The organism is Prosthecobacter sp., assembly GCF_044378005.1.
Classification (GTDB): Bacteria; Verrucomicrobiota; Verrucomicrobiia; order Verrucomicrobiales; family Verrucomicrobiaceae; genus Prosthecobacter.
The window spans coordinates 1-57,671 of the sequence record NZ_JBILYB010000017.1 but is presented as its reverse complement, the minus strand read 5'-3'; the positions used below and the strand labels follow the sequence as shown (position 1 = coordinate 57,671).

General features: G+C 60.7%; 32 protein-coding genes (1 of these 32 running past the window's edge). 31 read left to right on the top strand and 1 reads right to left on the bottom strand.

Translation table 11 applies throughout. The features are described from left to right. The 11 genes from AC6FTP_RS05850 to AC6FTP_RS05800 all read left to right on the top strand — a co-directional run. Positions 1–2,771: the 3' portion of a DUF4838 domain-containing protein gene (locus tag AC6FTP_RS05850; RefSeq protein WP_497205967.1), read on the top strand. It extends 181 nt beyond the left edge of the window; only the last 2,771 of its 2,952 coding nucleotides appear in the window; the start codon falls outside the window, past its left edge; the stop codon is at positions 2,769–2,771. Continuing rightward, complete coding sequence (locus AC6FTP_RS05845) at positions 2,768–3,841, top strand: sialidase family protein (protein WP_497205966.1); 1,074 nt, start codon at positions 2,768–2,770, stop codon at positions 3,839–3,841. Before AC6FTP_RS05850 ends, AC6FTP_RS05845 begins: the two co-directional genes overlap by 4 nt. A gap of 23 nt (positions 3,842–3,864) precedes the next feature. Then, complete coding sequence (locus AC6FTP_RS05840) at positions 3,865–7,179, top strand: right-handed parallel beta-helix repeat-containing protein (protein WP_497205965.1); 3,315 nt, start codon at positions 3,865–3,867, stop codon at positions 7,177–7,179. Positions 7,180–7,193: 14 nt separating this feature from the next. Next, positions 7,194–8,444, top strand: coding sequence for a dienelactone hydrolase family protein (locus tag AC6FTP_RS05835; RefSeq protein WP_497205964.1), 1,251 nt, complete (start codon positions 7,194–7,196; stop codon positions 8,442–8,444). A gap of 21 nt (positions 8,445–8,465) precedes the next feature. After that, positions 8,466–9,758 carry an MFS transporter gene (locus AC6FTP_RS05830; RefSeq protein WP_497205963.1) on the top strand — a complete coding sequence of 431 codons (1,293 nt, stop codon included), beginning with the start codon at positions 8,466–8,468 and terminating at the stop codon, positions 9,756–9,758. Between the two features lie 28 nt (positions 9,759–9,786). Beyond that, on the top strand, positions 9,787–12,783 hold the full coding sequence (locus tag AC6FTP_RS05825) for a beta-galactosidase trimerization domain-containing protein (protein WP_497205962.1): 2,997 nt from the start codon (positions 9,787–9,789) through the stop codon (positions 12,781–12,783). Then, a complete protein-coding gene (locus AC6FTP_RS05820; protein WP_497205961.1) occupies positions 12,780–15,743 on the top strand; it encodes a hypothetical protein in 2,964 nt (987 codons plus the stop codon). Before AC6FTP_RS05825 ends, AC6FTP_RS05820 begins: the two co-directional genes overlap by 4 nt. 70 nt (positions 15,744–15,813) lie before the next feature. Continuing rightward, positions 15,814–16,203 carry a RidA family protein gene (locus tag AC6FTP_RS05815; RefSeq protein ID WP_497205960.1) on the top strand — a complete coding sequence of 130 codons (390 nt, stop codon included), beginning with the start codon at positions 15,814–15,816 and terminating at the stop codon, positions 16,201–16,203. A gap of 43 nt (positions 16,204–16,246) precedes the next feature. Continuing rightward, positions 16,247–18,205, top strand: coding sequence for a DUF4838 domain-containing protein (locus AC6FTP_RS05810; protein WP_497205959.1), 1,959 nt, complete (start codon positions 16,247–16,249; stop codon positions 18,203–18,205). A 10-nt stretch (positions 18,206–18,215) separates the two neighbouring features. After that, positions 18,216–21,095 (top strand): PQQ-dependent sugar dehydrogenase, encoded by a 2,880-nt coding sequence (locus AC6FTP_RS05805; RefSeq protein WP_497205958.1) that lies wholly within the window; start codon positions 18,216–18,218, stop codon positions 21,093–21,095. A gap of 149 nt (positions 21,096–21,244) precedes the next feature. Continuing rightward, positions 21,245–22,093 (top strand): M15 family metallopeptidase, encoded by an 849-nt coding sequence (locus tag AC6FTP_RS05800; RefSeq protein ID WP_497205957.1) that lies wholly within the window; start codon positions 21,245–21,247, stop codon positions 22,091–22,093. 71 nt (positions 22,094–22,164) lie between these two features. On the opposite strand, the gene AC6FTP_RS05795 is transcribed toward AC6FTP_RS05800, so the two are convergent. Next, positions 22,165–23,115 (bottom strand): LysR family transcriptional regulator, encoded by a 951-nt coding sequence (locus tag AC6FTP_RS05795; RefSeq protein WP_497205956.1) that lies wholly within the window; start codon positions 23,113–23,115, stop codon positions 22,165–22,167. A gap of 97 nt (positions 23,116–23,212) precedes the next feature. Here AC6FTP_RS05795 and AC6FTP_RS05790 point away from each other — a divergent pair, with 97 nt between their 5' ends. The 20 genes from AC6FTP_RS05790 (at position 23,213) to AC6FTP_RS05695 (ending at position 57,467) form a co-directional block, all read left to right on the top strand. After that, positions 23,213–25,165 carry a DUF4838 domain-containing protein gene (locus AC6FTP_RS05790; RefSeq protein ID WP_497205955.1) on the top strand — a complete coding sequence of 651 codons (1,953 nt, stop codon included), beginning with the start codon at positions 23,213–23,215 and terminating at the stop codon, positions 25,163–25,165. Between the two features lie 25 nt (positions 25,166–25,190). Then, positions 25,191–26,516 (top strand): GDSL-type esterase/lipase family protein, encoded by a 1,326-nt coding sequence (locus tag AC6FTP_RS05785; RefSeq protein ID WP_497205954.1) that lies wholly within the window; start codon positions 25,191–25,193, stop codon positions 26,514–26,516. A 164-nt stretch (positions 26,517–26,680) separates the two neighbouring features. Beyond that, positions 26,681–27,499 carry a hypothetical protein gene (locus AC6FTP_RS05780; protein WP_497205953.1) on the top strand — a complete coding sequence of 273 codons (819 nt, stop codon included), beginning with the start codon at positions 26,681–26,683 and terminating at the stop codon, positions 27,497–27,499. A 15-nt stretch (positions 27,500–27,514) separates the two neighbouring features. Beyond that, positions 27,515–29,950 (top strand): DUF4838 domain-containing protein, encoded by a 2,436-nt coding sequence (locus tag AC6FTP_RS05775; RefSeq protein WP_497205952.1) that lies wholly within the window; start codon positions 27,515–27,517, stop codon positions 29,948–29,950. An 85-nt stretch (positions 29,951–30,035) separates the two neighbouring features. Next, complete coding sequence (locus AC6FTP_RS05770; RefSeq protein ID WP_497205951.1) at positions 30,036–31,187, top strand: sialidase family protein; 1,152 nt, start codon at positions 30,036–30,038, stop codon at positions 31,185–31,187. A gap of 101 nt (positions 31,188–31,288) precedes the next feature. Further along, positions 31,289–33,403, top strand: coding sequence for an alpha/beta hydrolase family protein (locus AC6FTP_RS05765; RefSeq protein ID WP_497205950.1), 2,115 nt, complete (start codon positions 31,289–31,291; stop codon positions 33,401–33,403). Between the two features lie 133 nt (positions 33,404–33,536). Further along, positions 33,537–34,403, top strand: coding sequence for a hypothetical protein (locus AC6FTP_RS05760; protein WP_497205949.1), 867 nt, complete (start codon positions 33,537–33,539; stop codon positions 34,401–34,403). A gap of 17 nt (positions 34,404–34,420) precedes the next feature. Beyond that, positions 34,421–36,847, top strand: coding sequence for a DUF4838 domain-containing protein (locus AC6FTP_RS05755; protein ID WP_497205948.1), 2,427 nt, complete (start codon positions 34,421–34,423; stop codon positions 36,845–36,847). A gap of 48 nt (positions 36,848–36,895) precedes the next feature. Next, complete coding sequence (locus AC6FTP_RS05750) at positions 36,896–39,238, top strand: DUF4838 domain-containing protein (protein ID WP_497205947.1); 2,343 nt, start codon at positions 36,896–36,898, stop codon at positions 39,236–39,238. Between the two features lie 53 nt (positions 39,239–39,291). Further along, positions 39,292–40,392 carry a formylglycine-generating enzyme family protein gene (locus AC6FTP_RS05745; RefSeq protein ID WP_497205946.1) on the top strand — a complete coding sequence of 367 codons (1,101 nt, stop codon included), beginning with the start codon at positions 39,292–39,294 and terminating at the stop codon, positions 40,390–40,392. 16 nt (positions 40,393–40,408) lie between these two features. After that, positions 40,409–41,659, top strand: a complete 1,251-nt coding sequence (locus AC6FTP_RS05740) for a sialidase family protein (RefSeq protein ID WP_395725029.1) — start codon at positions 40,409–40,411, stop codon at positions 41,657–41,659. A gap of 48 nt (positions 41,660–41,707) precedes the next feature. Beyond that, positions 41,708–43,045, top strand: coding sequence for a neutral/alkaline non-lysosomal ceramidase N-terminal domain-containing protein (locus tag AC6FTP_RS05735; RefSeq protein ID WP_497205945.1), 1,338 nt, complete (start codon positions 41,708–41,710; stop codon positions 43,043–43,045). 24 nt (positions 43,046–43,069) lie between these two features. After that, on the top strand, positions 43,070–46,321 hold the full coding sequence (locus AC6FTP_RS05730; RefSeq protein ID WP_497205944.1) for a LamG domain-containing protein: 3,252 nt from the start codon (positions 43,070–43,072) through the stop codon (positions 46,319–46,321). 13 nt (positions 46,322–46,334) lie between these two features. After that, a complete protein-coding gene (locus tag AC6FTP_RS05725) occupies positions 46,335–47,912 on the top strand; it encodes a LamG-like jellyroll fold domain-containing protein (RefSeq protein ID WP_395723715.1) in 1,578 nt (525 codons plus the stop codon). Between the two features lie 24 nt (positions 47,913–47,936). Continuing rightward, entirely contained in the window at positions 47,937–50,318 is a 2,382-nt protein-coding gene (locus AC6FTP_RS05720) for a DUF4838 domain-containing protein (protein ID WP_497205943.1), read from the top strand. Positions 50,319–50,448: 130 nt separating this feature from the next. Then, positions 50,449–51,417 carry a DUF6807 domain-containing protein gene (locus AC6FTP_RS05715; RefSeq protein WP_497205942.1) on the top strand — a complete coding sequence of 323 codons (969 nt, stop codon included), beginning with the start codon at positions 50,449–50,451 and terminating at the stop codon, positions 51,415–51,417. 126 nt (positions 51,418–51,543) lie between these two features. Then, on the top strand, positions 51,544–54,174 hold the full coding sequence (locus AC6FTP_RS05710) for an FAD-dependent oxidoreductase (RefSeq protein ID WP_497205941.1): 2,631 nt from the start codon (positions 51,544–51,546) through the stop codon (positions 54,172–54,174). Positions 54,175–54,463: 289 nt separating this feature from the next. Continuing rightward, complete coding sequence (locus AC6FTP_RS05705; RefSeq protein ID WP_497205940.1) at positions 54,464–56,371, top strand: hypothetical protein; 1,908 nt, start codon at positions 54,464–54,466, stop codon at positions 56,369–56,371. After that, a complete protein-coding gene (locus AC6FTP_RS05700; protein ID WP_497205939.1) occupies positions 56,368–56,826 on the top strand; it encodes an FAD-dependent oxidoreductase in 459 nt (152 codons plus the stop codon). Before AC6FTP_RS05705 ends, AC6FTP_RS05700 begins: the two co-directional genes overlap by 4 nt. A 356-nt stretch (positions 56,827–57,182) precedes the next feature. Further along, complete coding sequence (locus tag AC6FTP_RS05695; RefSeq protein ID WP_497205938.1) at positions 57,183–57,467, top strand: hypothetical protein; 285 nt, start codon at positions 57,183–57,185, stop codon at positions 57,465–57,467. Positions 57,468–57,671: the final 204 nt, after the last annotated feature.

The window sequence follows — 57,671 nt, the reverse complement described above, 5'->3', positions numbered from 1 at the left end:
GCGGCGCACGGTTGCCCATCGTGACGCAGCCGACTGGCAAAGCAGTGAAGATCTTCGTCGGGGCCAGTGCGAAGTCGCCGATCAAAGCCGAGGGTCTTCAGCATGGCGCGTATCGCATCGCGACGGGTGCGGATTGGATGGTGCTCATCGGCGATGACAGCGACTTCACGCCCACTGCTCCATTTGCGCAGGGCAATGGAGACATCAAACGTGCGCAGGCGGAGTGGGAGAAACTGACGGTCTCGTCGTGGGGGATGCCGAATACGGGCTTGTATAAGAACCGGCTCAGGCTGCCGGGCGATGTCGGGAGGCCGGATGGTGCGGTCACGGCGAAGAATGAAACGCTCAATGTCTGGGGGCTCGATGAACGTGGGAGCTTCAATGCAGTGTGCGGCTTTTTGCACAAGCTCGGAGTGCGGTGGTATCTGCCCGGCGAACTGGGCGAGGTGATGCCTTCGATGAAGACAATCGCGTTGCCGAAGCTCGATGAAACCGTGCGTCCGGACTTCGCGCTGCGGCAGTTCAATTTCCGCTTCAGCACCGCCGGACCCGAGACGTCGAAGTGGGCGATGCGCCTCGGCACGCGCAATGACGACAAGCTGCAAATCGCTCACGGCATGGCGAACATGACGGGCAACGATGCGACCTTCGCCGCGCATCCGGAGTGGTTCGCGCTTTATGGCGGCAAGCGCCACTACACGCCCGGCTCTAGCAAGAATCAGCTTTGCTACTCCAATGAGGAACTCTTTCGCGAGACCGTGCGCTGGGCGCGGGCGCAGCTCGATACCTATAAGTTCGAAAGTGTCTCCATCATGCCGCCCGATGGCTACACTTCGATCTGCCAGTGCGAGAAATGCAAAGGCAAGGACTCGCCCGAGCGTAATGAGCGCGGGCTGCTCTCGGATTACGTGTGGGATTTTGTGAATCGCGTGGCGAAGGAAATCGCGAAGACACACCCGCAAGCGAAGGTGCTCAACTGCGCGTATGGCGTCTATACCTTGCCGCCGCTGAAGATCGGAAAACTCGAGCCGAATGTGGTCGTGTGCATCGTCGGCGGCCGCAGGCCAATGAACAAAGGCAGTGCGAAAACGGAAGGCGAGGCCGCTCCCGAGGCCCTGCGCGCCGCGTGGGTGCAGAAGACCGATAATCCCATCCTCAACTTCGAGAACTATCCCTTCACGGATCGCGGTTGGTATCTGCCAGCCTTTGCGCCGCACCCGATTGGCAACACCGTAAACGCCACCAAGGGCATGTCGCAGGGCGAGGACATCTGGCTCACCGTGCGCAACGATTTCGACAAGGTCGGCATCGGCTTCAATCACTTCCTCGTCTATTTCACCGCCCGCATGTATTGGGGCGGCAAGGACGCGGATGTCGATGCGATGTTCCGCGAGTATTGCCACCTCTTTTACGGCCCCGCCGAGCAGGAGATGCTCGCCTTTTTCACCTACTGCGAAGCGAATTGGGCCGCGATGGATGAAGACAAAACAAAGGCCGACACCGCGCTCGCACTTTTCGAGAAAGCGAAGGCCAAAGCCGATGCCGCGAGCGTCCATGGCAAACGCATCGCGCTCATCGACGACTTCCTCAAAGGCATCCGCATGAAGTCCGTCCAGCTCGGTCAAAAGCGCGGCCCTGTGCCCACCGTGCGACTCGTCGGCGATGCGACGGGCATCGTCATCGATGGCAAGCTCGACGACGCGTATTGGCAAAAGTGCCCCACTGCCGCCACGGGCAAGTTCCGCGAATTGCAGACCGGTCGCCAGCCCATCTTCGGCACCAGCTACAAAGCCGGATGGCAGGGCAACAGCGTCTGCTTTGCCATCCGCTGCGATGAACACCCCGGCGAAAAGCCGAACATCGCCGCGACGAAGAACGGCGATCAAGCGCTGTGGTATGGCGATGCCGTGGAGATCGAAATCGCCACCGAAACGCACTCCTACTACTCCATCGCAATTAGTCCTTCCGGTGCCGTCGTCGATCTCGATCGCGGCGCGCCGAGAGGCCAGTGGTTCGGCTGGGATGCGAAAGCAGAAGTCGCCACGCACATCGCCGATGACCATTGGACCGTCGAGATCCGCATCCCCGTCACGCAGGATGAAAACGATCCGCTGCATCAGGTCATCGGCCGCAAGCCCACGCAGAGCCTGCCCTGGCACATCAACCTCTGCCGCCAGCGCATCCGCGAAGGCGGCACCGAAGTCAGCGCCCTCGCACCCACCGGCACCGCTACCTTCCACGAGACGATGAAGTTCGCGCATTTCTACGATGGCCGTTCGCATCAGTTCGATGCCGATCCGACCGTCACCGATTTCGTCATCGCGCTGCGCGAAGCCGCGAAACTCCGCCAACCCGCCGAGTCGCTCCCTGTCTATCTCGCCCTGGGCGAAGGCAAGCTCACCGACATCCAAAAGTCCGCCGCCCTCGAACAAGCCGCCGCCGCCGCCGCCGCGCTCAAAGACTTCGCCCAAGCCGATGCCCTCGCCGCCCGCATCCCGATTCCCGCAGTGCAAAAGACCACGCAGATGCAAATCCTCCTCGCGCAAGCCAAGGCACCGCAAGTCGTCACGCAGTTTGCCAACGAAGACATCGCCAAGTGGCCCTTCTGGAAGCGCGGCGACGGCTACCTTCTGAGAGGCCGCGCCCACCTCATCACCAAGAACGCCAAGCAAGCCGAGTCCGACCTCACCCACGCCCTCGAATGGCTCAGCGACGACCGCTCCCGCAAATCTGCCGAACAAGGCCTTCAGTCGCTTCAATTGAAGAAATGAAAACCGCCCGCATGAAGCTCATCTCGCTGCTCCTCTGCGCCACAGCGCTCCTGCCTTTCTCCGCAGCATCCGCACAATCACTCGCGGCAGACATCCCGCGTCGGCTCATCGCCATCGACAACGTCTGCGCGTGGCCGAACCTCGTGAAGCTTGCGGACGGCACGCTCGTCGCCATCGTTTTCAATCAACCCAACCACGGTCGCACCGAGGGCGATGTGGATTGCTGGGGCAGTGCGGATGGCCTGTCTTGGAAGAAGCTCAGCACCATCACCCAGCATGAGCCGCAGACGAATCGTATGAATCACGCGGCGGGATTGAATGCCAACGGCGACCTCGTGGTGCTCTGCAATGGCTGGGACAAAGTCGCGCCGCAGCGCAATGCCGAGAGCCGCACCATTCAGACGGTTGTCTGTATTTCGCGTGATGGCGGCAGGACGTGGGAACAGGGCGGGCCCGTGTTGCCAAAGGACGAAGGCCTGTCGTGGCAGGTGCCGTTTGGCGACATCACCCAGGCGGCCAATGGTGATCTCGTGGCCAGCACCTACGCCTTCGGCAAAGGAGCCGGGAACATCTACGCCGCGCGCAGCAAGGATGGCGGCAAGACCTGGCCAGTCATAGCGCCCATCGTCAAAGACAAGCACTGCGAGTCTGCCATCCTGCACCTCGGCGGCGGCAAATGGCTGGCCGCGAGCCGACGCTTTGGCCTGCTCGATCTCGACCTCTTCGCCTCCGATGACGACGCGCTCACGTGGCATCACGTCACCACGCTGGACATCAAGCCCGTGTCTTCCGCGCATCTGCTCAAGCTCAGCGATGGCCGCGTGCTGCTATCCTATGGCAATCGCGCGCAAGGCAGCTATGGCATCGAGGCACGCACCACCTCGGACGGAGGACGCACATGGGGAAAACCACAGCAGTTGGTGCCGCTCGAAAAGAGCGACTGCGGTTATCCCGATGCCATCGAACTGCCCGGCGGACGAATCATCGTCGCCTATTACGCTGACCGCATCACCCAGCATCAGCGCTACCACATGGGTGTGATCAATCTGGCTATCGCTGAGTTGCACTAAAATCATCAATCACGTTTGAACGCATGAAGCACACACCAGCCCGCATCACCGCACTGCTCCTCCTTTCCACCACGCTGCACGCCACGGAGTTCTTCGTGAACAAACAAGGCCTCGACTCGAATGCGGGCACGAGCCGCGCGGCGGCGTTCCTCACGATTCAGAAGGGCGTGGATGCTTTGCAGCCGGGAGACACGCTCTCCATCGGGCGCGGCGAGTATGCGGAGGCGGTCGCGAGGAAGGGGCTCGGCAGTGCGGAAAAGGAGACGGTCATTCGCGCCGAGATGCGGGGCACGGTGTTGCTGCGCGGGGATGTGGATGCGCCGGTGTTCAAGCCTGTGCCTGGAACGCGCCAGACTTTCGCAGCGGATTTCAAGGTTTCGGTGCAGGCGGTGTATGAGGTCGATACCTGGTCGCGGCTTGGGGAGTGCGCGACTTTGGCCGAGGTGGAGTTTCAGCCGGGCAGCTACTTTTATGATGCGGCAGCGGGGCGGCTCTATGTTTCCAGCACGGACTTGCGCTCCGCAGAGCAGCATCGTTACAGCGTGCCGGTGCGGGGTCGTCACGGTCTGGAATTGGAGAAGCCGGTGCGCGTGGTGCTGGATGGCATCGCCGGGCGCGGGTGCGAGAGCAGCGGGATGGCCGACTCGCGGACCTTGTTTGGCACTTGGGGCATCATTTTCCTCGGTGCCCGCGACTGCATCATCCGCGACTGCACGGCTTTCCTGAATGGCGGCGGCATCTGCATCGCCAGCGAGGGCGAAGGGGGCAATCTGGTCGAGGGATGCACGGGCTATGGGAACAGCTCGCCGCACAACAGCTCCGAGTGCGCGGGTGTGCTGCTCTATGCGAGCAAAAATGATGTGGCGCGAAACTGCGTGGGCTATCGGTCCATCGGCGTGGGCGTGCGGATCTACGGGCTCACGGCTGAGCATGGTTTGCTCGATCACTGCCTGGGCTGGGGCAATGAAGGGCCGGATGTCGGCATCAAATCAGGCCGGGCAGAGACTTGCGCAACGAAGAACTCGGTGGGTCTCGGATACTTTCCGGTGCTCAATGTCTCGAACTCCATCCTCGGCAGCCAGAACATCTATGTGCCTGACGAAAAGATCACCAAAGACAACATCCACCTCAAAACCGAGCGACTGAATCTCGAGCAGGAGTTTGCGGACCCGCTGAACTTCGATTTTCGGCTGCAATCGACCTCCACGATGCGCAACTCGGCACCGGATGGAAAGGATCGCGGACCGTTTCCCTACCAAGCCAATGTGTTTTTCGTGAAGCCGACGGGCGATGACACGGCGGATGGCCTGTCGATGACGGGAGCCTGGAGAACGCTGGCCCGCGCAGCGCAGAATGTGCGTCCCGGTGATACGGTGTATTTTGAGTCGGGTGTCTATGACGGGCGGGTGACGATCCGCGCGGGAAAGGCGGGCGCTGCGCCGGTGGCATGGCGGGGGCGGGGAACGGGCAAGATCGTCATCACCGATGACCTCCAAATTGAAAACAGCGCGGGCGTCGAGTTTGAGCGGCTGCACTTTTCAGGAGCCGTGACCGCCAGCGCGAGTGAGGGCGTGCGCTTTCACAACTGCCGATTCACGGGCAAAGACACCAGCCTGTCTGCCAGCAAGGTCGCAGCCTTGAAGGTCACTCACTGCGAGTTCACCGGGTTTGCCGGGGCGGCACTCCGTCTCGACGAATGCCAGCAAGCGCACCTCAGCAGCAATCTATATGACAACCGAACCGCGCCCGCGGTCGAAATTCGCGGTGGCACGCCACTCGATCGCGCGATCCGATACAGCGACTACCACAGCTACGCCGACGCAACGCGTGCCTGGAAAATCGCGGACGCCGTGGGGACCCTGGCCCAGGTCCAGCAGACGCAGGACACTTACTCGCACGTCGCCGCACCGCTTTTCGCGATCCAGGACGGCACGGCCACTTTGACAAACCCCGCACCCTTCATGGGCCTCGGCGCACTCGGTCAGAGCATCGGGTTTCATCAGGACCGCATGTCGAACACGCTGGAGATGACCGCGCCGGTGCTGCACTCGGTGGGCACGACGACGGCGAACATCGAATGGCACGTCACCCACGGCGCCGCCTGCGAAGTGGCCTGGGGCGACACGCCGGAGTGCGCGAATCGCGTGAAGTTCCACGTTGGAGTCACCACCGACAATCACCGGAGCTTCAGCCTCACGGGATTGCAGCCGGGCAAGACCTACCACTTCCGCATCGTCGCCCTCTCCGCGGCGAATCCGTTTGATGGCAAAGGCAAGCCCGAGGTCATCGATCCGCAATACGGTGCGATCTCCTTCACCACCGAGCGCGAGCAACCCGCCGCGAACACCTACTACGTGGCGACCGATGGCGATGACGCGAACTCCGGCCTGGAGCGCGGCCGGGCGTGGCGCAGCGTCGGCCACGCGGCCTCTCGCATCCGCGCCGGAGATACGGTCTTGATCGCCGGCGGCACCTATTTGGAAAAAGTGCGCGTGCGCGTCTCCGGCGACAAGGGGTTGCCGATCCGCTTCAAGTCCATGCCGGGAGAAAAAGTCATCTTTGATGGCAACGAAAGACGCATGGATGCCGCCTGGGTCATCAATGGCAAAACGAACATCGAGCTGGACGGCATTTACTTCCGGCAGATCGGCCTGCAAGGCGGCGGCAACAGCGGGTCGCGCGTGATCAATGTCAGCCACAGCACCGATGTCAGCATCCGCCGCTGCCTTTGGGATGGATACGGCAAGGGTTACGCGCCGGGCTTTGTCTGTGCGTGGAACAGCGGGAATCTCCGCATTTCAAACTGCGTCATCGCCCGTGGATTCGATGGCTTGGAAGTCACGAGCTGTCCTGGTTTCATCCTCGAAAACAATGTCTTTGTCGGCAACCTCATCCAGGCCACCAAACTCGCCACCAAGGCCACGGTAAGGAACAATATTTTCTCCGACAGCATCCCCACCAAGGTCAAAGTGCCTCTGCAGCAGTATGGTGCCCAGGACGGCATCGAGGACCGCAACAACTGCTACTTCCTCCGTGCATCCGACGATGAACGCCAGCTCTTCTGGGTGCTCAACTTTTCCGAAGGCGGCAAAAACCTCGGCCATACTCGCATGAGTCTGGCGGACTACGACCGGCGCGTCCGCCCCACGGGTTCGATCATCGCCGATCCGCAGTTCCCCGCGATCCAGAAACTCGATCCCGCCAAGGTCGCGAAGTTCCCCATCGACTCGATCGCCAGCCCCTTCGACTTCCAGGATGTCTTCGCCACGAACCCCGAAGTCATCAAACGCGGCATGGGCCTGCAACCTGAAGCGTTTGCGGACATGATCAAGAAGTAGAAATCGCGCCATTTATGAACACTCGCCGCCAATTCATCGCCTCCGCTGCCGCCTCCGCTGCCGCCTCCGCTGCGAGCACAGGTGCGCTCGCCGCCGATCCAAAAGCCGCGACGAATAACAGCATCTCGCTTTCGGGGAGAAACGGACCGGAGTTTGGCTCCTTGAGCGCGGTAATCCAGAATCTCAAGGGCGGGCCGGATCTTCCGTTGTCGTTTCTGCACCGCGATCACCAAGACCTCGCGGCATGGAAGGCCAAAGGTCGCGCGAAGATGTTGGAACTGCTGCAATACGCGCCCGCGAAGTGCGATCCGAATGCGGAAGTCTTCTCCCGAAAGGACTGCGGCGACTACATCCGCGAGGAAGTGCGCTTCAACACCACCCCAGTGTTTCGCGTGCCGGCGACCGTGTTGATTCCAAAGAACGCCACGCTCCCCGCGCCCGCCGTCGTCGCGCTGCATTCCCACGGCGGCTACTACATGTGGGGCCGCGAGCGCGAGGTCGAAACGAGTGATGCGATTCACCCGACGCTCAGAAACATGCGCGAGGTCGGCTACGGCGGCAAAGCCTACGGCATCGAGTTGGTTCGGCGCGGTTACGTGGTCATCGCCATCGACATGTTTTACTGGGGCGAGCGCCGCGTGGTGCTCGACGATGATCCACCCGAGTGGAAAGCTCGCTCGCTCACGCTCAGCGATGAGCAGGTGAAGGCCTATCACAACCGCTGCAATCGCGATGAGGAAATCATGGCGAAGACCTTGTATTGCGCCGGAGTGAGTTGGACGGGAATCATCGCGTGGGACGACATCCGCACCGTCGACTACCTCGTCACCCGGCCCGAGGTGGACCCGAACCGCATCGCATGTGTCGGCCAAAGTGTCGGCGGCCTGCGCAGCTCCTATCTCGCCGCGCTGGACGATCGCATCAAGGTGGCCGTCGTGAGCAGTTGGATGTGCTCATTTCCCAATCAGCTCGAGGCTCACATCCGCGGCATCGGCTTCACCAAGATCATCCCCGGCATCTATCACCACATGGATCATCCCGACATCGCCTCCCTCGCGATGCCCAAGCCGCTCATGGTCATCAACGGCTCACAAGACCGCCTCTTCGAACTCGCAGGAGTCCACGCCGCGCACGAGAAACTCGCCCAGTGCTACGCTAAAGCCGGAGTGCCTGAGCACTTCAAGAGCATCATCGAAGACGCACCACACCAATTCAACGCTGAACGCCAGGCGGACGCTTGGGCGTGGTTTGAGAAGTGGGTTTGATTTAATACACTCGCACCATTCATGACTCATCCCAACACACCCACGACCATCCGCCATCGCATCATCGGCGTCACGATGCTGATGGCGTTCATCCTGTATCTCGACCGTATCTGCATGGGCGAGATCGTGAAGTCGATGTCGTTCAACAAGGATCTCGCCCTGTCGCAGGAGCAGATCGGTCGCATCCTCAGCGCGTTCTTCTTCACCTACGCTTTGTTTCAAGTGCCTGCCGGCTGGGCGAGCGATCGTTTCGGCGCACGGCCCATGCTGACGCTCTACATCGTGCTGTGGTCGCTTTGCACCATGCTCACGGGTTTCATGACGGGCTTTGCCGGACTGCTCATCGCACGACTGTTGTGTGGCATTGCCGAGTCGGGTGCGTATCCCACGTCGATAGCCTTGGTCCGCAAATGGATTCCCCTCACTGGTCGTGCGCGTGCCAGCGGCATGGTCGCTTTGGGCGGTCGCATCGGCGGCACGCTGGCACCGTTTTTGACGATCTGGATGATCGTGACGATGGGAAACTGGCGCACCTCGTTATGGATTGATGGTGCGGTCGGTCTCATCATCGCGCTGGTGTTTTGGAAAACGGTGCGCTCGAATCCACAGGAGCATCCGCAGGTGAATGCGGCGGAGCTGGCGCTCATCGGCAGGCCGGAGATCGAGAAGCCCCTGAGTGCGCGTGAACTCAAGTGTGCGCTGTGGAGCTTTAGCAAAAGCACCAGCTTGTGGTGCAACTCCGCCGCTCAAATGCTGCAAAACATCGGCTGGGGCTTCCTGGTGACCTGGCTGCCGACTTACCTCGTCAAAGAGCGCGGCGTGGGCGAGATCGAAGGCGGCAAAATGCTCACCTATGTGCTCGCGTTCGGCATGGCAGGCCAGATCGCCGGTGGTTACTACTGCGACTGGGCCACGCGTCGTTTTGGCCTGCGTGCGGGCCGCTTGCTGCCCATGACAAGCTCCATGTTCGTCTGCGCTGCGGCCTACATCTGCTGCCCGTTCGTCGAATCCACCTGGATGCTCGTTGCCTGCTGCGCCGTCGTTTCTTTCTGCACCGACCTCGCCAATCCCGCTGTGTGGTCCTTCATGGGCGATGTCGGCGGACGCGCCACCGCAGCCGCCGGAGGTTGGGGAAACATGTGGGGCAACTTTGGTGCCAGTGCCGGTGCCTTGCTCGTGCCCTGGCTCATGAAAATCGGCGGCGGTGATGGCAAAATGCTCGTCTTCTTCACGCTCGCCGGTGCCTTCGTTCTGGCAGGTCTCATCATTCTGCCAATGGATGCGACGAAGAAGCTTATCGCCGATGAACCTTGAAGCTTGATAAGGCCCAACCACTCTACCCATGACCTCAAAACTCCGCGCTTCGATCTCTTTGGCACTGTTGTTCTCGACCATCGTTTCAGCGGGTGAAGTCTTCATCGAAGCGGAGTCATTCAAAACAACGGGAGGATGGACAATTATTGAAGGAGCGGAGGCGAAGGCGGCTTCGGGGCTGGCGATGCTCGGTGGTGCTGGCGGTGCGAAGGATGGCATCGCGACGACGACGGTGAGCATCAAGGACGCGGGGCATTATCATTTGTGGGTGCGCTACAGCAGTCATCCGAAGTGGCGTGGGCCGTTTCATGTCACGGCGATGACTGGAGACCGTGTGCTGGGTGATGCGCTGTTCGATACGGAATTTGCAGGCCAGCGCACGAAGCCAGATCCAGTGTGGAAGTCCTTTGAACTCGATTTGCCGGAGGGCGAGGTGACGTTGAAGCTTGGCAAGCACCAGAACCTCAACTCAGGCGGTGCGTCACGGCAGATTGATTGCCTGCTTCTCACCATGGATGGAAAACTGGTGCCCAATCACCTGCACTTTGGCGCGCAGACGTTTGTGCGGGTCACGTTGGGCGATGGCTACGAGAAACCAGCTTACATTCACATTTTCGCGGATCACTTTCATGCGCCGTGGTATGATCATTACTCGCTGGGTCGCTCAGGTGCGGTGGCGAGTGTGACCGTCAAAAAGCAAGACCTTCTGAAGTCCGGTGAGAGCACGGCGTGGTGCAACCTCACGCCAACAATCTACCAGGATTCCGGCGCGATGCTGCACATCACGGCGCGACATGCCTACACTGAGTATGCGGAGCGTTTGCGGGCTACGTTCGAGTTTGCCACCGCACCGGAAGAGAAGGCCATCGTGCGCACGATGAAGTTTGATAACAAACCCGGCACCGTGGGCATCTTCATGCCGCCGAATCTGCTTACGGCGGAGAATCTGGCCTTGATGAAAACGGATGCCGAGATCGCCGAGGCCACGGGAAAACTGGCCGATGCTCATGCGTGGCCGACTCACGGCAAGCTATTGTCTAAGTTTCCCTTCTTCGTGAGCGCCAGCATCGACAATAGTTTCACGCCGCCCAGTGAGGCGGTGAGAGCACGCGAGCAGAAGACGCTCGACTACTTCGGCTTTACCTCGAGCCATCTGCGGCACATCGGTGGTGCGTGGTTGATGAAGGACAAGTCGTTCTGTAACCCTGATGTCGAGAAGATGCGCGCCAAGCTTCAGCAAGCGGCGGCAGGATTCAAAAAAGAGGGCGGCAAGGTCGAAGACATCGTCTTTTGCGAGCTGACGGATGAACCCACGGGTCAAGCGCTCGATTTCATCTCAAAGGAGCCATCCTACGCGGAGCCGTTTCGAGCGTGGCTGAAGAAATTGGGCAAAACGCCTGCGGATCTGCTGGTGAAGGACTGGGACGCCGTGAAGATCGTCACGCGTGAGCAACGTGCCGAGTCGCCAGCGCTCTACTATTACTCGCAGCGCTTCCGCACGCGGGCTTTGGGCGATTTTATGGCCACGCAGGGCACGATGGCGAAGGAGATCTATGGCGGCGACTTTCCTGTGTTGGCCAATTTTAGCGATGGTGCTGTGTATGGTGCCAACTTTTATATCCAGGGCGTGGATTACTTCGAGCTTCTCGATTCACCGGATCAAAACGCCATCTGGGGCGAGGATTGGGCGAACGGCTCGTCATCGTATCAATGCGCCTCTTTCAACATCGACCTCATGCGTGCGGCCACACGCGAGCGCGGACAACTCATCGCGCATCACCTCGTCTCTCACGCGAATCGCAAGGCCTGGGACATTAAATTGAAGGCGACGAGCGAAGTGGCTCGAGGTGTGAAAATCTTCAACAATTTCAGCTACGGACCGACCTGGGCCACGCACGAAGGCGGGCCGTATTGGCGCTCACATGTGTGGCAGGGCAAGCCCGAGACCTGGACCGCCAATGCAGCGATCACGCGAGAAATCGGTGCGGTGGAGGACATCGTGCTCGGTGCCATGCCAGCGCCCGCCAAGGTCGCGCTGCTCTACAGCACCGCGAGTGACGTGTGGACGGTGGAGGAAACCAACGCGTATGGCTTTGACCGCATGCACACCTGGATGGCGCTCTCTCACGCGCAAATGCCCGTGGACATCGTATCCGAGCAACAAGCGGAGCGTGACATACTCGATGCCTACCGCGTCTGCTACCTCAGTGGCCCCAATCTCACCCTCGCCGCCGCCACGAAGCTAAAACAGTGGGTGAAAAACGGCGGCACGCTCTGGCTCACTGCCGGTGCCGCATCGCGCGATGAGTTCAATCGCCCTCTGCACGTGCTGGACGACATTTTGCCCGCCACTCGGAGTGAAGTGGTGCCCTTGCAGGCCTTTGTAGCATCGGGGCGCTACTTGAACACCCTCGCAGCCAAAGACGAAGTTCAATGGGAAGGCGGCAAGGCGTCTGTGCTCGCGATCAAGCAGCCACTGACTGCCACAGCTGGCTCCACCACGATCGCCAAGTTCAAAGACGGCAGCGCAGCGATGGTGCGCGGCAGTGTAGGCCAAGGACAGATCACCTGCTGCGGTTTCTTGCCTGCCTTGAGCTACATCAAGTCCGCTCTCGATGCCCGCGCGGCCCTGCAAAAGAAGATCGATGACAAAACCACCCTCACCGCAGACGAGCAGCATGATTCCAAACTCATCGAGCGCAGCTACAACCCGTGGAAGTTCCCCTCCGACCTGCGCGACCTCATCCTCACGCCCACGGCGAAAATCACGAAGCCGATCCTCTGCGATCACGCCCTCGTTGATGCCGTCTTTATGCCGCATGAGAAGGGAATCGTCATCCCGCTCGCCAACTACACGCTGGAGCCGATCCAGAAGCTCACGCTCACGATCAATGTGCCACGCACAATTGCCAAAGCTGAGTCAGCGACTCATGGCGAGATCGCCTTCAAGCAAACAACACCCACGACCGTCGAGTTGTCGCTGCCGCTCGATAACAATGACTTCGTGAAGCTGCTGTTCCCATGAAACTCTTTCACATCATCATCGGCTCACTCTTCATCTGCGCGTTCCTGCAAGCAGCTGACCCGCTACAACCGCGCAAAGGTGAAGCGCCTGCGTCGGGGCTTTATGTGCCGGTGAGCGTGGATGGCTATGCGAGTGACAAATCGGGTGCTGGATTTACCGAATCGCATGTCACGGTCGCAAATGTGCCGTTTGATCTCGTGACGAAGGCAGGCGCGGATAACTTCTTTTTGAAATCAGCGGCATGGCCTGACTGGAAGGAGGACCCGAGCAAGTATTACGCGGACTATGACAAGGGACCTGCAGTGGCAGGCGATCCGCAGCGGCCGATGTTCAAGGTGCCGGTCGCGGATTACAGCGCGGTGTATTTGTTGGCGGCTTGCGACAATGATCGTGCGCTGTCGAATGTGGTGAGCTTTCGCATCGGCGCGATGGATGGAGCGCGGCGGCTGACGTTGCATGATTTCTCGGTCAAAGTGCCGCGCTTCGATGAAGCCAAGGCTCCAGGGATCAGCACGGTCATCGCGACACCGGCGGGGAATGTGTTCTTGATCAAAGTGCCGCTGGGTTTGGCCATGGCACAGGATTTCACGGATGAATGGGCGCTGGATGTGGAGGTGACAAAGGAACTGCAATTGGCGGTGCGTGCGCCTGATCCCTGTCGGTTCAATTACCGGCCCATCGGTCCGCCGAGTGGTGTGCATGTGTTTGGCATGACCTTCGCACGCTCGCCGGTGCAGATGAAGGTGACGAGTGATGAAGTCGGCCATGTGTTTGTGGAGCCGCAAAAGGCCACGTTTCATGTCGATCTCCGCGGAGTGGGGCGAGTGAATAACAAACTGACGCTCGAAGCCACGGCGACCGCTTTCGATGGCGAGACGGTCACGGCGACCACCGAGGAGTTTGAGATGGTGGTGGGTGTGCAGGTGCGCAAAGACATCACGCTGCCAGTGAAGCGTCGTGGCTATCACGAAGTGCGCATCCGGCTCATGAATAGCCGCACGGAGGTGCTGCGGCGTGAGACGACCTTCGCCATGCTTCCGCCCGATACACGCAAGCATCGCGATGAGTCGCCTTTTGGCACCTGGGACTTCGGTGGCGCACATTTCACGCCGAGCGATCCCGATGTGGTCGGACCGCTCTATGTGAAGGCGGGCCTGCGCTATGGTATGTTCAACTACAGCGCCGATGCGCGGAAGAAATACGGCGTGCTGAACGGCCACGAGCCCAAGAGCGCGGACCTGCTCGCAAAGAAGACAGCCGATGACCCGCTGATGCCGCAGAAGGTGCTCATTTTTCACGAGCACGCCATCAGCGGCCCACACATCATCCGCACACCGGATGTTTTCACTGGTCGCCCGGCCTATAAAATGGATGCCACGGAGCAGACGAAGTTTGATGCGATGTGGAAGGAAGCACTCGACACCGCCAAGGCCACGCGAGCGCAGTCCCCGCAGGCCAAACTGGCCTTTGGCAATGGCAATCCGCATCTCATGGAGGAGTTCGCGCGGCACAAGTTCCCGACCGAGTTGTTCGACTCACGCGGCAACGAAGCGGGCAGTTTCATGCGCATGCCGGAGACGCAGCCGCTCGACTTCGTGGCAAACAACGCCAGCCTCTGGATGGATCGCCAAATCCTCGATCACTACGGCTATAAGGACAAGCCCATCACCCAATGCTACGAGGTCTGCTACCCCAGCACGAACCCCGGCAATCTCTCGCTCAAGACGCAAGCCAGCTACTACGTGCGGCACATGATTCACTCGCTTGTGTGGGGCATTCCGGTCATTCGTCCATCGTGCATCTGTGATGTGGGCAACTCCTATCAGTTCAGCAACTGGGGCTCCTGCGGTCTCTGCTTTGCCAAGCCTGAACTTTCGCCCAAACCCTCGTATGTCGCGATGGCAACGCTCACGCGGCAACTCGATGGTGCCAAGTTTAGCCGCATCATCGACACGGGTTCGCCGGTGGTCTATGCGGTGGAGTTTGCGAAGAGGGAAGGTGGTTTTGTCACGGTGGCTTGGACGTTGAGGGGAAAGGCTGGTGTCACCTGTCGTTCGATTAATTCGGTGACCGACGTTATGTCCAATGAAGTTGGATTCATGATCGATTTGGGGGCCGCGATGATCGAACTTTCGCCTGATCCAATTTTCATCAATAGCCACGATCCAATCACCAAACTTGGCGTCATCAAAAGTCTTCACGAAAGCAGACCGAAAGTTAAAGCCACCCCGATCTCCAATCTCGCCAAGCTCACCGACTGGCAAATCGAGCCCGCGCCGAACACTGAACTCGAATGGTTCAACTTCGAGTGTCCACGCCGCAAAGGGAACTTTGAGTTCGCGGAGGTGGCTGAGTTTGAAGGCGAGAAGCAAGTCCTCAGCGTGAAGCCGAAGCTGCCCGTCGCGGGTTCACCGCACTTGCCGATGTATTCGGTGCTGAGCTTAAAGAACCCCATCGAACTCCCCGGCAAGCCCACCGAGATCGGCCTCATGGTGAACGGCAACGGCGGCTGGGGTCGAATCATCTTCGAGCTCACCGACGCCAGCGGTCAGCGCTGGACCAGCATCGGTGCCGCGATGAAGGGCGAGGCCACGCGTTGGATGGCCGATTGGATGAGCGAGAAGGAACTTGCCGCGATGAAGACGATGAAGGTCAGCGATTGGAACACCAACGACGTCTGGCAGCGCAGTCGCATCAACTTTGAAGGCTGGCGTTACCTGAAGTTTCCGCTCCCCGGTCAATACGACGGCGAAGGCTATCACTGGCCTGCAAACTGCAATTGGAAGTCCACTGGCGATGGCGTGGTAAAGTATCCGCTCACCTTCACCAAGCTCATCATCGAACTGCCAGAGAAGGTCTTGTATCTGAACAAAATGATCACCGTCCCACGCACCGAAGTGTATTTGAAAGGCTTGCAAGCAACCTATGAATCACCCGACAAGGCTTTCGCCGCCCCATAGCGTAGCATAGGCTTTCTAGCCTGTGCCCACATCACTCCAACCACAGCCTAGAAAGCCTATGCTACTCCTCATGACAAACCCACTCGTCTCCTACCCACAACTCCCCGACACGCCCACGTCGCACTTGCCCTTCAGTCCTTGCGTCGTTGTTGGTGATCTCATCTTCGTCTCCGGCCAAGCATCGGTGGACAAGGAAGGCAACATCATCACCGACACCTTTGAAGGCGAGTTCCGCCGCAGCATCGAAAACGTGCGCCTCGTGCTGGAGGCCGCTGGCAGCGATCTCGCGCATGTGGTGCAGACGCGGAACTACGTCCGCGATCCCGCCGACCTGCCGCTCTACAATCAACTCTACCGCGAATATTTCCCCCACCCCGCGCCCGCCCGAACCACCATCACCGACTGCCTCCCGCCCGATTTGAAATACGAAGTCGAAGCTGTGGCTGTGCGGCGGAAGTAGCGACAACACTACCCTCCCACGGATTCACATTAACATCTCTCCTATGATCCGACTCTCACCTCTTCTTCTGTGGCTCAGCATGACGGCGCAGTTACTTGCTGCTCAGAAGCTCACTGACTTCCAGCGCATCGTCATCGCTGATGATGCAAACGCAGTGCAGCGGGCCGCAGCGTACGAACTGGCACTGTATGTTGGCAAGATCGCAGCGCGGAAGTTTGAAGTGATCAAAACGAGCAAGCTTGCCGCTGATGCTCCGGGCTTGTCGTTCTTCGTGGGCGATGGTGCTGCGGAGAATGCCCTCGGAGCCTCACCGAAGCCTTGGAAAACGGAGGAATGGATGCTGCGCTCGGTGCCGCGTGGTCTCGTGCTGGCGGGTGATGATGCGGTTGGTGATCCGTGGTCCATCAGCACGGCGGCGGGCAGCATGTTGGCGGTCTATACCTTGTTGGAGGATCATCTCGGCGTGCGCTGGTTTTGGCCGGGTGAGTTTGGTGAGCATGTGCCTGTGAATGCCGATGCGCAGGTGCCGGGGCTTGATGAGCGGCGCTTGCCAGAGTTTGAGATTCGCTCCGTGCAGCTCGGTTACTCGAGCATTTATCACACCAAGGTATTTACCGATGCCGCCAAGCGTTGGGCACGTCGTGCGCGGCTTGGTTGGGTGAAGTCGGCGGTGTTTGGGCACAGCTGGGAGGTCGCGTTTGATTTGCGCAAAGGCGAAACCTTCAAGCAGCACCCGGAATGGTTCGCGCTCATCAATGGCGGGCGCAGGCCGCCGCAAATGTGCACCACGCATCCCGATGTCATCGCCCGCATGGTGGACTATGTGCTGGCGGGCAAGCAAGACATCATGAACATCTCACCGAGTGACGGCGGTGGATTCTGTGAATGCGAACGCTGCCAGGCACTCGATGTGCCCGGCGTGCTCGCGTATGACAACAAGCACGTCCAGCTCAGCGACCGCATCTTCACCTATGCGAACGAGATCGCCCGCCGCGTGCGCGAAAAAAACCCGGCGAAGAGTTGCGGCATGTTCGCTTACACTTTCTACAACAAGCCGCCTGTGAAGATCACCAAACTGGAGCCGAACCTGTATCTCTCGTTCGTCTATCAAAGCGCCGCGCATCGCGATCCCGACAATCAGCGTGAGTGGCGCGAGTCCGTCTCAGGCTGGCAAAAGCTCGGTGCCAAGATGGTCGTGCGTGAGGGCTGGGGTAATCACTACTACCACGACATGGCCTTCATCCATGATCGACAAATCATCGCGAACCTCGCCGAAGCGAGCCATCTCGGTTTCGTCGCCGCGTATGGCGAAGGTAGCAAATCCTTCGCCACCATGGCCCCGAACTACTGGGCGATCACACACATGATGTGGGACCCGAAACGTGACACCACGAAGGTGATGCCCGATTTCTACCAATCCGCCTACGGACCCGTTGCCAAGGAGATGGAAGCCTTCTTCGGAGCCTACAGTCACGCGCTCGACACCCATTGGCCCGAGCGCGACCGCATTGTGGACGCCACCGGCATCGCCTACGCCAATGTCATCGCTGCCTGGGGCAAACTCATCCCCAGCGAGGCCATCGAAGAAGCTGAAAAGCATCTGCAAGCCGCTGAAGCCAAAGCGCCCGCAGGCGAATACGCCAACCGCGTGAAGTTCCACCGCTTCGGCCATGACTACACAAAGCTCATGCTCCAACTGCTTGCGAACTACAAGCAACTCACCGAACTCGGCGTGAAGATGGAGTTCTCTTCATCTGTGAAAGCTACTCGCGATGATCCCGCCGCACGCGATGCCTTGCTCAAGCGAACCTATGACCTTGGAGAGCAACGCGAGCAAATGCTCCTCGCCCACCGCGACTGGGCCGGCCCCGACGAAGGCCTCTACGCTTTCACCAACGACAGCAAGATCCGCCAATGGCACGCCAACGTGAAACACGCCCTCGGAATCGAGAAACCCAGCGCCCTGACGAAACAGACCTTGAGTGGAAAGGAGGGCGAATGAATAGATCGGAGTGGTCCGCACCCTTCTTCTCCATCTGTGGCTTGTTTTCATCTGCGTCTCAGCGTTCGCAGAGGAGCGTGTGCCGTGGACCACTTCGCGCATTCGCGGAACACCGGAGCCGCCTCCGCCTTATATCGTGGAGCGACTTTACCCGGAGCTGACCTTCAAGAAGCCGCTGGATGTCACGCCGTTGCCGGGCAGTGATCGGTTGATCGTGCTGGAGGAAACGGGGCGGATGTTCTCCTTCGTTCCTGGCTCCGACAAAGCGGATCTCTTTGGCGAACTCGCTGAGTTTGATCGCGAGATCGCTCGTTCGTTTGCACTCACGTTTCATCCACGCTTCAAAGAGAATCGCTTCGTCTTCACGTGGATCGTGCAGGACTTGAAAGGTGAGGATTTTCGCGAAAACGGCTCACACATCGTGCGCTTCCGCGTCACCGATGAATCGCCGCCCAAGCTTGATCTCAGCAGCGCGAAAGAGATCATCTCCTGGCGGGCTGGAGGTCACAATGGGGGCAACCTGCGCTTTGGACCCGATGGCATGCTCTACATCTCCACGGGCGATGGCACCAAGCCTGACCCGCCGGATTCGAGCGTCACCGGGCAGGACATCAGCGACTTGCTTTCGAGCGTGCTGCGCATCGATGTCGATCATCCCGAGGCAGATCGCGCTTACAGCATCCCGAGGGACAATCCTTTCGTCGAGGTGCCGAAAGCGCGTGGTGAAGTGTGGGCCTATGGACTGCGCAATCCATGGCGCATGAGCTTCAATCCCAAAAATGGCGAGCTGTTTGTGGGCGATGTCGGTTGGGAGTTGTGGGAGATGATTTATCGCATCCAACGCGGTGGCAACTACGGCTGGAGCATCACCGAGGGCAGCAAACAAGACGTGCGTCCAGATCGTGTGCGTGGCCCATCGCCAATCCTGCCACCGCTCGTCGCGCACTCGCACGAAGAGGCCGCGAGCATTACGGGAGGTGAGTTCTATCACGGCGACAAGTTGCCAGAGTTGAAGGGCGCGTATCTCTACGGCGACTGGCAGATGGGCACCTTCTGGTCGCTGCGCACAGAGGGCGACAAAGTCACCGAGCATCGCGAACTCGCACGCAGCTCGCTCATGCCAGCGGGCTTCGGCATCGGTCACGATGGCGAGTTGATCATCGCAGACCATAGCGGTGGCGGCCTGTGGCGACTGGCGAAAAATCCGCGCTCAGGGCAGAACTCCAACTTTCCGCGCAAGCTCAGTCAAACCGGACTCTTTACCGACACGCTCAAGCAATCGCCCGAGCCCGGCGTCTTGCCCTACGGGATCAATGCGCCGCGCTGGGCGGATCACGCGGTCGCGCAACGCTGGGCTGCCTTTCCTGATCAAATCGGCGTCACTGTGGCCGAGGAATCCAAGGGCGTGGTGCTGCGTGGCCGCTGGGGATTCCCTGCGGGCGCTGTGCTCGCCAAGACTTACTCGCTCGACCTGGAGCGTGGCAATCCCGCCACTCGCCGCCGCATTGAAACGCAGATCATGCACTTCGATGGCAGCCTTTGGGGCACTTATAGCTACCGCTGGAACGCCGATCAAACCGACGCCGAACTCGTGCCGAAACAAGGCGACGAAGCGACCTTCACCGTGAAGGACAAGGCCGCGCCGGGTGGCCAGATGCAGCAGCGTTGGCGATTTTACAGCCGCAGTGAATGTGCCCGCTGCCACACGCTCATGAATGATTTCGCGCAAGGCTTCAGCGCTCTCCAACTCGACCGCACGACGCCGCATGAGCAAGGCGATCAGCTCGACGTCTTCACGCGTCTCGGCCTCACGCCCGCAGAGCCACGCTTTGCTGATCCGCACGGCTCCGTGGGCAGCCTGGAGGTCCGCGCACGCAGTTACTTGCACGTCAATTGCAGCGTCTGTCATCGCTTCAACAGCGGCGGCGGCGTGCCGAGTTACATGAACATCGATGCGGTGCTCAAAGAGGCCAAACTCATCGACACAAAGCCCGTGCAAGGCGATCTCGGCCTGCCCGATGCACGAGTCATCGCCAGCGGCGATCCCGCGCGCAGTGTGCTGCTCTATCGCATGGCTACTGCGGGTCGCGGTCACATGCCTTACCTCGGAAGCCACCTTGTCGATGATCGCGGCCTGCTTGTCGTGCGCGATTGGATCGCCAGCATGGGCAACAAGGCACGCGACCTCACCGCCGCCACCATCACCCAACGCAAAGCCGAAGACCAAGCCCTCACTCAACTCAAAGCAGGCGACAGCACGCAACTCGACCCGCTCCTCGCCACCAACAGCGGTGCACTCAGTGTGCTCCTCGCCATCCTCGACGGCAAACTCAGCGCCGACCTCCGCGCCCAAGCCATCGCCAAAGGCAGCGCCCTCACCGAGCCGCTGCGTCGCGATTTGTTCGATCGATTCCTCCCCGAGTCCCAACGCCGCAAAGTCCTCGGCCCCGACTTCAAACCCGCCACTTTGCTTGCCATGAAAGGCGATGCGACACGCGGCAAGACCTCGTTCGCAGGCATCTGCATCGCCTGTCATCGCGCGAATGGAGTCGGCATCGACTTCGGCCCCGACCTCAGCCACATCGGCACCAAATGGAACCGCGCCGCCATGCTGGAGCAGCTCATCGCACCCTCGAAGGTCATCGACCCGCAATGGCAACTCACCACCCTCGAACTCAAGACGGGCGATAACAAAGTCGGCTTCATCGCCGCCCGCAGCGACACCGAACTCACCCTGAAAATGGCCGGTGGCCTCACCGAAAAGATCGCCAACACCCAAATCACCAAAACCACCACCGCGCCCATTTCCATGATGCCCGAAGGCTTGCTGCAATCGATGACGGCACAGGAGGCTGCTGACTTGTTGGAGTATTTGGACTCGTTAAAGTAGAGCGACTGACGATGTGGTGCGCACAGAGGACTGTGCGGACCACATTAGCCTGAGCGTAATCGCATTTACTTTAGTGGTGCAAGGAAGGTCGTGAAAAGGAGGCAACTCAGGTTGTATTGATGAAAGCCCGACTCTTCCCATCGCAAACCATGACTACCCCCACCAACGACGAAGCCGCACGACGTGCGTATTGGACTGAGCAGATGGAGGCGGGATATGCCATCGTGGAGAAGCTCATCGCGTTCCCAGTGAACGAGTGTGGCGAACGGTTTGCATCGTTGCGCGACGCGGCGGCTGCCAGTGGCGTGGAGATGATGTTCTCGACGAGCAAGATCGCGGGTGAGCTGGATCGCGTTTACTTCATGCGGAAGAGCCTCGTGGAAGATGTCGTCACAATTGGGCGCGAGATGAATGAGCGTGGCTGGATCTTGAAGATTGAAGACTGCTTTCGTTCTTTGGACATGCAGCGGCAGTTGGTGCGCAAGCCTTCGGTGTTCGATACTGTCTTGAAGAAGACGATGTGGGAACTCGGCGGCGAGATTCCCACGCCTGAGATGATGTTCCGCCGCGCCATTGTTCTCACGGCGAATATGCCGAAGATCGGTGCGCACATGTCCGGCTCGGCCATCGACATCTCAGTCTTCCATCGCGATGACGGCACCGAGGTCTGGCGCGGCTATCCGTATCTCGAAATGAGCGAGTGCACGCCGATGCGCTCACCGTTCGTCGCGCCGGAGCATGTTGCCACACGGCTGAATATTTGCGCCATGATGGAGAAGCACGGCTTCATTCACTTCCCCTTCGAGTTCTGGCACTTCGACAAAGACGATGCCGGGATGCACATCCTCACGGGCAATCCCGAGCCCTGCCGTTTCGGGCCGGTGAACTGGGACCCGACGACGAATGAAGTCACGCCGGTCGAAGATCCGCTCGCGCTGCTGAATCCGCTGTCGGTGATCGAGAGCGAGATCGCGGCGGCGCTGGAGCGGGTGGTGTAGAACGATGCCTCTGCCTCGTAAACTGGTAGTGCGGGCATCTTGCCCGCACCCAAGCGACCGAGAAGGTCGCTCTACGACTCAACGACCTGGAAGGATCTTTCTACGATCTCCCGAAACACCTTCACATGCGGCAGCTCGAAGCGCCCTTGACGTTGCAGCAGAACCAGGTCTTCGTGGCCGAAGAGTCGGCTCACATCGCGCCAAATGAGCTGGGGTTGTCCGCGCTTGGGCACCAGGGGCTTCACTTCACCGGGGGCCAGCAGGGCGACTCCGAAGCCCATGGCGACATACTTGGTGATCATCGGCACGCGCGAGGCGCTGATGGCGATGTTGAGCTGGTTGAGCACGCCCGCATTGGCAAAGGTGAGATCGACCTGCGAGCGGTCCGAGGTGTCCTCGCTGCTGAGCACGAGCGGATGCTGCGCGATCTGTTTGACCGTGAGCTTTTTCGCTGTGGCTAAAACGTGGTCCGCTGGGCACAACAGGTGAATAGGATAACGTGTGAGTCGGTGCAGGCTCAGTGACGATGGCAGTTCATCGGCGCTGGTCATGCCGATGATGGCGATGTCGGCCTGTCCGGCCAAAAGAGCCGCCAAGGCTCCGCGGGAGGGCCGCTCCATGAGCCGGAGGCCGACGTTGGGGAACTGGCGGCGATAGCGAGTCACGGGATCGGGCAGCGCGTCATTGAGCACGCCTGCGGGCGCGGCGACGGTGAGTTTGCGCGGGGCTTTGCCTTGCCAGTCATCGAAGACCGAGCGCAGCGACAGGAAGCTCTCGACCATCGGCTCCGCCATCTCCACGAGCAGGCGTCCGTCCTCCGTCAGCACCACCTGCTGGCCTTGCGTATCGACCAATTGCACGCCGAACTCCTCCTCCAGCGCCCGCACCTGCCGCCATGCGGAGACGACGGACATTTTCAGCGCAGCAGCCACGGCGGAGAAGGTCTTCTGACGCGACAGCTCCACCAGGGCTCGGAGCTGGCGGAAGCGGAGTTCTTTGAAAAAGCGGCGGTCGGTTTTCATGGCGTGGTTTTACCCTGAGCGTAAACGACTTTACTTTGTTGGCCACGATTAGCTCGCGCAAATGCGGGTGCTGCGGGTGTATTCATTGACCACCATCATGAGATCTTCACTCGCACTCTTCACCGCTCTCGCCATTGCCCCGCTGGCGGCGTTTTCGGCGGATCAAGCGGGCGGAACCGTTTTGGTGAAAGACAATGCGGCGCGGGCGGTCATCGTGACGGGTGATGCGGCTCCTGCGGTGTCGCGCGTGGCGGCGCAGGACCTGCAATGGCACATCGAGCAGGCATCGGGTGTGCGTCTGCCGATCGTGACGACCGAAGAGGCCGAGAAGGCTCCAGACTCCACGGCGCGATTGCTGATTGGGGGCGGCACTTTGGCGGAGAAGTTGGGGGTTCGTGTGCAGGAGTTGCGCGCTGAGGAATATGTCATCAAAACAAGCGGTCAGACGATTCTGCTGGCTGGAAGGGAAGAGAAGGCGACAGCAAAAACGAAGTCCCTGGTGCGCGATGCCTCTTCGGCGACTCGATTCGCCGTGTCGCACCTGTTGGATCGCCATCTGGGTGTGCGCTGGCTTTGGCCGGGAACGCACGGAACCTATGTTCCGAAGCAAGCGACGATCATTCTGCCACCGTTGGACATCACGACTCGACCTGATTTGGTGGAGCGGAGTTTTTTGGTAGGGCTACCCAAATACAGCGCCGAGGCGGGCACCTCGAAGTCTGTGGTCAACCGCATGCTTCAAGAGACGGGCAACTGGTGGGCTCATCATCAGCTCGGCGACCGCGGCGAGCTTGAGTTTGGTCATGCCTTCACCCGTTGGTGGGAGAAGTATCATCCGGAGCATCCAGATTACTTCGCCGTGCCGCCGTCTGGCACCTCTCAGGTTTCCACGAGGGCTGTAAAACTCTGCACCAGCAATCCGGCCGTCATTGAGCAAATCGTCTCTGAGTGGAAGGCCGCTGGAATGCCTGCGGTGTGGAATGTGGGGCCCAATGATGGCATCGGTTTTTGCACCTGTGCGCGATGCCAGTCTCTCGATCTCGGCGGATCACATGCGGCGGAAGATGTGTGGTCCGGCAAGGTGAATCTCACCGCGCGGCACGTGGCTTTTTACAATGAATTGCTGCGGCAGATGCGCCAACTCGCGCCGAAGACCATGCTGTGCAGCTTCGCCTACTCCGCCTACCGGAACCCGCCCGTGGGCCTCTCCATCGAGAAGGGTTTGGCGCTGGAGTTTGTGCATAGCTACACCGCTCGGCAAGAATGGCAGGAGTGGAGCGCTGCGGGTGTCGGCCTGGCCTTGCGTCCGAACTGGCTGCATTCGGGAGCGGCCGCGCCTTACTTGCCATTGCGACCGATGGGCGAGTTCATGCAGTTCGCTCGCAGCAATGGCATGCTCATGTTCCGCTTTGATTCCCTGCATGGCTATTGGGCCACGCAGGGGCCAAACTATTATCTCATCGCGCGACTCGGTGCACGGCCTGATCTAACCGTGGAGGATGTCATCAGCGAATACGCTTCCGCTTTCAGCGCGGCTGCACCCGCCATTCACCGCTGGCTCGACTACTGGCAGGACTATTCGGCAAAGCTGGCCATCACCGTGGCCGCGGGCGGCGAGGTGTGCATCGACGCGAATGGATTGTATGAAGTCACCTGCCGCAAATACGGATACCCTACTCACCCCTTGCTCGGCTCATGGCAGGCGCTGCCGCAGTTGTATGACGACGCCGTCCTTGCCAAAGGCGATGCGATTCTCGATAACGCTGTCCACCTCGCCGCCAACGACGCCGAGGTCACGGCACGCATTCATTTCCTGCGTGATGGCCTGCGGCACCTGCGCCTCCTGCGCGATGTCATCGCCCTCACGCAAGCCACGCCCCCCGACGCCGCCGCCATCGAGGGCAAGCTCAAGGAACTGCAAACACTGCACACCGAACAGAGCCCTCGCCACGTGGTCTGGGGCGATGTCGTCACCGGCATAATGAGCAAGCGCAACATCAAACCCTTCGGCACCGGCAAAGCCAAAGCGGCTGATGTGAAAGGCCTGTGAGACGCCAACCGGAACGCATCGACGAATGACTCGCCCCCTCACCACTCTCCTCCTCGTAGCGCTAGTCTCGTTGCACGCTGAGACATCGACTCCGAAGACCGGTAAACCCGAGTCCGAAAACATCATCGCCGTCTATGGAGACGCCGCCATCGCTCCGATCCCGCCGCCGGGCTGGAGTTTTCAATGGAATGCGCGCGGCAAGCTCGGCGACTCCACGGGCTACGCTCCCTTGAGCTACGATGAAAAGGCGAGGGCTTATGGAGTGCGGGATGCGTCGGGAGCGTTGCTGGCCGATGCGCCGGGCCACACCATTTCGCGGGGCATTGGTTTCCTCGATGTCTCGGCCATGCGGGACAAGGAGGGCGTCGCGCGGTGTTACATCGCGTCTTACAAACTCAGCGCCGACTCGGTGGGCGATGTTTGGATCAATCACGGCAACTTGCGCACGCCGCTCAGCTACGGGACCGATTTGCAGGTCTATGTGAATGATCAATTGAAGGCGCAGTCGCTCATCAAGAGGGACCGCTTCGCAAAGGAGTTTCAGTTCAACCTCGGGCGCTTGAAAAAGGAGGACGTCATCCACGTCGCCATCGGCCCCGCAGAGAACTCGCCCAAAACCGCGGGGAGACTTTTCTATGTCATCGAGGATTGTCCGGCTGGCCAGAAGCCTTCGGAGCCGGTCAACATCCTGTCCCCGACGCCCTATGCCTCCGCGCCGCAGTTCGGGGCAAATGCCATGATCTTGGCCGCCTTTGCCGCCAAGCACCAGGCGCAGTGCGAATCCGTCGTGGCGACTCGTCCGGAGCTGGTCTTCATCGGTGACTCCATCACCGCACGCTGGCCGCAGGAAGTGCTGGAGGCGCGGTTTGGCAAATATCGTCCCATCAATCTCGGCATCGGCGGTGACTGGATTCAAAACGTGCTCTGGCGCGTGCAAAACGGCACGCTCGACAAGGCCGCACCAAAAGTCGTCGTGCTGCTCATCGGCACCAACAACCTCACTGGCAAGTTCACGCCGGACGAGATCGCGGCGAACATCGGCGGGCTGATCCAAGCGATCCAGAGCAAGACCGCCCAGAGCAAAATCCTGCTGCTGGGCATTCTGCCTCGCGGTGTCTCGATCAAAGACGAGATCAACGAAACGATCCGCCAGACCAACGCCAAGCTCGCTACGCTGGCCGACCAAAAGCAGGTCTTCTACCTCGACGTCGGCGACAAACTCGTCGAGCCCGATGGAACCATCGCGAAGGAAGTAATGCCCGACAAACTCCACGTCGCCGGCCCCGGCTATACCCGCTGGATGGAAGCGATGGGCCCCACTCTTGATAAGCTGCTGAATGAACGACCTTGATTAAAAACATCCCAATGAAAAGCACACTCATCGTTACTCGCATCACGTTGAAATCATCTTGGCGGGCTATTTGCCGGCTGTTTCAGGATCAGCCACGTCGACTATCTTCGTTAGGCCCGACTCTCACCGCCCTCCTCTTCGGGCCACTGTCTGCGCTGCCCGCCATGGCTGCGCCGCATTTCATTGCTGAGCGGCAGGAGGGACTCAAACTGGTGCAAAGCGGGAAGCACGCGGAGGCGGCGGCTTTCTTCGTCAAGCTGGCGGACGCCGCTGCCAAGCCGGAGCAGAAGGGTGATGCGTTATCGCAGGCGGCCCTGGCCACCGCTCGCAATCGTCAAATCGACGAGGCGCTGCTGCTGGCGGACCGGATTCCGCTGAAACCGGAGTCCCTCTTTGCGAAGATCCAGATTTACCTGGAGGCGAGGAAGTGGACTGAGCTGCTCAAAGCGACCGAGATGCTCGATGCAGCCACATGGCCGGACAGTTTGATTTATCCCACGCTCATGGCCCGCGCCCGCGCTCACTCCGCCCTCGGTGACATGGGCGCTGCCGAAAGTGCTGCCTTGCAGGCGGTCAAGAACACGATCTCTCTCAACCATCAGGCCTCCGCCTGGCATCTGATCGCCCAGAACGCGCAACGCGTCGGGAAGGATGGTAGCAAAGCGCTTGAGGCTTACGCCGAGATGATCCGCCTGCGGCCCAGCGGCGGTGGATTGCAGCGGGCGTTGAGCGAGCGTGCCCGCCTGCTTTCCTCGCTCGGCAGGCATGATGCGGCTCTGGTGGACCTCGCCGAGCTGGACAAGAACACCAACAAAGATCCGCATTGGATCTGCACCGCGCTCATGGCCTGCGGAGATGTCCAACGCGACATGGGCGACCAAGCCAAGGCGCTGCAAAGTTTCGAAAATGCCGCAAAAGTGCCCGGCGCTCCAGCCGCCCTGCTCGATGAAGTGAAGAAGCGGCTGGCGGAGATGAATCAATAAAAAGTTAAAAGGAATATGAAAATTTTTGCACTTCTCCTCTCCTCCCTATTCACGACCGCCGTCATCGGCGCTGCCGAAGTCCCGCTCGTCGTCGAGGGCAAACCGGTCACGGAAATCGTGCTGGCACCCGATGCCACGCCCAGCGTGCGCACCGCTGCTCGCGAGTTACAGCGTCACCTGCGGGCGATGTTCGGGGCGGAGCTGCCGATCGTCACTGCCGCCTCGTCCGGCGTGAAAAACCACGTCTATGTCGGCGAAAGTGATGCCACGCGAAAGCTGGGCTTTTCTCTCGAAGGACTGAAGCGCGATGGCTTCAAAATCGTCGCTGCGGACAACCATGTCATCGTGGCCGGACCGCAGTTTTACCACTTCGCCAAGTCCTTCTCGCTCTTCCGGGATGTTTCCCGGAATGAGTGGCAAAAGAAATGGGAGGAGCTGACCGGCCACAGGTGGCGCTTTCCTCCCATGACGGATTACCGCGACTTCAGCGAGGAGTTTGGTTTTCACACCGGCGATGGCACCGGCACGCTCTACGGAGTCTATGCGCTGCTGGAGCAGATGGGCATGCGCTGGTATGCGCCGATCCCGGAACTGGGCCTGGTCATTCCCGAATCCAAGAATCTTGCCGTCAAAGTTCAGGACATCAAGGAAGAACCCGAGTTTCCGGTGCGCCTGTTTGCCGATTGCCGTGTCGGCTGGTCCATTCCCGATGAGTTCCTCTGGTATAAGGCCATGCGCGTTGGGGCGGATCGCTTTGTTCCGATTTATCACAGCATCAGCGGTCCCATCGAGATCGCGCCCGAGCTACAGCCGCAGGAGTATTACGGCAGAGTCGGCGGCAAGGTCGATTACAAGACTCCGCGACTCAGCAACGAGCGACTGCGTGCCGACACGGCCGCGTATCTCGAGGCGGTGGACAAACACTTTCCCGGCATCGGCTACATCGGCATCGGGCAGCCCGATGGCTGGAGTTTGCTCGATAGTGACGATGTCGCCGCTGGTTGGGACAAGTTCAAGGAACTCGGGCAATCCGGGCGCTACAGCGACTATGCATGGGATTTCAACATGGATGTCCGCGGTCGCCTGATGAAAAAGTTCCCCGACAAAAAGTTCAGCCTCTTCGCCTACGGACCCACGGGCAAGATCCCCTCGCACCTGAAAAAATTGCCGGACAATGTGACAATCGGCTTCACCCAAACCGCCGCCGGATGGAACCTGCCGGAGCGCGCCCACGAACGGGCCAATCGCCAGGAATGGATCGCCGCCATGAACAGTCCTGAGCAGCTTCTCATTTGGGAATACTACCTGCAGCACGCCCCGAACTATAACTTCCCGCCCGTCCCGATCATCTTCTCCGCCGTGATGAAACAGAGCTTTGATGGGCTGTATGACCATGCCCTGGGCTTCACGGCAGAGATCGGCTGGACGGCGAGCACCTTCAACGCAAAAGCCGCGAACATGCCGATAATGGCCCGGCCATGGATCAGCCACCTCATGCTCTATTTGCACAACAAGCTGTGCTGGAACCGCAACTTGGACCTTAAGGCCACCATGAATGAGTATTTCGAACTCTTCTACGGTCCGGCCCGGGCCGAGATGAAAGAGTTCTTTGAATTTGCCGAAACCGTGTGGATGCGCCCCGAGCCGCGCCAGATCACCTCTGCGGGCGGCTTTCTGAAACCGGCCGATGTGGACCGCTTCTTCGACATCCTCAGCCGTGCCAAAGCCAAGGCCGGGGAGTCCATCTATGGTCGCCGCATCGCGGGCATCATGGGCGAGATGGAGCCCCTCAAGCTGTTGTTTGAAAAACTCAAGCGCACCGGCCCCAATCTCCAGATCAAAACCGCCCCGACGGCACCCGTGATCGATGGCGATCTGGCCAAGTCATTCTGGCGGGCCGATGATCCCCAGGGCTACGCCTTCCAACCGCTGCGCGACATGCTGACCGGCGAATCGCCGCACCATGTGGACACCCAGGTCGCGTTCCGCTGGGTCGATGACAACTCCGCCTTGATCGTCGGCATCGAGTGTCGCGAGCCGAAGATGAACCGCTTGGTTGAGGCGTGTAAAGCGCCCGATTCCATGGATATTTTTGGCGATGACATGGTCGAAATCCGGCTGGAGACCTCAGGCGGAATCCGCCCCTTCATCGGCATCAACTCCGCCGGCGTTATTTTTGACGAATGCATCACCGAGCGCGTCGAGGACCTGCCCTCCTTTTACCGGGTCGGACAGGCCGCGGTGAAAAAATACCCCGACCGTTGGACCGTCGAAGTTCGCATCGACGCCAAACCCCTCTCCGGCACCCGCCCCACGCCTTATTACCCATGGGGCGTCAACATCTGCCGCCAGCGCAAAGCCGGCAACACCACCGAGCACTACATGCTCTCCCCCAGCGGCACCAACTTCCGGGAACCCACCGTGATGGGCAATATCTTCGTGCGGAAATAGCCAGATGGGACTTTTGCGCCAACGACTCAAACAAGGTCATCTCATGCAACCAAGCACACATCCATTCCTATCTCGTCGTCGTTTCATGCAGACGACAGCAGGCCTGTCATGCGCGGCATTCTTCCCGAGCCGCAGTCACGCGGCAACGCCGAAGGCCAGGATACTGGAGACGAAAGTCATTTCGCAGCAGCCGGAGTTTTACCACGGCTGGCCGACGGTTGTCCGGCGACGAAATGGGGAACTGTGGCTTTCGTGGTCCGGTGGCCGTGAGTCGCATGTTTGCCCATTCGGGCAGGTGCAGGCGATGACTTCACGCGACGACGGCTCGACCTGGACTTGGCCGCGAGTGTTGCTCGACAGCGCTACAGACGATCGGGATTCGGGCGTGCTGGAGACGGCTCAAGGGACTCTGTTGGTCACGACGTTCACCTCGCTGGCCTATGCATCACACTTGGAAAAGAAGATCACCTACACCGAGTGGACGTCAGACAGTTGGAGGACCAAAGCGATGCCGCCAGAGCAGTGGTCCAAATGGAACGCCGTTCATGCGCGGTTCACCGATGCCGAACGTAAGGCCGACCAGGGCGAGTGGATCATTCGGTCCACCGATGGCGGCAGATCATGGTCCGCTCGGATTCCCACGGTCGTGAACAGCCCTCATGGTCCGATCCAACTCGCTGACGGGCGACTGCTGTATGCGGGCAAACAACTCTGGACCGACAGCCGTAAGATCGGAGTCTGTGAGTCCAAAGACGACGGTCTAACGTGGCAGTGGCTTGCTGATATTCCCATCCGCACGGGCGACAGGAACGCCTATCACGAACTGCATGCCGTCGAGGCGGCCAATGGGACCATCATCGCTCACATTCGCAATCATAACGAAGCGAACAAATATTGGGTACTGCAAACGGAATCGTCCGACGGTGGCAAGACCTGGAGCGAACTCCATGCGGTCTGCTATGGGCTCCCGTCTCACTTGCTCCGGCTGCGCGATGATCGACTGCTGATGAGCTATGGTTATCGTCGCGTCCCCTATGGCAATCGTGCGCGTCTCAGCACCGATCACGGCAAATCGTGGAGCGATGAACTCATCCTCTCCGATGATGGCACCAGCGGCGATCTCGGTTACCCGAGCACCGTGGAACTCGCCGACGGCACCTTGCTCACCGTTTGGTATGAAGCCTCTGCCGAACGGAAACTCGCTGTGTTGCGTCAAGCGAAATGGCGGATCGAATGAGCCGGCTCTCATCTTCTTCGCGAGCATCGTCAACTTTGCGGACGATTTGACCACACTTGATAAGCTGCTGAATCAACACCCCTGAAAAGAGAGCCAACTGTATGAAACACCGCCTCACCCTCACAGCATTGCTACTCACACCGCTCTTAGCACTCCACGCTGCCGACACCTTCCTCATGAATCGACGGCTACCCCTCCTGTGCTCACTGTTGCTCCCGCTCTCGCTGCTAGGTCAGGCCGCGGCGGACTTGACGGTGCTGCCAGCATTGGTGGACGGCGTCGCGCCGACCGCGCTGCTGGAGGCGCAGTTGAAGAAACTCGCCTTTGCCGCGCTGGACCGCCGCGATGCAGCCTACGCGCAGATCAAAACGCCCGCCGATGTCGCAGCGTGGCAGCAGCGGCAGCGGACCAGCTTCCTCGCGGCACTGGGTGGGCTGCCGCAGCGCACGCCCTTGAAGGCACGTGTGACGGGCCAGCGCGACTGCGGAGCGTATCGGATGGAGAAGATCCTGTTTGAAAGCCAGCCGGGGTTCATCGTTTCCGGCTTGCTTTATCTTCCGCCAGGGGCCGGGCCGCATCCTGCGGTGCTCATGCCCTGCGGGCACACAGATATTGCAAAGGCGGGTGACGTGTATCAGAAGGCTTCCATCAGCCTCGTGCACGCGGGTCTCGCGGTCTTCTGCTTCGATCCCATCGGCCAGGGGGAAAGGCGGCACTATCGGCAGCCGGACGGCACGCCGGAGTTCAGCAGTCCCACCAGCGAACATCAACTGATGAGCATCGCCGGTACTCCGGTGGGCCTCAGTCTGGCGCGGGCGATGATTTGGGATGGCATCAGAGCGCTTGATTACCTCCAGAGCCGGCAGGACATCCGGGGCGACCGCCTGGGCTGCACCGGCGTCTCAGGTGGCGGGACGATGACCAGCTACTTGATGGCACTGGATGAACGCATCGTCGCCGCTGCGCCCGCTTGCTATCTCACCGGTTTCCGGCGGCTGCTCGAAACCATCGGTCCGCAGGACTTCGAGCAAAATCATTTCGGTCAGATTACCGCCGGTCTGGACCAGTCCGATTACGTCCTCATGAGCGCGCCTCGGCCGGTGCTCATCATGGCGGCGACAAAGGATTTTTTCGACATCCAGGGCGCGTGGAATGTCTTCCGCGAGGGCAAGCGCGTTTATGGGCGGCTCGGGTTCCCGGAGCGCGTCGAGCTGGTTGAGGCTGACACCAAGCACGACCTCGCCATCGAGATGCGCGAGGCCTCCGCGCGATGGTTCCGCCGCTGGCTCGCGGGCCGCGATGATGCGTGGAAAGAACCTGCGTTCGAGATTTTGCCCGCGAGCGAAATCCTCTGCACGCCGGAAGGCGACGTGCTGCGCCAGCCCGGAGCGCGTTCCTTTTTCGATCTGATCGCGGCGGTGTCCGCGCCGCTCACGGCGGAACGCCAGCGCTTTTGGCAGTCCAGTCCGCGACCCGCCGCCCTCGCCAAGGTTCGCGAACTCGCCGGGATTCGTCCGCTCGCGGAACTGCCGCCTTTCACCGCGACCGCCGGAGACACGCTCCAGCGCGGACCGGTGCGCATCGAGAAACTGAGCCTGCGCAATGCCGAAGGGACCGTGCTGCCCGCGCTCCTGTTTCGTCCGGACGGCGCCAGCACCGGCCTCAGGCTCTACCTGCACGAAGACGGCAAACAGGCGGAATCCGCACCGGGTGGCGCTCTCGAAGCCCTGGCCCGCGCGGGTGAAACCGTGCTGGCCGTGGATCTGCGCGGCCTGGGCGAAATGCAGCGGGGCAAACGGGCGTCCGGCTTCGGAGCGCTCCAGGAGCCGAACTGGAAGTCCGCCACGCTCGCTTATTTGCTCGGCCAATCCCTGGTCGGCATGAGGACCGAGGACATCCTCGCCTGCGCTCGATTCGCTTCAGAGAAGTGGAACGAAGGCCGGCCCGTTCACCTCACCGGCCTCGGTGAATGCGGCATCCCCGTGCTTCACACCGTCGCGTTGGAGCCGCAACTTTTCGTCAGCACGCGTCTCGAGCGCACCCTGCGCAGCTGGACCGATGTCAGCTCCACGCCGCGCACGCGGAACCAGCAGGTCAACACCGTCCACGGCGCGTTGCGCTTCTACGATCTGCCGGATTTGGTGGCCACGTTGCCCTCTGATAAACTGGTGCTGCACGACCCCGTGGATGCGGCTGGCCAGGTGCAAAGCAAATGACCAACAAGCCACCCACTCAATCAATCAATCAGACCGGGCGTATCTCAACGAATACGAAGGTAGCGCCGGACTGCCTGCTTACCCAATCACTGCCTGCCAAGACTCCATCATTCCATCGCCACTCTCGAGACCCATGATTCGACCTATCCTTTTCCTCATCACCATCATCGCGCTGCCCGCATGGGCTGAGCCCCACTTCATCGCCGAGCGGCAGGAGGGGCTCAAACTGGTGCAAAGCGGAAAGCACGCTGAGGCGGCGGCTTTCTTCGTCAAGCTGGCGGACACCGCTGCCAAGCCGGAGCAGAAGGCCGATGCGCTGTCGCACGCGGCCCTGGCCACCGCTCGCAACAAACAGCTCGAAGCGGCGCTGCTGCTGGCAGACAAGATTCCACTCAAACCGGACGCCGACTTTACGAAAGCGCAGATTTACCTGGAGACGCGGAAATGGGCCGAACTGCTCACGGCGGCTGAGAGGCTCGATGCGGACTCGTGGCCGGACGCTCTGATTTATCCCACGCTGATGGCCCGCGCTCGCGCCCACTCCGTCCTCGGAGAGTTGGCGGCGGCTGAGGCGGATGCCCGGGAGGCAATGAAACACACCATCTCTCTGAACAACCAGGCCGCCGCCTGGCACCAGATTGCCCAAAACGCGCAACGCTCCGGGAAAGACCAGGCCAAGGCGCTTGAGGCCTACGCTGAGATGATCCGCTTGCAGCCCAGTGGCGGCTCACTCCAGCGGGCGCTGAGCGAACGCGCCCGGCTGCTTTCCTCACTCGGTAAACACGATGCGGCCCTGGCGGCCCTCGCCGAGCTGGACAAAAACACTCGCAACGATCCGCATTGGATCTGCACGGCTCTGATGGGCTACGGCGACGTTTATCGCGACATGGGAGACAAGGCCAGGGCGCGTCAAAGTTTCGAACAGGCCGCGAAAGTGCCCGGCGCTCCCGCCGTCCTGCTCGATGAAGTGAAGAAGAAGCTGGCCGAATTGAAGCCATAAAAACCAGTTCCAGAAACATGAAACTCTTCCTGCTATTCATCTTCACCACAGCTGCCCTTTCCGCAGCCGATGTCCCGCTCGTCGTCGAGGGAAAACCCGTCTCCGAGATCGTCCTGGCGCAGGACGCCACGCCCAGCGTGCGCACCGCTGCTCGCGAGTTGCAGCGCCACCTGAGGGCGATGTCCGGGGCGGAGTTGCCCATCGTCCAGGCCGCCTCGCCAGGCGTGAAAAACCAAGTCTATCTCGGCGAGAGTGATGCCACGCGGAAGCTGGGATTTTCACTCGAAGGACTGAAGCGCGACGGCTTCAAAATCGTGGCTGCGGAGAATTATGTCATCGTGGCCGGGCCGCAGTTTTACCACTTCGCCAAGTCCTTCTCGCTCTTCCGGGACGTGTCCCGGAATGAGTGGCAGAAGAAATGGGAGGAGCTGACTGGCCACAAGTGGCGCTTTCCTCCCATGACGGATTATCGCGACTTCAGCGAGGAGTTTGGTTTTCACACGGGCGATGGCACCGGCACACTCTACGGAACCTATGCGCTGCTCGAGCAGTTGGGCATGCGGTGGTATGCGCCGATACCGGAACTGGGCCTCGTCATTCCAGAGTCCAAAAATCTTGCGGTTAAAGTTCAGGACATCAAAGAAGAGCCCGAGTTCGCGGTGCGCCTGTTTGCCGATTGCCGGGTCGGGTGGTCCATTCCGGATGAGTTCTTGTGGTATAAGGCCATGGGCATCGGCGCCGATCGCTTTGTTCCGCTCTATCACAGCGTGAGCGGTCCCATCGAGATCGCGCCCGAGCAACAGCCGCAGGAGTATTACGGCCGGGTGGGCGGCAAGGTCGATTACAAGACTCCGCGCTTCAGCAGCGAGCGCCTGCGTGCCGACACGGCCGCGTATCTCGAGGCGGTGGACAAACACTTTCCCGGCATCGGCTACATCGGCATCGGGCAGCCGGATGGCTGGGGTTTGCTCGATAGCGACGATGTCGCCGCAGGTTGGGACAAGTTCAAGGAACGCGGGCAATCCGGACGCTACAGTGACTATGCCTGGGACTTCAATATGGATGTCCGCGGTCGCCTGATGAAAAAGTTTCCGGACAAGAAGTTCACCGTCTTTGCCTACGGCATCACCAGCAGGATCCCCTCGCACCTGAAAAAAGTGCCGGACAATGTCGTGATCGGGTTCACCCAGGAGAACTCCGGCTGGACTCTGCCTGAGCGGGGATACGAACTGGCCAATCGCAAAGAATGGATCGCCGCCATGAACAGCCCGGAGCAGCTCATCATCTGGGAATACTACCTGCAGCATGCCCCGAACTACAACTTCCCGCCGGTGCCGATCATTTTTCCATCGCACATGAAACAGAGTTTCGACGGGCTGTATGACCATGCCCTCGGCTTCACGGCGGAAATCGGCTGGAAAGACGGCAACTTCAACGCGAAAGCCGAGAACATGCCGATCATGGCCCGGCCGTGGATCAGCCACCTGATGCTCTATTTGCACAGCAAGCTGTGCTGGAACCGCGACTTGGATATCCAAGCCACCATGGATGAGTATTTCGAACTCTTCTACGGTCCGGCCAAGGCCGAGATGAAGGAGTTTTTCACCTTCGCCGAAAGCGTCTGGATGCGCCCCGATCCGCGCCAGATCACCGCTGCGGGCGGCTTCTTGAAACAGGCCGATGTGGACCGCTTCTTCGACATCCTCGGACGCGCCAAAGCCAAGGCCGGAGAGTCCATCCATGGTCGCCGAATCGCCGGCATCACGGGCGAGATGGAGCCGCTCAAGCTGCTCTTTGAAAAACTCAAGCGCACCGGACCCAACCTCCAGATCAAAACCGCCCAGGAGCCGCCAGTGATCGATGGCAACCTCAACAAGCCATTCTGGCGGGCCGACGATCCCCAGGGCTACGCCTTTCAGCCCCTGCGAGAGATGCTGACCGGCGAACCGCCGCACCATGTGGACACCCAGGTCGCGTTCCGCTGGATCGATGACAACTCCGCCTTGATCGTCGGCATCGAGTGTCGCGAGCCGAAGATGAACCGGCTGGTCGAATCCTGCAAAGAACCTGATTCGATGCGCATTTTTGGCGACGACATGGTCGAAATCCGCCTCGAAACCGCAGGCGGCATCCGCCCCTTCATCGGCATCAACTCCGCGGGAGTGATTTACGACCAATGCGTGACCGAGCGGGTCGAGGACCTGCCCGCCTTCTACCGCGTCGGGCAAGCCGCCGTGAAAAAATACCCCGACCGCTGGACCGTCGAAGTCCGCATCGACGGCAAACCGCTCTCCGGCACCCGCCCCACGACCTTTCTGCCGTGGGGAGTCAACATCTGCCGCCAGCGCAAAGCCGGCAACACCACCGAGCACTACATGCTCTCCCCCAGCGGAACCGACTTTCGGGAACCCACCGTGATGGGCAATATCTTCGTGCGGAAATAGGCCTGCTTCGAGAACGATCCAACAGGGTATGATTTGCGGCCAAACATCATGAAACTCACCCACCTCCTCATTACCACCCTACTGCTCACTCATGCGCTGCACGGTGCCGATATCGCACTGTCCACAGCGGGCAAGACCGAGTTCCGCATCGTCAAGCCGGAGGCGGCTTCGCCAGTGGATGACTACGCGGTGACCAGGCTGTCGGAATACCTCAGGCAGATCACTGGCGCGGAGTTCCCGGTGATGGATGCGGACCAGGCTGCTGGTGACAGTCCTGGTCTTTATGTCGGCATCAGCGCGGCCGTGATCAAAAAGCTGGGCGGTGATCCGCTCGCGGCGTTGCAGGACCAGGAACATGTTTCCCGGAGCAAAGGCGGCGATATTTTTCTCTATGGCAAAGGCGTTCACGGCAACCTTCATGCGGTGATGGAGTTCCTGGAGACCTCCCTGGGCTGGCGCTGGTATTCGGTGTTTGAGAAGCCGGTGATTCCCGCCACACCGACCGTGACGCTGAAGCCGTTCGAGCGGAAGCGCGGGTTCTCGTTCCGCTCGCGCGAGGTGGGATTGATCGGTGAGGCGAACTTCTTTTATCAGAACGGGATCAACATGGGCTCCGAGAGATGGGGGAGCCGCTCGGAGGCCAGCTTTGTGCCTTATCTGCGCAACGACAAGTTCGTGCACAGCTCATTTGCCTACATCCCGCCCACGCCGGACACGGTTTACTCCAAGTCATTTCCGTGGATGGAGCGGATGGATTATTTCGCGACGAATCCCGAATTCTTTAGCATGCACGCCAACGGCAAGCGCACGCCAGGCATGCAATTGTGCTTCAGCAATCTCGCGCTGCGGCAGGAACTGACGCGTAACATCCTCAAGCATCTCGCCATCGCACCCGGAAACGACATCATCACGGTGGACGCCGCCGACAATCCAGACGCCTTCTGCTCCTGCCCGGACTGCAAGGCACTGGAGAAGAAATATCAAAGCCCAGGCGGACCGATCTACGATTACCTCATCGAACTCTGTGGTCTCATGCAAAAGCAGCATCCCGGGAAGTTCGTGAAGACACTGGCCTACCGCCGCAGCCAGACTCAGAAGCCGCCCACGCTGCCCGCTGGAGGCAAACTGCCGGAAAACCTGATCATCTCCTTCGCGCCCATCGAAGACTGCTTTTTCGCCGACTGGAATCATCCAGATGCTGGCGTGCAGGAAACTTATCGTGATCTCCAGGCCTGGGGCCGCATCACCTCACATCTGTGGGCCTGGCTCTATCCGAATCCGTGGGGCAGTGGAGAGGTGCTGCCTGTGGGCAATCTGCGGCGCAACATCAATCAGATGCGCCTCATGCACAAAGCGGGCGTCGAGGGCGTCTTCACCGACCATCGCGGTGCGAATGACCGCTCCGGTCTCAGCGAGTTGCAGAGCTTTCTCATCCTCAAACTCATGCAGGATGTGAACTGCGACACCAGCGCGCTGATTCGCGAGTTCACCGACCACCAATACGGCCCTGCCGCCGAGTTGGCACGCCTTTACCTGGAGGAGCTGGAGCAAGGCCGCGAGGCGATGCGCGAACTGCCACACGGCGTCACTTTCACGCCGGGACCACATTTTGAAGACCACATCTTCCCCTACCTGACCGAGGCGAACATCCATCGCTGGCAGCGCCGTTTCGACGACATGGAGGCCCGATCCGCCACCACACCCGGGGCGCTGGCCAATGTCCGTCTGCTGCGCCGCGAGCTGGATTTCGCGAGCCTATGGAAATGGTTCAAGCTGCGTAAAACGCACCCGGACTATTTCCAAGACGCCACGGTCTTCGCCAGCCGCATCAAGGCCGCCAGCCCGAGACCGTTTGCGCCCGGAGCGCTCGCCGACTTCATGGCCATGATCGAGGGCGGTGGCGTGGAGAAGCCCCTGCCAGCCGAGTTCGATGGCATTGATCGCTCCCGCATCCAGACCTTTGTGCCCACCAACTCAGGCCGACAGAGCGGCCCCCTGACCGTGAAGGATGCCGAAGCCGCCTGGGGCTACGCCACGACCATTCATGTGCCGGATATGCCGTTTCAAGTCGGCTTTTACCAATGGGAATCGCGTCAGCCGTCCAAGGGCAAAGAAGGCGCGCGAATCCGCCTGGAGCAGAAAGACATCACCCCCGGCAAATACCGCCTCTACAAACTGGGTGACATCACCCTGACCCCGGACTCCTGGATTTGGTTCTCGGCCAAAAGCTGGGCCACGAATCAGCAGCTCGGCGAGCGCCTGTATGAGCCTGGTGCCTCGAATCAATGGGAAGCCTGGGTGTCCCTGAAGTTCGACGGCCCCACCTACGGCGGCACGGCGAAGGAAGATCTGGTGCTCTGTGATCGAATCATCGTCGTGAAGAAGCTGTGAAGAACACCTCCCGCATCCCTGCTTTCCAGGACAAAATAATTGAAGACAACACCATGAAGACCCACAGCCCATTTTTTTGCCGGCTCATCCTCACCGCCCTCCTCCTCGCGCCCCTAACAGGCCTCCACGCCGCCGAACCGAAGACGGGCGACTCCAAGCGGCTCGACCTCGGAGACGGCGTCACGCTGGAGGCCCTCTACCTGCCGCCGGGCGAGTTCATGATGGGCAGCACGCCGGAGGAGAAGCAGTGGGCCACGGGTATCGAAGGGGGCGCTCAACCGGGGACGAATCGTGAGTCGTTCGAGGGCGAACAGCCGCGATTGACGCGCGAGAAGCACGGCTTCTGGATGGGCCGCACGGAGGTCAGCGTCGGTCAGTTCCGGCGTTTCGCCATGGAGAGCAAGTATGTCACCGATGCCGAGAGGCCCGATGGCAAGACGCAGGTTTTCGATCTCGAATGGGACGGCTATCGCCGGGCAGGAGGGAAGGTGATTCAACCGTGGAAGCCGATGCCGGGCAAGAGCTGGCGCGATCCGAACTGGGGTTTCCCAAACCGGGACGACTTTCCCGTGGTGTGCGTGAGCTACAACGACATGAACGCCTTCTGCCAATGGCTGACCGAGCGGGAACGCAAAGCCGGCCGCTTGCCGGAGGGGCTGGAGTATCGGCTGCCCACGGAAGCGGAGTGGGAGTATGGATGCCGCGGCGGCAGCAAGGAGAGCCATTATTTCTGGTGGGGCAACGATCTCGAAGCAGGCGAAGGCCGCCTGAACATTTCCGCGATTGATTTCCTGCCGGGCCGCACGAAGACCTGGCCGCTGGGGAAGGCGCCCTGGAGCGATGGTTTTCCCTTCGTCTCGCCCGTGGACCACTACGGTGAAAAGGGCCGCAACGGTTTCGGCCTGGCCGACATGTGCGGCGGCGTGTGGGAGTTCGTCATCGATCACTTCGATCCGAAAGGCGGACACGAAGAGATCCACTATGAGAACGCCGAAAAGCGCACCGTCTCCCGCCCCGTCTGCCGGGGTGGAAACTACTTCGATGTGCCCGGCAACGCCCGCTGTGCGGTGCGGCTGGGAATCAGCAGCGTGACCTATTCCGACTCACGCGATGGCTTTCGCATCTGCCTGGGCCCGGCTGTGCCGAGGCAGTAGGAAATGAATGCCAAACATGAAATACAGCATCACCGTTGCCTGCGTCATTTTGAAATCAGTCTGGCAGGCTGTTTGCCGATCCTTTTCGGATTCGTTTCGTCGGCTATCTCCGCTGCGCTCCGGTTCCCTCCGGTCGGCTCTCACCGCCCTCCTTCTGCCTTTCGCCGCCACGGCACAGACTCCTCCCGCCAAAGCGCCGACCGAAGGCAAGAAATCCATCGTCACCGTCAGCGCGAGCACCCCGAAACTGCCTCGCAAGAGCGAGGGGGATGTAATCGAACTGAAGGATGGGAGGCTGCTGCTGATCTCGATGGAGTTTGGCGGCGATGGCAACGACTTCGCCATCACGCGGCTCGTGGCGCATGAGTCGGCCGATGGCGGGCGCACCTGGGCCGGGCATCGCTTGATCACCGACACCGCTCCGGGCGATGTGAATGTCTATTCGCCGAATCTCATCCGCGCGCAGGATGGAGGCATTCTTCTTCTTTTCATGCGACAACATCGACCCGGCTCGCTGACCAACCATGTGTGGAAGTCGACCGACGAGGGGCAGACCTTTTCGCCACTGGCGGAGTTCGTCCCGAAGCGGGCCTTTTCGTTGTGCAATGCCACGGTGAAGCGACTGGCTTCGGGACGCCTGCTTCTGCCTGCCAGTCCGCCCGCTCCCGGGAAACCGGCCGAAACCGGGCCGTATGAGGCAACCATTCTCTTCAGCGACGACGACGGCCGCACCTGGAGCGAGGCCGCGAACTGGCTCACGCTGCCGAAGCGCGGCGCGATGGAGCCGCACGTCGAACAGACGGGCGATGGCCGCGTTCTGATGGTGATGCGCAATCAACTCGGCACGCTCCACTTTTCCGAGTCCACCGACGACGGGCTGCATTGGTCCGCGCCGAAGAGCACCGGTCTCACCTCGCCGGAGTCCTGTCCGGAGCTGACCCGTATCCCCTCGACGGGGGATTTGCTGATGATCTGGAACAACACCTTCGATCCCAAGTTCCGCTCGCACTATGGCAAGCGCAGCCCGCTCACCGCCGCCGTGTCGAAGGACCACGGGCGCACTTGGCAGCACGTGCGCGACATCGAGACCGACCCGAAACGCGCCTTCTCCAATCCCGGCTGCCGCTTCACCCGCGATGGACGCGCCATCCTCAACTACTGGACCTGCGAGTATCTGCCCAATTGGAGCATCCAGGACATCATCGACCTCCGCGTGGCTGTGATCGACTCGGCGTGGTTCTACGAGTCATCAACCAAACCGCCTTGAGCCTATCCAAGCAGCACCGAACCAAAAGCCCCACCCATCCACCACACCATGAAATACCTTCTTCTCCTTCTTCTCACGACCAGCGTCCACGCCGGATGGCACGCAGGTGCCGCAAAGGCAGACATCTCGCCGACGGAATCCGTGCCGCTCGCGGGCTACAACGGGACGCGGATGTCGCAGCAGGTGGAGCATCCGATTTGGCTGAAGGCGCTGGCGCTCAATGATGATGCGGGCGCCACCTCCGTGCTGGTGACGACGGACTTGGTGGGGCTGAGCGACAAGATGATCGCGGTGATCGCGAAGAACGCGGCGGAGAAACATGGCGTGTCGAGGGAGCGGCTCATTTTGAATACCTCGCACAATCACTCCTGCCCGGTGACGGAGGATGTGCTGTGGCTCTATTACGAGTTCACCCCGGCGGAGACGGCGGTGAAAGACCGCTACACGGCGATGGTGTATGCGAAGTATGATGAAGTCATCGGTGCGGCCATCGCCGCGCTTGCTCCCGCAGAACTGGCCTTTGAGCAGGGTCTGGCCGGTGTGGCGGTGAATCGACGTCGTTCACGCGGGCCGGAGAGTCGCGCGCTCGGTGGGCAGGTGGACCAAGACGTGCCCGTGATCACGGTGAAGACGGGAAATGACCTCAAGGCCATCGTCTTCGGCTATTCGTGCCACACGACGGCGCTCAGCGGTTTGAGCATCAATGGCGACTACGCGGGCTATGCGCAGCTCGCCTTGGAGAAGAGCTTTCCGGGCTCGGTCGCCCTGTTTGTGCAAAACTGCGGCGGCGATGCCAACCCTCTGCCGCGCATCACCGGTGGGAAGGATGGGGCGACTGCGCTCGCCGCAAAATACGGCGAGATCCTCGCCGAGGCGGTGCGTCAGGTTATCGCAGACACGATGAAACCGCTCAGCGGCCCGCTCCGTGTGGCGATGGGCGAGACGGAACTGATGCTGCAACCCGGCATCCCGCTCGATGAATTGAAACAGCGCGTCCCCAATCTCAAAGGCATGCCGAAGCGCGAGTTCGAGCATTTCATCCGCCAATACGAGACGCTCGGTGATTTGCCCGACCGGGTGAAGTATCCCATCCAGGCATGGAGTTTCGGCCCGGAGCTGACCTTCATCGCCCTTACCGGTGAGACAGTGGTGGATTACTCACTCAAGTTCAAAGCCGCCTATGGCTGGAACACCACCTGGGTCTGCGGCTACAACAACGATCTGCTCAGCTATGTGCCATCATCGCGCGTCTTGAGGGAAGGCGGCTATGAAGGCGTCACTGGCATGTTAGAATACGGCCACCGCGCACCTTATACCGAGACCGTCGAGGAGCGGATCACGACGAAGGTCGAGGAACTCGTCACCCGCGTGCGCCAGACGCCTTGAATCATCCGTTTCCTTTTATTTTTCATGAAAAACACATCACCCTCGCTCCAGATCACCTGCCTCGCGCTGGTCTCCGCTCTCACCATGAAGGCCGCCGACGTGGCCGTCCGTGAGCCGTGGACAGCTGCATACACTGGCAAACACTCCACCGGCAGTCATGTGCTCGGTCACTGGAACTTCGATGGCACGGACGCAGCGGCCGAGGCGGGACCGCGGAAGCTGCCCGGCAAACTCGACGGCGCCCTGGTGACGAAGGCGGGCCGGTTCGGTAGTGCCATCGAGTCCTTTCCCGGCTGGCCCGCGAACGATAAGCGTCACGCGCTGGTCGTCGCGTCCCATCCCTCGCTTTCACCGCTGGCTGCGTTTTCCGGCGAGATGTGGGTGCAGGCCAAGCCGGATCTCGCCGGCTCGAGCACGGCCTACCTGCTCGACAAGAAGTATGCGTCGCACACCGATTACCAGTGGCTCCTGCAGGCACCGGAGATGTCCGGCGCGCGGCGGATGGTGCTGAACCTGGGTTTTGGCCAGGACTCCGAGTCTTTCGCGACCGAGCCGATGGCTTTCGCTCCCGGCGAGTGGCATCACATCGCGTTCACCTACGACGGCGCGGGCACGGTGAAGTTTTACCGCGATGGCTCGGTGGCCGGCGTCATCATGCGGCCCGGCCGCCGGGGAATCGCGGCGGGCTCGAACCCCCTGAGCATCGGCGATCGTGTGAGCAGCAACTACGGCGGATTCTCGGGCCTGATCGACGAGGTGCGGCTGTGCACCGGGGTGCTGGAGTTTGGCGGAGCGACGATTCGCCTCGAGTCCGAGCGGAGCGTGTTCGTGCGCGGAGAAAAGTCGCCGCGCATCCAGATCGTCATCGCCAACCTCCAACCGGAGCCCCTGCGCGGCTCGACATTGAGACTCCTCGGACTGGGAGGCGGCGGCGAGGCGATCGCAGTTCCGGAAATCCCGTCCGGCAAGACGCACGCGCTGGTGCATGAGTTCGATACCCGGCTGCGGCCCGATGATTACCCGGGCCGCGCGGTGCTTTCGCTGCCCGGTTCTCCTCCGACTGAGGTGTCGGCCAACTTCCCGTTGAAACTCGTGCCGCGTCCGCTTCCGCACCGGATGCCGGTGGTCATGTGGGGCATTGGTGGGCCGTCCTTCACGAGCGAACTGCCGAGGCTCAAGGAACTCGGCTTCAATTCCTGCTTCGGGATCGATGGAGATACCGCGTCCGTTTGGGCGGCCAAACAACCCGTCCTCCCCGGTGCTACGGCCATGGCATCGACCCGGCGCATCCTCGACACGGCACTGGCAAACGACTTTGGCATCGCGGCCCAATTGCAGCCGGGGCATTTTCTGAAGGGTCAGCCCGGTCTCGCCCGGGTCGATCGCAACGGCAAACCCTATCCACGGCACGACTGTAACGCCTCGCTGCCGGGACTGGCGGAGTTTTCCGAAAACGTCGGCAAGAGCGTTGGGCAGGCATACGGGCAACACCCGGCGTTCGTCGCAGCGCTGATCAACAGCGAGGTGCGGGATGATTCGGAGATCAGCTTTTCGAAGCCGGATCGTGACGCCTACCGGGCATTCGCCGGCGTGGACATTCCGGAAGAGGTCGTCACCAAGACAGGCTTGTTTTGGAAGGATATCAAAGACTTCCCGGCTGATCGAGTGGTCCCCGACGACCATCCTGTCCTGAAGTTCTACCGGTGGTTCTGGACGGTGGGGGACGGCTGGAACGGCCTCCACACCGCCCTGCATCGCGGCTTGAAATCCACGGCCCGCGAGGACATCTGGACTTGGTATGACCCCGCCATACGCGTGCCGAGCATTGGCGGCAGCGGGGGAGAGGTGGACGTGCTCTCGCAGTGGACCTACACCGAGCCGAGCCCGCAGCGGGTCGGCTACTTTTGCGACGAGGTCTTCGCGATGGCCGCCGCCTCATCACAAAAGCCGCAGGTCATGAAGATGACGCAGCTCTTTTGGTATCGCTCATCGAGCGCCCCGACCACGAAGGGGCCGGACCAGATCCGCTCGCCCTTCGACGACCACGATCCCGCCGCCGCCTACATCTCCATCTCGCCGATGCATTTGCGCGGTGCGTTCTGGGCGATGGTGTCGCGACCCGTGGCTGGAATCATGTATCACGGCTGGTCATCGCTCGTGCCGACGGACGGGACCCATGCATACAAATACACTCAGCCCGACCTCCAAACCGAGTTCCGCCGACTGCACCACGATCTCCTGCCGCGACTCGGCCCGACGCTCCTCCAAGTCGCCGACCGTCCCACCGACGTCGCCTACCTCGACAGCTTCACTTCCCAGATGTTCGCGCGGCGGGGCAGTTACGGATACGGCAAGGACGAGTCCTATCTGGCACTCCTGCATGCCCAACTCCAGCCGCGGGTGATCTTCGAGGAAACGTTGCTCGCGGAAGGGCTCGATGCCTATAAGGCGCTCGTCCTCGCCGACTGCGATGTTCTCCCGGCGTCGGTCGTCGAGCGCATCCACGCCTTCCAGAAACGCGGCGGCATCGTCATCGGTGACCCGAACCTCACGCCCGCCATCAAGCCGGACGTGGTCATTCCCCGCTACGACCGCACGAAAAAGACGGCCGAGGACCAGGCCGCGATTCTGGCCAACGCCGCACGGCTTCTCGAGCAACTCGATGGTCGCTACTCCCGCTTCGCGATTTGCGACAAGCCCGAGATCCTCACCCGCGTCCGGAAGGCCGGCGACTCCGACTACCTTTTCGTGATGAACGACCGGAGGACATTCGGCTCCTATGTCGGCCAGCATGGCCTTGTGATGGAAAACGGGCTGCCGAGCGAAGGGGTGATCCGCCTCGCTCGCACCGGCCTGCACGTCTATGACCTCGTCTCCGAGCGGAAAGTCAAAACCACCGAGCGCGATGGCGGGACTTGGGTGCCGGTGGAACTGGGGCCCTGCGACGGTGGCCTGTTCCTAGCGACACCCGGCCCCATTGAGCAGATCAAGATCGAGGCCCCCGCCAAGACCGCGCCCGGCCAAAGCATCGAGGTGACGGTGACCATCACCGATGGATCTGAAAGAGCCGTCCCCGCTGTGATCCCCCTCACCGTGGAGATCACCGACCCCGCCGGCCGCGAGGCCGAGTTCAGCGGCGACTACGCCACCGAGATGGGCAGGCTCGTGATCAAACCCGAGTTCGCCCGCAACGACACCCCCGGCCTCTGGCGGATCCGGGTGCGAGAAGGAGCAACCGGCCTCTCATCGTCCCGCTTCGTCGAAGTTCATCCATAAACTCCATCACTCCATGAAACATCCAACGATCACGGTCGCCATTGGCGGTCTTCTCCTCTTCGCTTTAGGCGCTCACGCCGCGGAACCTGCCGCGCAGACCTGGATACAGGTCGATCAACCGCTCGTTATCCCGGCGGATCAGGCACCGAAACTCGGCACCGGCGACTTTTCCATCTCCGTGTGGGCCAAAGCCGATGCCACGGATCGCGTCACCGGTGATCTGGTGAGCCAATACGATCTGAAGAAGCGGCGCGGTTTTCATCTCACGCTCAAGAGCACTCCCGGCGTAACATCGAACGTGGCGAACTGGCGGCATTTGCAGTTCGGCATCGACGATGACAAACCGGGCGCATGGCGTGACTGCGGACGGCCCGGGAAGGCGTTGTTTGCCTTTGCCATGGCGACTCACGAAGGCGCTCTCTTTGCAGGCACTTGCGAACCGGATGCGGGGGCGATGGGCCGGGTCTATCGCTACGAGGGCGGGGAGAAATGGAGCGATTGCGGCAGCCTTGATGGCAGCAATTCCGTCACCGCGCTCGCCGCTTTTGAAGGCGCGTTGTATGCCGGCACGGGCAAGTATCGCGTGGCGGGCTCGAGTTTGCAGGAGTCTCCCAACACCACGCTCGGTGGCCGCGTCTTTCGTCACGAAGGCGGCACGAAGTGGGTGGACTGCGGCCAGTTGCCGGACACGGAAGCCGTAGGCGGGCTGGTCGTGTTTCAGGGACGGCTGTATGCCTCATCGCTCTACAAACCGGCGGGCTTCTTCCGCTACGAGGGCGGCACCAAATGGACGCGGTTGCCCGATGCCATCGGACCCGATCTCAAAACGGGCGAGCTGGGGCCGAAGCGCGTCGTCTCGCTCACGGTGTATGACGGTTTTCTCTACGCCACGAGCTATGATGGCGGCCGGGTGTATCGCTTCGATGGCAAAGCGTGGACGGACTGCGGCCAGATCGGGGATGACACGCAGACCTACGCCTTCACCCGCTACGAAGGCCGCCTGCATGTCGCCATGTGGCCGAGCGGACGCGTGTATCGCTTTGAAGACGTGAACCGTTGGACCGACATCGGCCGCCTCGGCACGGAGAAGGAAGTCATGGGCATGATGGTGCATAACGGGTGCTTCATCGGCGGCACCCTGCCGCTCGCCGAAGTCCATGCCTACGATGGCGATGGCAAATGGTCGCTCTGGCAGCGTCTCGATCACACACCCGACGTGAAATACCGCCGCGCCTGGACTATGGCGGAGCACGCTGGCGAGGTTTTTTGCAGCACGCTGCCCTCCGGCAAAGTGTGGGCCGCACGGCATGGCCGTCAGGTCTCGTGGGATCACTCCCTGCCCTCTGGCTGGCATCACATCGCCGCCGTGAAATCGACAAATCGCCTCACCTTGCATGTCGATGGCAAGCAAGTCGCCGAGAGCACCGGCTTCGATGCCTCCGCATGGAATTACGACACCGACGCCCCGCTGCGCCTCGGCACTGGCATGAACGGGCCCTTCAACGGCCAGCTCCGTGATTTGCAGATCCATCGCCGCACACTCACCGCTGGGGAAATCGAGGCGATGTTGGCGAAGAGGCCGGCAAAATGAAGCTGCGCACCAATCCATCACTCCATGCACCTCCGACTCACACTCCTCACCGCCCTGCTGCTGACACCGCTGGACCCGCTGTCTGCCGCAGAGCCGTCGATACGTTTGGCGGAGAACGGCACCGCCCGTCACGCCATCGTCATTGACGCGGCGGGGACGGCGACCGAAGCCGAGCGTTTCGCGGCGGAGGAACTCGCAGTCTCTCTCCAGAAGATCACCGGCGCGGCATTCCCAATCGTGAAGGAGGGAGAGAATACCGGGCCGGGCATTTATGTCGGGCATACGCGCCGAGCGGCCAAGGCCGGGGTCGATCTTGCGGCGCTGGGCGAGGAGGACTGGGTGCTGCTCACGGCGGGCGAGGACCTCATCCTGACCGGCGGGCGTCCGCGCGGCACGCTATACGCCGTGTATGAGTTTCTCGATACCCACGCGGGTTGCCGGTGGATCGCGCCGGACATCGAGATCATTCCCGCCAACCGAGACTTTGCCGTTCCGCCGCTGAAGACGCGCGGACGGCCCGGGTTCTCCTGGCGCGAGACCACGCTTTATCCGCGACACGACGACCCGAAACGCATCTCGAAGGAGGATTACGCCCGCTTTCTCGTGCGCAACCGCTACAACGGCGGTCACTTCAACGGCGGCAGCTTTTGGCTTTACGAGCCGCGTTTCGGTTTTTCCGAGCGATTCGGTCGTCCCGGGTCGAGCCACACCTTTTCCATCTACCAGTCGAAATGGCAGGACGTGAAACCCGAGTTCTTCGCGCTGACCGAGGATGGAAAACGAGCGCCCCGACCCGATGGTCCCCTGGGTCACGATTTCTGCCTGACCAACGCCGAACTCAAGGAACGCGTCGCCCAACAACTGCAACAATACATCGAGGAAGACCGCGCCGAAGCCGCGCAAAAAGGCACGCCGCCGCCCCGGATGTATGCGTTCTCCCAAAACGACACGAGTTCCAAATACTGCCGCTGCCCGGAGTGCTCCGCCATCGCCCAACGCGAGGGTTCCTACGCCGGAACGACGCTCGCCTTCGTCAACGACATCGCGGCTCGCATCGCGGAAAAATACCCGGACGTGCGGCTGCTGACCGAGGCCTATCAGTTCACCAAGCGAGCACCCAAGACGATTCGTCCCCGGGAAAACGTGGTCGTCCGGCTGGCGCTGCTGGATCTGGAATACCGCGCCGACGAAATCGCCGACGTGTTGCGGCCTCTGAGTGCGCCGACAAATCGCACCGCGCGGGAAGTCACCGAAGGCTGGGCGAAGGCGATTCAAGACGGGCAGCTCTTTGCCTGGGATTACGCGCAGCTTCGCACTCCCTTCCGCTATCCCTACGACGGCACGACCAAGATCCTGAAGAATCTCGAGCATTGGCACCGGCTCGGCATCGACCGGGTGTTCATCGAGCAGGCGGGCATCGACTTGTCGTTCCGCCCCATGCGCGACTGGCTGTTCTTTCGGAAATCCGTGCATCCGGAGCTGGAGGACAGGGTGCTCATCGACGAGTATCTCCGTGGCTACTTCGGTCCCGCTGCGGGTCCCATGCGGAAGTATTACGACCGGCTCGCCGCATTGACCGAATCCGGTGACCAGCCGTATTTCGAAACGCCCGCCCCGGTGATTCCCTGGCTGAACGCCGAGTTCTACACCCGGGTCAACGCCTGGCTTGACGAAGCCGAAGCGCTATGTGCGGGCGAGGCGAACGCGAAACATCTCCGCCATGTGCAACTGGAGCGCGTGCCGGTCGATTCCGGGATCCTGCACCTGTGGCACCGTTGCGCGGAGAGCCCCGAATGGAAGGGCCGCAAGGAAGAGGTGCTGCGCCGCTACGAGAAGAACAAACGTATGCTGATCCAAACCTGGGCCACCCACGTGCACGTCTGGGTCAACAACGGAGGCCCCGCCTTCGATGGCGAACTCGCCGCCCTGCGCCTGGAGCCGCCCGCCCGGTTCGTGGGCCGCAACGCGAACCTGCGGCTGGTGGGCATGGGTGCGCCCGCTGCCAACCTCGTGAAAGACCCCGGTGCCGCAGGCGGACAGGCCCGCAGCTTCGGCAGCGGCAAACCGGGCGAGCACAAGGTGCCTTTCCAAATGAAGATCCACGACGACGTGGCCCCGCGCGACTGGGGTTCCATGACATTGGACAAGGACAGGATTCCGCAGGACGAAGCCTGGCATTGGCACCATGTCGCCACGGCACCTCTCACCGGCCATTGCGGTCTCTGGTCGAACGTTTACCTCTGGCTTCCCATCGGCTGGGGCGCCGTCCCGCCGCCGAATAACGAGATGGAAGTCTGGGTCTCCCTGAAGTTCACCGGCCCGACCTATGTGAAGGACTCAAGATCGCCCGATCAGGTCCTCATCGACCAAGTGATCGCCGTGCCGCCTCAATCGGTCCAAAAGTGAACCATTCACCACTCCATCAGCCATGAACCACATCGAATTGTTTCATTGCAGGGACATTTTGGGAGCTTCCAAAGGATTGAAGGAGCCGCCATGCCCGCACACTGATTCACGAACCACGCATCCCAATCCCATGAAACACACCTTTATCGCACTGCTTACTCTGCCGTTGATCGCCCACGCACAAACAGTCACGCTGAAACCCAGCGATACCGGGATGCGCGTCGAGATCGATGGGCAAGTCTTCACGGAATACATCACCAAGGAAGTGGCGCGGCCTTACATGTATCCGCTCATCGGTGCAGCAGGTGTGAATGTGTCGCGGGAGTTTCCGATGAAAAAGGATGTTCCAGGCGAGGCGATGTTTGTGGATCATCCGCATCATCGCTCGCTGTGGTTTGGGCATTCGAGGATCAATGAAATCAACTTCTGGGCTGAGTATCAGGTCTTCGGCAAGCAAGCTCACTCCGGCTTCACGAACGTGCAGGCCACCGGCAACCAAGGACGCTTCACCGCCTCGACGCAATGGATTGGACCGGACAACAAAGCCGTGATGACTGACGAGCGCCGTATCACCATCACCGCGCTGCCAGAGGGCGAGAAGACACTCGACTTCGATATCACGCTGAAGGCCACTGAAGGCGATGTCTTGATCGGTGACACCAAAGAAGGCACCATGGCCCTGCGTCTCTGCCCATCGCTCAGCTTGAACAGCAGCAAGAGCGGCGTGAAAACGGGTCCCTCAACCGGGCACGCATTCAACAGCAATGGCATCCGCGATCTCGATATCTGGGGCAAGCACGCGAACTGGGTCTGCTACTACGGCCCCGACCCGAAAGGCAATGCCGTCGGCGTCGTCATCTTCAGCCATCCCAGCAATTTCCGCTCGCCGACCACCTGGCACGCTCGTGATTACGGACTCTTCGCCGTGAATCCCTTTGGCCTTCACGACTTCGAACCCGACAAGCCCGCAGGCGCCGGTAACTACACCATCAAGAAAGGCGACAGCCTCACCCTGCGCTACCGTTTCTACTTCGCCAAAGGCCAGCCAAAGCCCGAGGTCCTGGAGGCGAGATTCCAAGGCTATGCCAAAGAGAAGTGACCCATTTTCTGCTCTTCGGCTTTTTGCGATAAGCAGAAATGGTATCTCGACTGCTCCCGGTTCATCAATGAGCCTGAAACTGGGATGCGCCAAGTGAAGTGCCAACAACGATCACCCGATACACACATGAAGAATACACTCACACTTCTCATCACGCTGCTGCTCGCACCCCTGGCCGCGCTGCATGCCGCAGACGAAACGGGCGCACGGAGACCCACGCTGCCGGATTTTTCGCCGAAGGCGGAGTATGCGGATGATCGGCGCATGCATCAGGGCATCCCTAGCATCGAGCGGGCGCAAAATGGCCGACTGTGGGCGGCGTGGTATGGCGGGGGCCTTGGGGAGGATCAGCACAACTTTGTCATGCTCGCCACGAGTGGTGATGACGGGCGCTCGTGGTCGCCTTTGAAGCTGGTCATTGATCCCGATGGCAGCGGGCCGGTGCGGGCCTTTGATCCTTGCCTGTGGCACGATCCGCAGGGGCGTTTGTGGTTGTTTTGGTCGCAAAAAGATCCGAGTTCCATGCACAACTTCGCCATCATGACGGAGGACGCCTCGGTTGAGGACCCAACGTGGTCGGAGCCTCGCTACATCAGCCTTGGCGTGATGCTGAACAAGCCCACCGTGCTCACCTCCGGCGAGTGGCTGATGCCCACCTGCATCTGGCGTGATCAACACAGCTCGCGCATCCTGCGCTCCACGGATCATGGCGCGACATTTGAGGAGTTCGGCAGGGCAACGATCCCGAAGTATGAAGACCGCAACGGCGACGAAAACATGATCGTCGAGCGAAAGGACGGCTCGCTCTGGATGCTCGTGCGCACGGGCTACGGCCTCGGCGAATCGTTTTCCAAAGATCGCGGCAGGACGTGGACGGATGTCGCACCGTCAGGCATCCAGCATGCAGAGTCGCGTTTTTTCATCCGCAGGCTCGTCAGCGGGCGTCTGCTCATGGTGCGTCATGCGGGCACGGTGCGATCTCACCTCACGGCGTATCTCTCGGAGGATGATGGGCGCACTTGGGGCAAAGGATTGCTCATGGATGAACGCGGTGGCGTCTCCTATCCCGATGCCATCGAGGGACCACCAGGCGAGATCCGCCTCATCTATGATTACAATCGCAAGACCATCGAGAAGCAGGTTCTCATGACTGTTTTTCACGAGGACGATGTTCTGCGCGGCAGCTTCAGCGAAAAGGCAAGGCAGCGTGTCATCGTCAATCAAGCCACCGGGCGAAATCCCATCACACAGCCGTATGACGTGGCCGTCTTCGGCGCCACGCCGAGTGGTATCGCAGCGGCCATCGCCGCTAAACGCGCCGGTGTCGCGCACGTCACGCTGGTGGACCCTTCCGCGCATGTCGGCGGCCGTTTTGCTGAGACCATCGGCTTCGGCGAGATCGATCGCATGAAGCCGGAGTCCGTCGGCGGCCTCTGGACCGAGCTGCGGGCGAAAGTGGATGCGCATTATGGCAAACCGACCCCCACACCGGAGCCGCATGTCATGGAGCAGATTCTCAGTGATTGGCTCAAGGCCGAGGGCGTTGTGTTTGCGGATCGTTTTCAGCCCGTGCGTGCCGACAAAAAGGACGCGCATCTCGTTCGCGTCTATTCCGACTACCGTGGCCGCGTCGAAGCCTCCGTCTTCATCGACGCCACTTACTACGGCGATCTTTTGCCCATTGCTGGCGTGAGTTTCACCATCGGTCGCGAATCCCGGGCGCAGTATGGCGAGTCGCTTGCTGGCGTGTTGTTGAAACTCGAGAATCCTCCCGGCCCCATCGATCTTCCCATCATGAGCAGCCCCATCAGCGGCCTTGCTGCCGATGGCAAAACGCTGCTGCCGCATGTGCAGGGCCTCACCACCGACGTGCGTGATGGAGATGGCGACACGCATCTGCAATGCGCCAATCTTTACGCCTGCCTTACCAAAGACCCAGCCAAACGCGTGGAGCTCACCGTGCCGCCCAACTACGATCCTGCCGAGTTTGAGTTGCTGCGGCGCGAGATCGCCCGCCTCGGCAAAGACGCCAAGTTTGGCTTCGGCGGCGGCGTCCCCGGTGACAAGACCAAGATGAACGACGGTGTGAACTACCTGCTCCACTGGGGCCTTGCTGGTGGTGCGGACGCTTACCCCGCCGCCACGGCAAAAGAGCGCAGGCAGATCTGGGAAACGCATCGTGCCTACACGCATCGCATGCTGTGGTTCCTCCGCAACGATCCCTCCGTGCCCGAGTCCATCCGGCAAAATCTCCAGCAGTGGGGCCTGCCGAAAGATGAGTTCACCGACAACGGCCACTGGCCCTACGACCTCTATGCCCGAGAAGGCCGCCGCATGATCGGCGACTTCGTCATGACTCAGCGCGATCTCTTTGACGACCTCACCAAGCCCGACTCCATCGCGCTCGGCTGCTTCCCGGTGGACTCGCACGTCGTGCGCCGCCTCGCTTCGCCGGATGGCAAAGAAGTCATCAATGAAGGCGGCTATCTCGTCATCCCGCCCATCTACGAGATCCCCTATCGCGCCCTCACGCCGAAGGCCGCCGAGTGCGACAATCTCCTCGTCACCTGCGCCCTCAGTAGCTCCCGCGTCGCCTTCAACTCCCTCCGCGTCGAGCCCACCTGGATGATGCTCGGCCAGGCCGCCGGCACCGCCGCCGCGATGACGCAGAAAGACAAGACGACCGTGCAGCGCGTGAATGCAGTTGAACTTCAAAGGCGTTTGAAACAAGCCTCCGTGCCGTTTCGGAAACCGTGACACTCCACCACTCCACCACTCCATGATGTCTCAGACTCACACTCCTTCTCGCCCTGCTCGCCACGGTGCTACACCCCCGTCAATCCCAACCGGTCCGACGGCTCAAACAAAAAGGCGTGAAAAAGAAATTTCCTATCAGTTCAGTAAGCCGACCATGAGGCCCCTCCGCCCGTTCCAACCGCCCGCCATCGGCATGCTCTGGGCCCTGGGGTTGCTGCTCGTGTCCGGGATCACACAACGTGTCGAAGGCCAACAGAGTAGATCCGACTTGGAGAATAGGACCCGTGGCATGACCGGCACATTCGGCGGAAATCAATTCCTTTTCGATGCGGACATCACCACGGTGGCGGACATGGACAAGGTTTGCGGCGTCGCGGAGCCCTACCCGACCAGAAACTACCATGCATTTCCGTCGCTGATCCGGGTGGAAGATCAGCTCATCGGGTCATGGATGACGGCCACAAGTGTTCCGGGCGGGCATGGAGGGCACCTTTCCAAAAGAGGCGACATGGTGATTGCGAAGTCCGACTTGACGGGCCGGAACTGGACGGAAATTTACAGGTTCCGGTGTTCAAAACCAAATCACGCCGACGCGTTGGCCATAGGGGATCGCTCGTATTACTACGGCGGTCTTGTGCATTTAGGCGGTCAGGTCTTGGGGATCGCGCTGGACACCTACACGATGGTAGACACCGGGAACATCCACGACATCACCGGATACAGGGGAAGGTGGGCAATCTCTCACGATCTTGGAAAAACCTGGAGCGAGCCTGCCCCCTTCCCATTCCACGCGGGAGGAACACATCACAGCGTAGCCGCTGGCGAACCGGTTGTGTGGCAGGGACAGTGTTGGGTTACCTTCTACGGAAACGCCGGTGTGACTGTCGCCCGCGCTGCAGTGGGGGACCTGGTTGCTGGAAACACTCCATGGATCACAGGAATCATCACAACATCAGGTGGAACCGAAGCGTGCTTTCTTGGTCCTGTGAAATCGGATGATGAAACGTTGCGTGTCGTTATCCGCCACAACGAAGCGGTGGGGATGAAAGTGTTCAAGATTGCCGCCGCTCAAGCTGCATCGCCGCCCAGCGAGTGGACATGGGAAATCGCCTCCTGGTTGCCTCCCAAGTGGTCGCAAACCCAGCCACAAGTCTGGCGCACGGAAAGCGGAAGATACTTGCATGTCGGGCGGGGTAACGCAGACGGCGACACCTCCGGGGCCATCGATCTCGTCATGAGAGTGTGCTATGCGGAGTCTCTTGGCGGCCCCTGGCAACGTGTCAATGGCGCGGATGACTCCCCGATCATCGGAGTGCGCCGTGCGGATTATCCTGCCGCCGACGATTTGGAAAAGCACATGTATAATGGCTTTGTTCCTATCGGTGGCGATTTATTCGGGATTCTGATCTCCACAGACGCGGCAGAGCACGGGACATCGAATAACAAGAACCCCAAATACCCCATGCCGACTCGAGCGGGCGTTGGCACCCGCAGTTCGGTCTGGTTCACGCACATCGGCGCTGGTGTCGGGAAAACCACTCGTGGCGATTTCAAGGGCAGTCGTGCGGTTCCTCCGGCGGTTCCAAAGGACCTGGGGGACATGACAGGCTTGAAACTCATGCTTCTCGCGTCCAATGCGGAAAGTGACGGATCAAACGGACTGAATTTGAAATGTCCTATTTCGGGTTTGCGTTGGATTACGCCGCCCGGTCAGTCGCTCGCGTTGTTGCCTACGGGCAGCAGCACCGGCAAACCAGCGCTCGAAAACACGGGAGGCTCCGGCAAGCGCCTGGTTTTCGACGGTGCGGAGGCCACGTTGCAAACGCTGAACACGGCGGCGATCTACATCGCCTGCTCCCACGCCACAGGGTCTGGCGCCGGACAGGCCGTGGTGGTCAATACCCTTCAGATTGACGATACGAACCACTGGAGGCGCATCCACCCGCTATCCCATAACCATTCGTGGAAGGGCCTTTTGCCTGGAGCGGAGACGGACAGCATCACCGCGGGCTGGCAGGTTTATGCGCTACGCGTGAAAAGTGGCGCGACAGATGCTGCAGGCAGGCTTTTCAATCTGATGAACCAATCCGGCAGGAATTGCGGTTGGAATGGCAGGCTTGCGGCGGTCTTGGTGTTTGATCGCGATCTCAGCCAACGGGAGCACAAAGAGTTGGTGGAGAGGTTGTCTGCGCTATGATCGAACCCCAACCGACCCACGAAGGCCGCCGCATGATCAGCGACTTTGTCATGACCCAGCGCGATCTCTTCGACGAGCTCGCCAAGCCCGACGCCATCGCCCTCGGCTGTTTCCCGGTGGACTCACACGTCGTCCGCCGCCTCGCCACGCCTGATGGCAAAGAAGTCATCAATGAAGGCGGTTATCTCGTCATCCCGCCCATTTACGAGATCCCCTATCGCGCCCTCGTGCCAAAGGCCGCCGAGTGCGACAATCTTCTCGTCACCTGCGCCCTCAGCAGTTCCCGCGTGGCCTTCAACTCCCTCCGCGTCGAGCCCACCTGGATGATGCTCGGCCCAGCCGCCGGCACCGCCGCCGCGCTGGCGCAGAAAGAGAAATCAACCGTTCAGCGCGTGAAGGTGGCGGAGTTGCAACGGCGTTTAAAAGAGAGTGGGGTGCCTTTGAAGAAACCTTGATTCATCAAGAATCGCCTCACTCTCTTGCCTGATCAACGAAGATCACCAAGCATTCACCCATGCCTTCTCCCCTTCCCGTTCCGGTCCAATCGAAGCACTGTAAATGAAATCCCCCTCTCCATGCCATCGGTGCCTTCTAATACCGATAATCTTCTCTGTCATCAGCACGATTCTGCTCTCTGCCAACGCCTTCGCCTGGGGGCCGCATAGCGAGATCGCGCAGGCGGCGCTCGACGCGATGGGCGCAAATGATCCGCTGGTGCAGCGGCTCGGTCCCGATGCGAAACGACTCGCTCAATATGTATGGATGGCCGATCTCCGGCAGTCGTTGCTCGTGCGCTCGGACGCGGTGTTCTATGCCGACGACTACCTGCTCTTTCCCGCTGCCGGATGGCACGACCTTTATCATCAACAATCCAGGGGATGGGAAAGAAGGCTACCGACCCCGCCCGCACCTCACCATCGCCCTGAGCCGCGATGGCATCGCCTTTGACCGCGCCTGGATGATCCACGGCGAGCCGACCGCGATGCGATTCAAGGGCAAAGACAAAGCCAATGGCTGGCAGTATCCCAACGCCCGTGTCTGGAACGATGCCCTTTACGTCGTCTATTCCGTCAACAAAGAGGACATCATGCTGTAAGCGTCACCGTAACGCCCATAGGAACGCGGTTGGAACGGAATCTCAAACCGCTTCGCGACGGAGCGCAGCGGTTCACCTGTTGCCTCATAATGGCCACGGATGGTTGACCAGTCTGGTTTCATCCTCTGTAAGCGTCACCGTAACGCCCATAGGAACGCGGTTGGAACGGGGCGCGTGGGGAGTCAGGGATGTCCCACGTTATGG

What these genes read in the sequence shown, in the direction of transcription:
- AC6FTP_RS05845 (WP_497205966.1), top strand. Translation starts at nt 2,768, where the DNA reads ATGAAAACCGCCCGCATGAAGCTCATCTCGCTGCTCCTCTGCGCCACA.
- AC6FTP_RS05840 (WP_497205965.1), top strand. Translation starts at nt 3,865, where the DNA reads ATGAAGCACACACCAGCCCGCATCACCGCACTGCTCCTCCTTTCCACC.
- AC6FTP_RS05835 (WP_497205964.1), top strand. Translation starts at nt 7,194, where the DNA reads ATGAACACTCGCCGCCAATTCATCGCCTCCGCTGCCGCCTCCGCTGCC.
- AC6FTP_RS05830 (WP_497205963.1), top strand. Translation starts at nt 8,466, where the DNA reads ATGACTCATCCCAACACACCCACGACCATCCGCCATCGCATCATCGGC.
- AC6FTP_RS05825 (WP_497205962.1), top strand. Translation starts at nt 9,787, where the DNA reads ATGACCTCAAAACTCCGCGCTTCGATCTCTTTGGCACTGTTGTTCTCG.
- AC6FTP_RS05820 (WP_497205961.1), top strand. Translation starts at nt 12,780, where the DNA reads ATGAAACTCTTTCACATCATCATCGGCTCACTCTTCATCTGCGCGTTC.
- AC6FTP_RS05815 (WP_497205960.1), top strand. Translation starts at nt 15,814, where the DNA reads ATGACAAACCCACTCGTCTCCTACCCACAACTCCCCGACACGCCCACG.
- AC6FTP_RS05810 (WP_497205959.1), top strand. Translation starts at nt 16,247, where the DNA reads ATGATCCGACTCTCACCTCTTCTTCTGTGGCTCAGCATGACGGCGCAG.
- AC6FTP_RS05800 (WP_497205957.1), top strand. Translation starts at nt 21,245, where the DNA reads ATGACTACCCCCACCAACGACGAAGCCGCACGACGTGCGTATTGGACT.
- AC6FTP_RS05795 (WP_497205956.1), bottom strand. Translation starts at nt 23,115, where the DNA reads ATGAAAACCGACCGCCGCTTTTTCAAAGAACTCCGCTTCCGCCAGCTC.
- AC6FTP_RS05790 (WP_497205955.1), top strand. Translation starts at nt 23,213, where the DNA reads ATGAGATCTTCACTCGCACTCTTCACCGCTCTCGCCATTGCCCCGCTG.
- AC6FTP_RS05785 (WP_497205954.1), top strand. Translation starts at nt 25,191, where the DNA reads ATGACTCGCCCCCTCACCACTCTCCTCCTCGTAGCGCTAGTCTCGTTG.
- AC6FTP_RS05780 (WP_497205953.1), top strand. Translation starts at nt 26,681, where the DNA reads ATGGCTGCGCCGCATTTCATTGCTGAGCGGCAGGAGGGACTCAAACTG.
- AC6FTP_RS05775 (WP_497205952.1), top strand. Translation starts at nt 27,515, where the DNA reads ATGAAAATTTTTGCACTTCTCCTCTCCTCCCTATTCACGACCGCCGTC.
- AC6FTP_RS05770 (WP_497205951.1), top strand. Translation starts at nt 30,036, where the DNA reads ATGCAGACGACAGCAGGCCTGTCATGCGCGGCATTCTTCCCGAGCCGC.
- AC6FTP_RS05765 (WP_497205950.1), top strand. Translation starts at nt 31,289, where the DNA reads ATGAAACACCGCCTCACCCTCACAGCATTGCTACTCACACCGCTCTTA.
- AC6FTP_RS05760 (WP_497205949.1), top strand. Translation starts at nt 33,537, where the DNA reads ATGATTCGACCTATCCTTTTCCTCATCACCATCATCGCGCTGCCCGCA.
- AC6FTP_RS05755 (WP_497205948.1), top strand. Translation starts at nt 34,421, where the DNA reads ATGAAACTCTTCCTGCTATTCATCTTCACCACAGCTGCCCTTTCCGCA.
- AC6FTP_RS05750 (WP_497205947.1), top strand. Translation starts at nt 36,896, where the DNA reads ATGAAACTCACCCACCTCCTCATTACCACCCTACTGCTCACTCATGCG.
- AC6FTP_RS05745 (WP_497205946.1), top strand. Translation starts at nt 39,292, where the DNA reads ATGAAGACCCACAGCCCATTTTTTTGCCGGCTCATCCTCACCGCCCTC.
- AC6FTP_RS05740 (WP_395725029.1), top strand. Translation starts at nt 40,409, where the DNA reads ATGAAATACAGCATCACCGTTGCCTGCGTCATTTTGAAATCAGTCTGG.
- AC6FTP_RS05735 (WP_497205945.1), top strand. Translation starts at nt 41,708, where the DNA reads ATGAAATACCTTCTTCTCCTTCTTCTCACGACCAGCGTCCACGCCGGA.
- AC6FTP_RS05730 (WP_497205944.1), top strand. Translation starts at nt 43,070, where the DNA reads ATGAAAAACACATCACCCTCGCTCCAGATCACCTGCCTCGCGCTGGTC.
- AC6FTP_RS05725 (WP_395723715.1), top strand. Translation starts at nt 46,335, where the DNA reads ATGAAACATCCAACGATCACGGTCGCCATTGGCGGTCTTCTCCTCTTC.
- AC6FTP_RS05720 (WP_497205943.1), top strand. Translation starts at nt 47,937, where the DNA reads ATGCACCTCCGACTCACACTCCTCACCGCCCTGCTGCTGACACCGCTG.
- AC6FTP_RS05715 (WP_497205942.1), top strand. Translation starts at nt 50,449, where the DNA reads ATGAAACACACCTTTATCGCACTGCTTACTCTGCCGTTGATCGCCCAC.
- AC6FTP_RS05710 (WP_497205941.1), top strand. Translation starts at nt 51,544, where the DNA reads ATGAAGAATACACTCACACTTCTCATCACGCTGCTGCTCGCACCCCTG.
- AC6FTP_RS05705 (WP_497205940.1), top strand. Translation starts at nt 54,464, where the DNA reads ATGACCGGCACATTCGGCGGAAATCAATTCCTTTTCGATGCGGACATC.
- AC6FTP_RS05700 (WP_497205939.1), top strand. Translation starts at nt 56,368, where the DNA reads ATGATCGAACCCCAACCGACCCACGAAGGCCGCCGCATGATCAGCGAC.
- AC6FTP_RS05695 (WP_497205938.1), top strand. Translation starts at nt 57,183, where the DNA reads ATGCCGACGACTACCTGCTCTTTCCCGCTGCCGGATGGCACGACCTTT.